This window comes from Nocardia sp. No.11, from assembly GCF_038752175.1.
Lineage (GTDB): Bacteria > Actinomycetota > Actinomycetes > Mycobacteriales > Mycobacteriaceae > Nocardia > Nocardia canadensis.
In genome coordinates this window covers 1-57671 of the sequence record NZ_JBCGFB010000019.1, presented here as the reverse complement: position 1 = coordinate 57671, position 57671 = coordinate 1, and the positions used below count along the sequence as shown (strand labels likewise).

The window sequence follows — 57671 nt, the reverse complement described above, 5'->3', positions numbered from 1 at the left end:
CCCCTTAATAACCGCACTGCTGCAAAAAAGCACGCACTAACTAGTCCAGGAGGACAACAGTGGCGAAGGCGAAGTTCGAGCGGACGAAGCCCCACGTCAACATCGGCACCATCGGTCACGTCGACCACGGCAAGACCACGCTGACTGCGGCGATCACCAAGGTGCTGGCTGACAAGTACCCGGATCTGAACGAGAGCTTCGCTTTCGATCAGATCGACAAGGCGCCGGAGGAGAAGGCTCGTGGTATCACGATCAACATCTCCCACGTCGAGTACCAGACCGAGAAGCGCCACTACGCGCACGTCGACGCCCCGGGCCACGCCGACTACATCAAGAACATGATCACCGGTGCCGCCCAGATGGACGGCGCGATCCTGGTCGTGGCCGCCACCGACGGCCCGATGCCGCAGACCCGTGAGCACGTGCTGCTCGCCCGTCAGGTCGGCGTGCCCTACATCCTGGTCGCGCTGAACAAGTCGGACATGGTCGACGACGAGGAAATCCTCGAGCTCGTCGAGATGGAGGTCCGCGAGCTGCTGGCGTCGCAGGAATTCGACGAGGATGCCCCCGTCGTGCGCGTCTCCGGCCTGAAGGCCCTCGAGGGCGACGAGAAGTGGGCCGAGTCCATCGTCGAGCTCATGGCTGCCGTCGACGAGTCGATCCCGGACCCGGTCCGTGAGACCGAGCTCCCCTTCCTGATGCCGGTCGAGGACGTCTTCACGATCACCGGTCGTGGCACCGTCGTCACCGGTCGCGTCGAGCGCGGCATCATCAACGTGAACGAGGAAGTCGAGATCGTCGGCATCCGTCCGGACAAGACCAAGACCACGGTCACCGGTATCGAGATGTTCCGCAAGCTGCTCGACCAGGGCCAGGCGGGCGACAACGTCGGTCTGCTGGTTCGTGGCATCAAGCGCGAGGACGTGGAGCGCGGCCAGGTCGTCGTGAAGCCGGGCACCACCACCCCGCACACCGAGTTCGAGGGCCAGGCGTACATCCTGTCGAAGGACGAGGGCGGCCGCCACACCCCGTTCTTCAACAACTACCGTCCGCAGTTCTACTTCCGTACGACTGACGTGACGGGCGTTGTGACCCTGCCCGAGGGCACCGAGATGGTCATGCCCGGTGACAACACCGAGATGTCCGTCAAGCTGATCCAGCCGGTCGCCATGGACGAGGGCCTGCGTTTCGCGATCCGTGAGGGTGGCCGCACCGTCGGCGCCGGTCGCGTCACGAAGATCATCAAGTGAGTCTGTAGACCCACTGACACCGCAACGGCGTCGCTCCCCCGGGAGCGGCGCCGTTCGGCGTTTCCCGGGGCTGTCGCGTGGCCACAGCACCAGTGATCCAGCGCGGCGGCCAGTGACGAGATCGCCATGACCTCCGGGGTCATCGCGGGGCGGCACCACGCTGGGTAGCGTTCGGGAGGGAGATATCCGGCGGATCGGAGGCAGGCGTGTCTGTGGTGCAGGGGTTCGAGGTCACCGCGGGTGTGCTCGAGCACGGGATGCCCTATCTGGCGTTCGGGGACGGGCCGCCGCTGGTGTTTCTCCGGTGGTTCACGCCCGATCACGCGAATCCGCGGGGGTGGATGCGGAGCTCGGAGATCAAGACGATGGCGCCGCTGGCCAGGAACTTCCGGGTGTACGCGGTGAATCGGGCGCCGGGGATGGCGGTGGGGACGACGATGGCCGATATCGCGCGCGAGCATGCGGAGGCGCTGTTGGGCGAGTTCGGTGCTCCGGTCGACGTGCTCGGGATTTCGTCGGGTGGGTCGCTGGCCTTGCAGCTCGCCGCGGATCATCCGTCGGCGGTGCGGCGGCTGGTGGTCGCGTCGTCGGGGTATCGGCTCGAGGACGCTGCCAGGAAATCGCAGATGAAGTACGCGACGGCGGCCGCCGCGGGCAAGCGGGCGCTGCATCATCTGGCGACCCAGGGGATCGAGTCGCGGGTCAAGGCACGGCTGGTCGGCGCGGTCGCCTGGCTCGCAGATCCCCTGGTGCGGCCGAAGAACCCGGCCGACACGCTCGCGTTCGTGCGCGCCGAGGACGCGTTCGACCTCGACGGCAGGCTCGCCGACATCACCGCCCCGACCCTGGTGGTCGGCGGTGAGCGGGACGAGTACTACTCCGTCGAGACCTTCCGGCGCACCGCCGACGGCATTCCCGACGCCCGCCTCGTGGTCTACCCGGACACCAGCCACCTCGGCGCGATCAAGCACGAGCGCTTCGCTGCCGACGTCACCGCGTTCCTGACGGCGCCGGGAATCTGAGCGGCGGGAATCAGGCCGGGGCGAGCAGGCGGACGCGGACGGTGACCCGGCCACGGTCGTCGCGGTGGGTCACCGCGTGACCGGCCTTGTCGACGCCGTCGATGCGCAAGGTGATCGGGCCGCCCTCGCCGAGGAAGTTGCGCCACCACTGCTTCTTGTCGGGCATGGCCACGCCGATGACGTACTCGTCCCCGGAGCGGCGGTAGCTGACCGGGGTGCTGAAGGTGCGTCCCGAGCGCCGGCCGACGTAGCTGACCTGCGCGAACGCCTTACCGAGGAACTTGCCGACGACGGGGGCTTCGGTCAGCGCGACCACGCCCGCGTTCATGCCGTGCACGACTCGGCGCAACACTGATTCCTGACTCAACGGCTTCTCCTGCCTGAGGATGAAGAACGGGCTCGTTGCGCCCACGGTACCGAGGTTCTTTGGCAGAGCCCTGAGAGTTCCTGGGGCCGAAACGGTTCCGGCGTTCAGCGGATCTTGGCGCCGTAGACGTGTTCGACGCTCAGCGCCATGAGGACGCGGCGGTCGGCGACCATGACCTCGCGGTACTCGTTCCAGTCCGGGTGCTCGCCGGCGGCGGCGCGGTAGTAGTCGACGAGGGCGGCGACCTCGGGGCCGTCGGGATCGGTGCCGGGACCGGTCAGGGTGACGCTGCCTTCGGCGGTGGCCCAGGACCAGCCGTCGGGCGCGGTCACCTCGACGGCGGCCCTGGGGTCGCGGCGCAGGTTGGTGGTCTTGGCGCGGCCTTCGGTCATCGAGACGTAGATGACGCCGGCTTCGCGGTCGTAGTACGGGGTGACGGGCGACAGCTGGGGCCGTCCGTCCGCCTTGATGGTGGCGAGCACGCCGAGCTTCGCTGTCGCGAGCAGATCGTGCGGGTCGAATGCCGCTGTCATCGGTGGGTCTCCTCTGGGTGGGCTGACTCGCTGGACGAGGCCACCGCGATCGACGGCGATGTCCCCTCGGTGAGACGAACTGCCGTGACCGCCGATTTATGCCCGCCGGGCCCCGAGGACATCGGCCGGGAAAACCCGTCGACAGCGCGGGGTCCGAGCGCGTAGAACTGGGGGCATGGTTACGGTACGTCCGCATTCGCGGCGCTAGTTCGCATCGGGTCCTCGGGCGCCGGTGTGGCGCCGCGTGATTCGATGCCCGTGCCGTCCGGTGGAACGCACAACTGGCGAGCGTCGACTTCTTCGACCGAACTAGTTGACGTACTGGGGGATTCCCATGACCACGAGCCGGCCCGACCTCGCCCGCATGCGCAATATCGGCATCGCGGCCCATATCGACGCGGGCAAGACGACGACCACCGAACGCATCCTGTTCTATACCGGCGTCACCCGCACCCTGGGTGAGGTCCACGACGGCACCGCCGCCATGGACCGGATGATCCAGGAGCGCGAGCACGGCATCACCATCGCCGCCGCGGCCACCACCTGCCGGTGGAACGAGCACGAGATCACCATCCTCGACACCCCCGGCCACGTCGACTTCACCGTCGAGGTGGAGCGATCGCTGCGGGTGCTCGACGGCGCGGTCGCCGTGTTCGATGCCAAGGAGGGCGTCGAGCCGCAGTCCGAGCAGGTGTGGCGGCAGGCCGACCGCTACGGCGTGCCCCGCCTCTGTTTCGTGAACAAGATGGACAAGCTCGGCGCGGACTTCGCGTTCACCGTGCGGACCATCGCGGAGCGACTCGGCGTGCGGCCGTTGGTGATCCAGCTGCCGATCGGCGCCGAGCGCGAGTTCGAGGGCATCGTCGACCTGGTCGAGATGACGGCGAAGGTGTGGCGCGGGGACACCGACCGTGGCGCGCGGTTCGAGATCGTCGAGATCCCGGACGACCTGCGCGTCACGGCCGAACAGCACCGCGAGGCGCTGGTGGCCGCGGTCGCCGAGGCCGACGAGGCGGTGCTGCGGCGCTACCTGTCCGGCGCGCCGATTCCGGTCGACGTGCTCAAGGCCGCCATCCGCACGATGACGATCGACGCGCGCGCCTACCCGGTTCTGTGCGGTTCGGCGCTGGCCAATATCGGCGTGCAGCCGCTGCTGGACGCGGTCGTCGACTACCTGCCCTCGCCGCTGGATGTCGTTGCCGTGCACGGGTTCTCGCCGGAGGGTGAGTACCTCGAGCGCGCACCCGATGTCGCCGAGCCGTTCGCGGCGCTGGCGTTCAAGGTGGCGCTGCATCCGTTCTTCGGCAAGCTCGTGTACCTGCGGGTCTACTCGGGACATGTCGAACCCGGTGCGGCCGTACTGAATTCGACCACGGGACGAAAGGAGCGCCTGGGCAAGCTGTTCCAGATGCAGTCGAGCACCGAGATCGCCGTCGATCGGGTGCGGGCCGGGCAGATCTGTGCCGTCATCGGCCTGAAGGAGACGCGCACCGGCGACACCCTGTGCGATCGGAACCATCCGGTCGTGCTGGAGTCGATGGCCTTCCCCGAACCCGTCTTGGCGGTCTCGATCGAACCGCGGACCCGCGCGGATCAGGACAAACTGGGCACCGCCCTGGCGCGCCTGGCCGAGGAGGATCCGACGTTCACCGTGCAGGTCGACGCCGAGACCGGTCAGACGGTCATCGGCGGCATGGGCGAGCTGCATCTGGAGATCCTGGTCGACCGGATGCGCCGGGAGTTCCGGGTCGAGGCCGAGATCGGCGCGCCCCGGGTGGCCTATCGCGAGACCATCACCGCCGCCGTCGAGCAGTTCGAGTACACCCATCGCAAGCAGGTGGGCGGGCGCGGGCAGTTCGCCAAGGTGGTGATCGCGGTGCGGCCGCACGTGGCCGAGGACGGCGCGGTCTACGAATTCGAGAGCCGGGTGGCCGGTGGGCGCGTGCCGCGGGAGTACCTGCCCGCGGTCGACGCGGGCGCGCAGGACGCGCTGCGGGTCGGCGCGCTCGCCGGGTTCCCCCTGGTGAACGTGCGGGTGACGCTGCTCGACGGCGCCGCCCACGTGCAGGATTCGTCGGATCTGGCGTTCCGGCTGGCGGGTGCGGCGGCGGTGCGCGCGGCGGTCGCGCGGGCGAAGCCGGTGCTGCTCGAACCGGTGATGGCCGTGGAGGTCGTCACCCCGGAGGAGTATCTCGGCGAGGTGATCGGTGATCTGAACGCCCGGCGCGGGCGGGTCACCGAGCTCACCGAGCGGGCGGGCGCGCGCGTCGTGCGGGCCCTGACTCCGCTGCAGGAGATGTTCGGCTACATCGGGGATCTTCGTTCGAAGACCCGCGGCCGAGCGACCTACTCCATGGTGTTCGACTCCTACGCGCCGGTTCCGGCCGGCGTCGCGGAGTCGATCATCGCCGGCTGACGAGGCGCAGGTGGCGTCGTATCCACGGATACGGCGCCACCTGCTCGGACTGCTTGCGGTCGAACGTGGCCGCGGGCGCCGCGATGGAAAGTCGGTGCTGTCCGCCCGTTGATGCCGAGCTAGCCGCTCATTCGGGGGTGACGACCCGATCCGGGCGGTTCGCACTCTCCGCTGCCGCCCGGGCGAGCAGCCGCAGCGCGTCGGCGGTGCTCGCGTCGCGCGGGGTGTAGACCTCGAGCCGATGATCGGGGCTGTCCGGCTGCAACCACACCTGGTAGTCGACATCGACGTCGCCGACGGTGGGATGGTGCAGGTGCATCGCGCCGACGGTGCAGTCGGCGACTTCCCCTTCGGCCCACCGGGTCGCGAACTCGGTGCTGCGCATGGCGAGTTCGCCGATCAGCTCGGCCAGGTGCGCGTCGGTGGGGTAGCGGCCCGCGGTGAGGCGCAGGTAGGCGACGTGGACGCGGGCCAGTTCGGACCAGTTGCGGTGCAGGTCCCGGCTGAGCGGATCGAGGAAGAACATGCGCGGGATCGACGGCCGCACCGCCGGATCGGCCGGCGCGGCGGCATCGAGGTGTGCGGCGAACAGGGCGTGCCCGGTGGGGTTCCAGGCCAGGACGTCACCACGGCGGCCGAGGACGAGCGCGGGCATGCTGTCGCCGAGCGCGTCGAGCAGGGCGAGGACTCGCGGGTGCGCGCGTTCGGGCCCGGACCGCGTCAGCCGGGGCGCGGCGGGCGATTCGGCCAGGTTGTGCAGGTGGGCGGTCTCGGCGACGTCCAGCCGCAGCACCCGCGCGATGGCATCGATGACCTGCGCCGACGCCGTTCCCGCCTGGTCCTGTTCGAGCCGCGTGTAGTACCCGGCGCTGACCCCGGCCAGCTGGGCCAGCTCCTCGCGGCGCAGACCGGGAACCCGGCGGGTCACGCCGTAGGTCCGTAACCCGATGGACTCGGGCGTGACCCGGCCGCGGCGGGACTTGAGGAAGGCGCCGAGGGTTTCCAGTTCCATGCCTTCCGATCGTAGGCACGGCGGCCGGGCGGCGGGTGTCTCTGCGAGGTGTACCCATCGCCGGGTCTGGCTGCCGGGCGCGGACCGCCGCAGATTCGGGACATGACTCGACACGACGCCCCACCCACGCCGGTGCGGGCCTGGCTCGGCCTGCTGGTGATCCTTGGCCCGGTGCTGCTGGTCGCCATGGACGGCTCGGTGCTGTTCCTGGCCATGCCCGCGCTCACCGAGGCCCTCACCCCGAGCGCCGACCAATCCCTGTGGATCCTGGACAGTTACGGCTTCGCGGTCGGCTCGCTGCTGATCGCGTTCGGCGCCATCGGTGACCGGTACGGGCGGTTGCGGCTGTTGCTGATCGGCGCCGCGGTCTTCGGTATCGCCTCGGCGGCAGCGGCTTTCGCGCCGAACGCGGCGATCCTGATCGGATTGCGGGTGCTGATGGGCGTCGCCGGGGCGACGTTGCTGCCGTCGGCGCTGGCGATCCTGAGCACCCTGTTCCCCGATCCGCGTACGCGGGCCCAGGCCATCGGCATCTTCGCCGCCACCTTCGCCGCGGGCTTCGCGATCGGGCCGATCGTGGCGGGACAGCTGCTCACCAGGTTCTGGTGGGGATCGGTGCTGTTGCTCAATCTGCCGGTGCTGCTGGTGTTCCTGCTGCTGGCGCCGGTGCTGCTGCGCGAGGTGCGCGCGCCGGGCACCGGCCGGGTCGACGTGGCGAGTGTGCTCGCCTCGGCCGCCGGATTGCTGCTCACCATGTACGCGCTGAAGCACGCGGCGGCCGACGGTCCGTCGGCGACCGGCTCGGTGGCCGGGCTGGTGGGCGTCGCCCTGCTGGCGTGGTTCGTGCGCAGGCAGTTCCGGATCGCGCACCCGCTGGTCGAATTCGGGCTGTTCGGCAATCCGGTGTTCGCGATCGCGATCGTCACCGGGTTCCTGCCGCTGGCGGCGTGGTCGGCGACGGCCTATCTCGCGAGTACCTATCTGCAATCCGTGCTGGGGCTCACGGTCGCCCGCGCCGCGTGGCTCGCGGTGCCCGGCGCCGTCGTCCTCCCCGTGGCGGCGGTGCTGACCCCGGCCGTGGTCGCCCGGATCGGCCGGTCGAACGCGCTGATCAGCGCGCACTTCGGCATCGCGGCGGGACTGCTGCTGTTGCTGCTCGCCGACGACGCGGCGGGCATCGGCTGGTACATCGCCTCGACCGCCGTCGCCGGAATCGGGTACGGGATTTCGTTCAGTGTGGTCGCCGATATCGCCGTCGCGGCGGTGCCGCCCGCGCGGGCGGGATCGGCCGCCGCGCTCGCCGAGACCGGCAACGAACTCGGCAACGCGATCGGGATCGCGGTCTTCGGTTCGCTGGCCGCGCTGGTCTTCCGGCTGGCCGGACCCGATCTCGCACCGACCCTCGGCGAGACGTTGCGGCTGCCCGGGGCGGCTCCCGCGACGCTCGACGCCGCGCGCGGCGCGTTCGTCACGGGACTGCACGCGGTCGCGTCGGTCGCCGCGGTCCTGCACCTCGTGCTGGGCGGGGTGGCGGTGCGGGTCCTCCGTCCCCGCGCGGCCGTGGTCGGTACGCCGGACGCCGTGACCGGCGACGAACGCGCCTCCGCGCCGGGGTGAGGGCGGGCGGTCCTCAGCCGAGCTGGGTCATCCCCGCCGCCACCACCTGGGCGACATCGAGCAGGTCGTCGGGGGTCGGCACCGGGACGCCGTCCAGGGCGTGCAGGCGGTCGGTGCTGGCGATGGCGAACATGGCCGAGACCCAGGCCGACGCGCACGCGTGCAGGGTGCTCGGACGGACGGGCGTGGGGACGCTGGCCTGCAGGACGCGGGCGGTGGCGTCGAGAAGCTGGTCGCGCAGGTTGCGCAGGGTACGCCGCACGTCGGGGTGGGTGTCGGCCTCGCGCCACATGATCACCCGCAGGACCGAGGAATGGTGGTCGCGCAGGTTGATGGCGGAGTCGAGGTTGATCAGGCTGGCGGCCGGATCACCGGGGGCGACCACGGCTCCGAGATCGTCGATCGGGTGTTCCGGGACGCGTTCGCGCATGAGCGCGGACAAGATCGCGTTCTTGGTGGGGAAGTAGTAGAAGACCAAGCCCTTGGGCACACCGGCGGCCGCGGCCAGGGCCGCGGTCGGGGTGGCGTCGAATCCCTGTGTGGCGAACAGGTTCTCGGCGGCATCCAGAATGAGTTGCCGGGCGTCGCCATCGCGTTTCGCGTTGCGGCGCCCGACGCGTCGGCCCGGCATCAGTGATGCGGAGCCATCTTGTGCAGGCGTTCGTTCATCGCGGGCAGCGCGGCGACCGCCACCACCGCCGTCACTACCCCGACCACCCATGCGGTCCAGGAGGCGCCGCGGAACGCGGTGAAGTCCATCGCCCACGGCGAGATGAACAGCAGGACGCCGAACAGGCCCATCGCGTAGTCGGCGCTGGACATGCTCGCCCGGGCCATCTGGATCAGCCCGGTCGCGGCGATGAGTACGCCGAGCACGATGAGCGTCCAGCGGGCGTTGTCGTTGGTGTCGACCCACAGGGGCGACAGCGCGGTGAATGCGCCGAGCACGACGGCGAGAAGATCCTGTGCGCGGCTGTCGGTGAACATGGGGAATGCCTCCTCGATGAGACGAAAAATACTTCTGACCTCGGTCTACCCCTGATTGACCGCCCGGTCGACATCGGAAGCGGCACGGTTGCGTTGCGACGTGGGTGTCACCTGTGGCGGGTCGCACTGGTACAAACATCTTCGGGGCCGTAGTGGCCCGCAACACAAGAACATGGCATGAGCGGTCAGCGCCCGAAGGCGGCAGTCTGCGTAACCACGTAGGGCGCCCGAGCATGCCGAATCGAGAGAGCATGAGCGGTCAGCTCCCGGCGGCGGTGGCTCGCGCGAGCAGGCAGGGCGCCGCACAGGCCGAGAGGACACAGGTATGAGCGCGCCCATCGTGATCGTCGGAGCGGGTCTGGCAGGCCTGCGCACGGCGGAGGAACTACGCCGGGCCGGGTACGAGGGCGGGGTGCTGCTGCTCGGCGACGAGTCGCGTCCGCCCTACGACCGCCCGCCGCTGTCGAAGCAGTTCGTCCGCGGCGAGACCGACGACACCACCCTGCGGCCGCCGGAGTTCTTCGCGGAGAAGGATATCGAGCTGCGCCTCGGCACCGCCGTCACCGGCGTCGACACCGCCGCGCGCACGATCACCCTCGCCGACGGCAGCGACCTCGGCTACGACCAGCTGATCATCGCGACCGGGCTGCGCCCGCGCAGGCTGCCCGGGCTGCCCGAGGTGGCGGGCGTGCACGTGCTGCGCGCCCACGAGGACGCCGAGACGCTGCGCGCCGAACTGGACGGCGCGAATCGGGCGCTGATCATCGGCGCCGGTTTCATCGGCTGCGAACTGGCCGCGAGCTTCCGGGCCGCGGATGTCGCGGTGACTCTGGTCGAGCCGCAGCCGACTCCGCTGGCCTCGGTGCTCGGCGAGCGGATCGGCGGGCTGGTGGCCCGCATGCACCGCGACGAGGGCGTCGACCTGCGCTGCGGCGTCGGCGTCGACACCCTGCGGTCCGACGAATCCGGCCGGGTGCGCGGCGCGCTGCTCACCGACGGCACCGAGGTCGATGCGGACCTGGTGGTGGTCGGTGTCGGATCGGTGCCGGTGACCGACTGGCTGGCCGGTTCCGGCATCGAACTGGCCGAGGCTTCCGCCGGGGGCGGCGTGCTCGCCGACGAGGTCGGCCGCACCTCCGCGGAGGCCGTCTGGGCGGTCGGCGACGTGGCCGCCTGGCAGCACGACACCGGTGTCCGCAAGCGGGTGGAGCACTGGACCAGCGCGGGCGAGCAGGCCAAGCTGCTGGTCACCGCGCTGCTCGGCGGTGCGGCCCCGACCGCGGCCCGGGTGCCGTACTTCTGGAGCGACCAGTACGACGTCAAGATCCAGGCGCTGGGCACCCCGTCGCCCGCCGACGACGTCACCGTGGTCAGTGACGACGGCCGCAAGTTCCTGGCCTACTACTCCCGCGACGGCATCCTCACCGCCGTTCTCGGCGCCGGTCTGACCGGTCAGGTGATGAAGCTGCGCGCCAAGCTGGCCACCGACACCCCGGTGGCCGACCTGCTCGCCGCCGCGGGCTGATCCGGAAAGGTTCACAGCCGCCGCGCCGATCGATCGGGACGGCGGCTGAGAACCGGCCGACGCCGGGACCTCGTCACCGGCCTGGATTACTGTGGCGCCGTGGGGTTTACCGAGTACTCGGCCGGTGATGTCGTCTATTTCCCGGAAGGCCCGTTCAGCGGTGTCTGCGGTGTGGTCAGGGAGGTCGACGTGCGCCGCGCCACGGTGCGGCTGGAATTCGCGGAGGGGAGCGTGCACCGCGAAGGCGGTGTGCTGCGGGAACGGCGGCACACGCTGACGGTGGGCTTCGACGAGATCGAACTGGTGTAGTGCGCGGGGATACGGTCGCGGCAGGTCGATTCGCGGGCCTGTAATACGGTGGACCCGTGATCGTCGCGCTTATCGATTCCGGCCTCGGCCTGCTGCCGACGGCGGCGTGGTTGCGCACAATGCGTCCCGATGCGGATCTGCTGCTGCTGCTCGACCCCGAGGGCGCGCCCTGGGGGCCCAAGCCGGAGGACTGGGTGGTCGAGCGGGTGCTCGGTGCGGCGCGGCAGGCGCTGGAACTCGGCGCCGAAGTGATCGTGCTGCCGTGCAATACGGCGAGCGTGACCGCGCTGGCGCACGTGCGGGCCGAGGTGGGGGAGTCGGTGCCGGTGATCGGGACCGTGCCCGCCATCAAGCCGGCGGCGGCGCAGTGCCGTTCGGTGGCCGTGTGGGCGACCGCGGCGACCACCGCCAGCCGCTACCAGGCCGACCTGATCGCCCAGTTCGCCGGAGACGCCAAAGTCGTCGGGGTGGCCTGCCACGGCCTGGCCGACGCGATCGACCGCGGCGACCTGTCCGCCATCGGCGAGTCCATCGCCGACGCGGCCGCTCGCACGCCCGCCGATGTGGAGGGCGTCGTCCTGGGCTGCACGCACTATCCGCTGGTCATCGATGCCATCATCGGGGCGCTGCCGGACGGCGTTCGCCTGTTCGACAGCGCTCAGGCCGTCGCCGCGCAGACGATCCGCAAGATGGACGAACTCGGCCGCCCGACCGCCGGCACCGGCACCGTCACCGTCCGCAACAGCGGCAGGCCGGGGGAATTGCCCAGCAGTGCCGCCACTTTCGAGTCCGGCCGGGTCGTCGGCGCGCTGCCCGGCTGAGGTCGCCGAGCCGATCGGTCGGCGGACACGCCCGTCGGCGGCCGACGCGAATCTGTCGGTCCGCCGGTGTTGAATGCGAGGGAATTCCCCCGACGCCGGAGGTGCCCTGTGTCCGAGCTCCCCACCGCCGCGCAGGTGCGGGCGGCGCTCGCCGAGCGAGCCGATCCCGCCGATGCCATCCACCTCCAGCGCTTCTTCAAGACGGGCGCCGGTGAATACGGTGAGGGCGATGTCTTCCTCGGCGTTCGCGTCCCCGCCACGCGCAAGGTCGCCAAACAGTTCGCCACGCTGCCGCTGAAGCAGATCGGCGACCTGCTCGACAGCCCGGTCCACGAGGAACGGCTGGCCGCGCTGCTCATCCTGAACGCCCGCTTCGCGGCGGCGTCGAAACCGCGCACCCGCGACGACGCGGCGCGCGCGGAGATGGTCGAGTTCTACCTGGACGCGGTGCGCCGGGGCCGGGTGAACAACTGGGATCTGGTCGACGCCTCCGCCGAGAACATCGTCGGCCCGTGGCTGCTCGACAAGGACCGCGGCCTGCTGTTCGACCTGGCGCGGCGGGATTCGCTGTGGGAGCGGCGGGTGGCGTTGCTGTCGACCTTCGCCTTCATCAAGGCGGGCGATCCGAGCACCACGCTGGAACTGGCGAGCGAGCTGCTCGACGACCGCCGCGATCTCATCCAGAAGGCGCTGGGCTGGATGCTGCGCGAGATCGGCAAACGCGTCGATCCGGCGGTGCTCACCGGCTTCCTCGACGCCAACGCGGCCGGGATGGGCCGGACCGCCCTGAGCTACGCCGTCGAGCACCTGACGCCCGAGGAACGCGCCGCCTACCGCGCGCTGCGCTGAGGCGGCGCGGCCCCGCTCAGAACTGGATCTTCAGGTGGTCGGTGACCGGCCGGGCCTGGCAGCCGAGGATGTAGCCGTTCTCGATGTCCTCGGGGTCGAGGATCTCGGCGTTGGCCATCTCGACCTTGCCCTCGAGCACGGTGCAAGCGCAGGAGCCGCACTCGCCCTCCTGGCAGGAGTACGGCACGTCCAGGCCCTTGTCGAGCATGATGTCGACGAGCGTCTGCTTGCGCGGCCAGGACAGCTCGTGCACCTGGCCGTCGAGCTCCACCTCGACGGTCGCGGCGTCGGCCGCCTCTTCCTCGCTGAGGTCGACGGGAGCGTGGTCGGCGAACGGATCGCCCGCCAGCGAGTTGAAGATCTCGGCGTGGGTGCGGTTGCGCGGCACCTCGAGGGTGGCCAGCGCGTCGTGGACCAGGTCCATGAACGGCTTGGGTCCGCACATGAACGCCTCGTAGGCGGTGTAGGGCGCGACCAGGGTGGCCAGCATGTCGGCGGTCGGCAGGCCGAGCAGCGGCTCGAGCCAGTGGATGACCGACAGGCGCTGGGGATGCTTGCCCACCAGGTCGCGCAGTTCGTCGGCGAAGATCACCGAGTCGGCGTCGCGGTTGGCGTAGACGAGCACGATCTTGCCGCTGCCCTGCGACAACGCCGACTTCAGGATCGACATCACCGGGGTGATGCCGCTGCCCGCGCCGAACAGCAGCAGGTCCTCGTCGAGGTTCTTGGGGGTGAACACGCCCGAGGGCGGCAGCACCTCGAGCTCGTCGCCCGCGGAGATGTTGTCGCACAGCCAGTTCGAGCCGTAGCCGCCCTCGGTGCGCTTGACCGTCACCTTGGGCAGATCGTCGGTGAACGGCGAGCTGGCCAGCGAGTAGCAGCGGGCGACCGAGCCGGTCTGGTCGCTGGGGATGCGCAGGGTCAGGAACTGGCCCGGGGTGTAGGCCATGCGTTCGCGGAGGTCGGCGGGCACCTCGAAGACCACGGAGTGGGTGTCGGCCGTTTCGGCGATCACCGCGGCCACCCGCAGCACCACCGACCGCGAACCGTGCGGAACCTCGACTGTGGTCATGTCGTCCTCTCGAACAAAACTAGAACGTGTTTCAGTTTCATGCTAGGTCGGGACGCGCCTGCAGGGCAAGCTGCGCCTCGAGACCGGCGACCAGCACCTCCATCCCGAAGTCGTAGGAGTACTTGCCGCGCAGGTCCGCCATGTACTTCGTGGCCCGTGCCACCGCCTCGGGCAACAGCACGTCCGCCGGGGCGGAGCGGTCCCGCGGATTCACCCGGCTGCGGCCGAACAGGTAGGTGTGGATGGTCGCATACGCGGCCAGCACGTTGCGGTCGCTGAAGCCCGCGTCGAACAGGATCTCCATCACGGCGTCGATCAGGTCGAGCTGCTTGCCGAGCATCTGCTCGAGCAGGATGTCGCCCAGGCCGGGATGCCTGCGCAGTTTATCGTCTATCTGATCGATGAGGTCGCGCAGGCGCTCCTGCCACGGCCCCGACTCCCGGGTGGGCTTGCGGACCCCGAGCAGGGCCGCGCTGGCCACCAGATCGAGCAGTTCCCGCTTGTCGGCGACGTAGTAGTACGGCGCCATCGGCGAGACGCCGAGCTCGCGGGAGAGCCTGCGCATCGACAGTTTCTCCACGCCGTCCTCGCGCACGACTCGCAGTGCCGCCTCGACGATCTCCGACTCCGAGAGTGTGGAATGCGCGCCGCTCCCTGCCCCTCCGTGGTTACGCAAGCTTCCGCCTCACCTCTACTGCCACCGGACCCACCGGCGGCGTTCCCGTCCTGCTCCCGGAAGTCTAGAGGGGTGCGCCGAGGTGCTCGCGGCCATCGAGATTTTCGAATTCCGCCCCTTTATGGCAGTGACTGACGTTAAAGTCGGCGGTGACCGGCAACACAATGGAGGTAGTCATGCCCGAGAACGCAACGCCTGCGACCGTCGAATCCGACGAAGACCTGGTCACCGAGACGCTGATCGAAGAGGTCAGCATCGACGGCATGTGCGGCGTGTACTGACCATGGAGGCAGGCGTGCTCGATCTCGACACCCGCTGGGCGCTGCATCCGCGCGTCTCGCTGCGCCCGGAGTCCTTCGGTGCGCTGCTGTACCACTTCGGCACTCGCAAGCTCTCGTTCCTCAAGAGCCGCGATCTGGTCGACGTGGTGCAGTCGCTGCCTGCTCACGCCTCGGTGCGGGACGCGCTGCGAGCCAAAGGCGTCGGCGCGTCCGACGCCCACATCAAGGCGCTGGCGCAGCTGGCCGACACCGACATGATCGTGCCCGCGCCGGGCCCGGTCACGCCGGTGACACCGGTGAGCCTGCCTGCCTCCACGGACACCACCCAGGGCGGCAAGCTGATCGACCGGTTCGAATCCGGTCTGGCGGCGCCGATCTGCCTGACCTGGGAACTCACCTACGCGTGCAACCTGTCCTGCGTGCACTGCCTGTCCTCGTCGGGTCGCCGCGACCCGAACGAGCTGACGACCGAGCAGTGCAAGGCGCTCATCGACGAGTTCGAGCGCATGCAGATCTTCTACGTCAACATCGGCGGCGGTGAGCCGACGGTGCGACCCGACTTCTGGGAGCTGGTCGACTACGCGACCGCCCATCATGTCGGGGTCAAGTTCTCCACCAACGGCGTTCGCATCAACGAGGAGGTCGCCGCGCGGCTGGCCGCCAGCGACTACGTCGACGTGCAGATCTCCCTCGACGGCGCCGACGCCGCGGTCAACGACGCCGTGCGCGGCCCCGGCTCCTACGACACCGCGATCCGCGCCCTGGAGAACCTGCACAACGCGGGGTTCAAGGACGCCAAGCTCTCGGTCGTCGCGACCCGGCACAACATCGCCCAGCTCGACGAATTCAAGGCCATCGCCGACCGTTACGGCGCGACCCTGCGGCTGACCCGCCTGCGTCCGTCCGGCCGCGGCGCCGACGTCTGGGACGAGCTGCACCCGCTGCCCGAACAGCAGCGCGAGCTCTACGACTGGCTCGTCGCCAACGGCGAGGGCGTGCTGACCGGCGACTCGTTCTTCCACCTGTCGGCGTTCGGTTCCGCGCTGCCGGGCCTGAACATGTGCGGCGCGGGCCGGGTGGTGTGCCTGGTCGATCCGGTCGGTGACGTCTACGCCTGCCCGTTCGCCATCCACGACCGGTTCAAGGCCGGAAACATCGTCGCCGACGGCGGTTTCGACGCGGTGTGGACCACCTCGGAGCTGTTCGCCCAACTGCGCGAGCCGGTCGACGGCGGCGCCTGCACCAAGTGCTCGCACTACGACGCGTGCCGCGGCGGCTGCATGGCGGCGAAGTTCTTCACCGGCCTGCCCGCCAACGGTCCCGACCCGGAATGCGTGCAGGGCTATGGCGAAGCGGCACTGTCGATGCCGGGCCGCACGATTCCGCGACCCGCGGTCGATCATTCGCGCCCGGTCCGTACCCGTGGTCGGGTCTCGCTGCCGTTGACGGTCAAGCGCGCTCCTGCCAAGGCGTGCAACGAGAGTCCACTCGGATAGACGGGTCGGTTGCCGAAAGTGCGCTGCCGATCTTGTTGACGCGCCCGGATATCGGTCACGGCGGCATTTCTGGCGGACTTTCCTCCTTTTTTGTGGGGTGATGATGTCTGCGAGCTCGAGTGCGCATAGCATGCGAGGAATGCGCCATGATCGTCTGCCCGACGGCTTCGGGGTACGGATCGATCCACGGGTACGCGCATTTTCCGGGGGTCGGATCCTGATCGGTGGATCGCCCGCGCGGATGCTGCGCCTGGCCCCGGAGGCCGCCGAGCTGATCGGCGACGGGTACCTGGAGGTGACCGATACCAAGTCCGCGATCGTCGCCCGCCGGCTGCTCGATTCCGGTGTGGCGAACCCGCGGCCGCGGCTGCTGCCCTCGCTCGACGACATCACCGTCGTCATCCCGCTGTACAACAACGCCGACGGGTTGATGCGGCTGCTGGCCACGCTGCGTGGGCACAACGTGATCGTCGTCGACGACGGTTCCGACGAGCCGGTGCGGATCCCGCCCCGGCAGGGCCGTGGGCAGGTGACGGTGCTGCGGCACGAGTCCCCGCTCGGCCCGGCCGCCGCGCGCAACGCCGGATTACGGGCGGCCACAACGGGCTTCGTCGCGTTCCTGGACTCCGACGTGGTGCCGCGCAGCGGCTGGCTCGAGGTGATGCTCGGGCACTTCAGCGATCCGCAGGTGGCGCTGGTCGCGCCGCGGATCGTCGCGCTGGACAAGGAGTCCAACGCGCTGGCCCGCTACGAGCACACCCGGTCCTCGCTGGATCTGGGCAGACGCGAGGCGGCGGTGCACGCGCGCGGAGTCGTGTCGTACGTGCCGAGCGCGGCCCTGCTGACCCGGCGCGCGGCGCTGCTCAACGAGGGCGGCTTCGACGAGTCGATGCAGGTGGCCGAGGACGTCGACCTGTGCTGGCGGCTGGAACGGGCGGGCTGGCGGCTGCGCTACGAGCCCGCCGCGCACGTCGCCCACGACCATCGGGTGGCATTCCGTGCGTGGTTCGGCCGAAGGTTGTTCTACGGCACCGGCGCCGCGCCGCTGGGCAAGCGGCACGCGGGCATGGTTTCGCCGCTGTCGGTGCCGACCTGGACCGTGCTGGCGAGCATCCTGTTCGCGACGCTGTCCAAATGGGGCCTGCTCGGTGGGCTGGTCACGTTGGCCACCGCGCTGGTGCGGATGCGGCGGGTGTTCACCGAACTGGACAACCCCACGCGCATCGCGGCGGTGTATCTGGCGCGCGGCTATTTCGCCGGAATGTGGCGGCTGGCTTCGGCGATGTGCCGGGACTATTGGCCGGTGACGCTGATCGCGGTGCTCGCTTCCCGGCGGATTCGCAAGATCGCGATCACCATGGCCCTGGCCGACGGGCTGGCCGACTGGTTCACCCATCGCGACGCCGGCGGGCTCGATCCGGTGCGCTATGTCGCCTACAAGCGTCTCGACGACGTGGCCTACGGCAGTGGCCTGTGGCTCGGCGTGATCAGGGCGCGCAGCTTCGAGGCGCTCAAGCCGAGCGTGCCGCCGCGCTGAGTTCGGCCGCGTGACGAACACACTCGTCGTCGGCGCCGGCTCGGCCGGCTGCGTGGTCGCGGCCGAGCTCAGCGCAGACCCGGCGCACACGGTCAACGTGTTCGAGGCGGGTCCGGTCTGGCCGTCGGCGGCCGCGATGCCCGCCGACCTGCTCGATCCGGGCCGGCTGCCGGTCGGCCCGGAATCCGCCGTGGTGTGGCGGTATCCGGGGAACATCGTGCGGGGCAAGCTGATCGGCGGCTCGGGTGCGATCAACGGCTGCTATTTCGTCCGCCCGCCCGCCGCCGACTTCGCGGCCTGGAGCGCGGCGGCGGACAGTGCGCTGTGGTCGTTCGACGCGGTGCTGCCGTTCCTGCGCGGGCTGGAGACCGACCACGATTTCGGCACCGCGCCCGGTCACGGCACCACCGGCCCGATCCCGATCCGCCGCACGACCGAGCCGACCCCGGTCAGCGTGGATTTCGCCACCCGATGCGCGGCGGCGGGCTTCGCCGAGATCGCCGATCTGAACGCGCCACACCCCGAAGCACTTCCGCCCGGCCGAGAACACGGCGCCGCCGCGGTCCACCCGGGGGAGGCGGTCGGCTTCGGACGCGTGCCGTTGGCGATCGCGCACGGTCGCCGAGCGGGCACCGCGATCACTCATCTCTATCCCGCGCTCGCCCGCCCGAACCTCACGATCGCCGCCGCGACGACGGTGACCCGCCTGGTGTCGCACGGCGCCAGAGTGCTCGGCGTCGAATGGGCGCGCGGTCGCGAACGCGGCACGGCCTACGCCGACCGGGTGATCCTGTGCGCGGGCGCGGTGGAATCGGCCGCGCTGCTGATCCGCTCGGGGATCGGCCCGGAACCGCTCCTGCGCTCGCTCGGCATCCCGGTGGTGCGGCCCGCGCCGGTGGGGCAGTGGTGCACCGACCATCCCGAGATCGGTGTCGAGTACCCGGGCCCGACGCCGACGGCGAGCACGGTCGCCCTCGAATACGTCCTGGAACTCGGCGACCTCGAACTGCGCCCGTATACCCCGATGTTCACGCCCGGCCTGCGCAGGCTCGGCGTCGCGCTGATGCTGCCGGAGGCATCCGGCACGCTCGGCCTCGTCTCCGCCGACCCGGCCGTTCCCGCCCGGATCGACCAGGGCTATCTGCGCGCCGCCGTCGATCGGGATCGCCTGCGCGCGGGGGTCGAACTCGCCGGGCGGATTCTCGGGCGGACGCCGGGCACCGTCGACGATGCCTGGCTACGCTCGCATCTGGGGACGTCCCAGCACCTTTCCGGCACCTGCCGGATGGGCCCCGCCGACGACCCGCGCGCCGTCGTCGACGATCGCGGCCGGGTGCACGGCATCGAGGGTCTGACGGTGGCCGATCTGTCGATCGTGCCGGTCCCCTTGCGCCGCGGTCCGCAGGCCGCGACGGTGCTGCTCGCCACAGTGATAGCGCGTCGACACCGGGTGTGACGAAGTGACATCTGCTACCACAATGTGACCTGCGGGACAAACCCACACTTCTGGCGAGGCTGCCGATAACTCACCGGTACAGTTTGTAGCGGGAAAGAAAGGCAAATGGTCAGCAATCTCGCAGGTGGGCGGCCCCCACGGCAGGCGGCGGAGTCGGGCGCACAGCTCGGAGCTCTGGAAGCCTATGCCGCACAGGCCCATGGTTTTCTCAGTGCCGGTGGTGACCAGCTGACCCAGCTGGCCGGCCTGTTGCGTCCGCTCGTTCTCGAGTCCTGGTTGCGCAGTACGCGTGGCGGAATCGATCCGACGGACATACTCGACGGTCGCGGTCTTCGTGGTGCCGATCTGGTGCGTTATCGGGATGCCCATCCCATCGCCGCACTGATGCCACTCATCGACAAACTGCTGGTCCAGGACGCGGCGCGGGCTGGACTGATCGTGACGGTCGCCGACCAGTTCGGTCGTGTGCTGTCGGTGCACGGCCATCCGGAGCAGGTCGCCGCCGCCGCCGAGATCGGCGTGCGCGAAGGCGACGATCTGAGCGAGCGCCGGATCGGCACGAACGCGGTCGGTCTCGTCGTGCGCACCGGTCGCGCGACATGGATCCACGGACCCGAGCATTTCCTCCATCGGATGCATCAGATCACCGGCGCGGCGGCCCCCGTGCACGAGCCGGACGGCCGATTGATCGGCGTGCTGATGATTGCCGGCGGGATGCGGGTGGCCAAGCCTGAAATCCTCGCTCTGGTCAAAGCCGCGGCGACGGCCGCCGAGATGGATCTGGTGCTGCGGGCGATGCGCGCCGGCCGCGGGGTCCCCGCGGCCGAGCCGAACCGCCCGGGCGAGCAAGCCGCCGACGCGGAACCGGCCCGGCTCGGGCTCGAGGTCCTCGGGCTCGGCCAGCCGCAACTGAGTGTGGCGGGGGAGCGGGTATCGCTGTCGCAACGCCATGCCGAGATCCTGCTGTTGCTCACCGAGCATCCCGAGGGGCTCGGCGCCGATCATCTGGCGCTGCTGCTCGACGACACCGATCTCGACAACGGCACCATCCGCGCGGCGATGTCGCGCCTGCGGTCGGTGATCGGCGCGACGGTCGTCGGATCGCGCCCATACCGTCTGCGCGTCCATGTCGCAACCGATGTGGAGGCCCTGCGGGCCGCGCTCGACTCCGGTGATATCGAATCCGCATTGCGCTTGTATGCCGGTCCGGTGCTCCCCAGATCGTCGGCTCCGGGCATCTGCGACATCCGAGACGAGCTTCGGGTGCGGTTGCGCACCGCCGTGCTCGCGTCCGCCGATCCCGGCGTGCTGCGCCGGTGGACCGCGGGCCCGGAAGGTCGCGACGACGCCGCCGCGTGGGCCGCGTACCGGTCCACCGTCGACCGCGATTCGCCACTGTATGCGCAGATCGAGGCCAAGATCCGGGTGCTCGATCGGCGCCTCGGTGCCGATGCAACGCAGATGCAACGTTTCGGCTCATAGTCTCCCGTTCTGAAAGTGTGGTAGCTCACACATCTGGCGTAGATGTGGTGTGGCACACACTGATGCCCAGGTCGCGGCAACCTCCCCGGAGAGACTGGACGTTCGTCCGATTTTTTTAGCGGAAAAAGTTTCTTTTTATTAACTGACCGCCTAGTGTCTGCAATGCATGGACAGGCAGCCATGTGATGTAAGTGACATAGCCGGGGCGCGAGGTTCGGGCCGCGGCCGCGATGTTGGAGGAACGATCAACAGCTAGGCACCCCGCGACGGACACAGTGGTTCGTCGCGCCGGCGGTCCACCGGGCCGTCGATCTCGTCCACATGATCTGTCGGGGATCCTGCGCGAGTGTGGCGGTTGCGCCCACTGCGCTCACAGGCGAATTTCTCGCTCCACGGAGTACCTCAGGTGTCTTCGTGCTGCCCGAAAACGGTTCGCCTCTGCTTTTTTTCGCGATTCGAGGAGGCTCTGGTGCACGGTACGGAGTTGGGTGGGTTCAGCGCGCGACCGCAGGAAGCGGAGGTCGCCGCCACGGCGTCGGCACCGTTCCCGCTGACACCGGCCCAGCTGGGAGTCTGGTACGCGCAGCTGCTCGACCCCGAGGTCCCGATCACCATCGCCCAGTACGTCGACATCACCGGTGAGCTGGATGCGGCTGTGCTGCAACAGGTCACGGCCGAGGCGGCGCACACCTACGGTTCCCCGCTGGTGCGCATCGGCGAATCCGACGGTGTCCCTTACCAGGTCGTCGACCACACCATCCCGGTCGAGAACGAGCTGCCGCTGATCGATCTGCGCCACCACGACGACCCCGTCGCCGCCGCCCACGAGTGGATGCGCGCGGAGTTCGGCGCGCCGCTGGACCTGCTCACCGACCGGCTGGTGGCGGGCGCGGTGCTGCGCGTCGGCGAGGACCGCTGGTTCTGGTACCTGCGCGGACACCACATCGTGCTCGACGGCTACGGCGCCTTCACCAATTCCCAGCGCATCGCCGAGCTCTACACCGCCCGCGTGCTCGGCACCGAGGTCAAGGCGGCAGCCCCGGGCGACCTGGCCGACCTCGTCGACGGCGAACAGCGCTACCGCGAGAGCACCCGCTTCGCCAACGACCGCGAGCACTGGGCCCAGCGCATCGCCGGCCTGGACAGCCCGACCAGCCTCGACAGCCGTACCGCGCCGCGCGCCGCGATCAACCTGGTGACCGGCGGCAGGCTCTCCGAGAAGCTGGTCGATCGGCTGGAAACCATTGCCGCCAGTGATGATTCGACCATCTCGGCGGTGCTGCTGGCCGCCTTCGCCGCCTACCTCGGCCGGCTCACCGACCGCCCGGACGCGGTGCTCAGCCTGCCCGTCACCGCGCGCACCACCGCGGTGATGCGCCGCTCGGCGGGCATGCTGTCCAATATCGTGCCGCTGCGCCTGCCCACCGGCGCCGCCGGGGCCCCCACCACCTGGGGCGAGCTGCTGCGCGCGGCCCGCGTCGAGGTGGCCGGCGCGCTGCGGCATCAGCGCTACCGCGCCGAGGACATCCGCCGCGACGCCGAGGACGACGGCCGCCCCGCCCGGCGCGCGCTGTTCGGCCCGCTCGCCAACTTCATGCTCTTCCGCAGCGACCTCACCCTCGGCACCACCACCGGCCGCTACCGGGTGCTGTCCACCGGCCCCATCGAGGACCTGAGCCTCAACGTCTACTACGGCGATCGCGATCGCGTACACGTCGACTTCGAGGCCAACCCGCACCTCTACGACGCCGACACCCTGGCCCGGCATCATTCCCGATTCCTCGGTTTCCTCGAGCGCCTCGCCGCCGCCGACCTGGACACCGCGATCGGCGCGATCGAAGTGGCGACCGAGCTGGAACTCCAGGTCAGCACCAAGATCTGGAACGCGACCGGTTTCGACGTCGCGGCCGCCCTGGCCGAGCGCGCGGTGGCGTCGGCGACGCTGCCCGCGCTGTTCGAGGCCCAGGTCGCCCGCACCCCCGACGACGTCGCCGTGCGGATGGCGGGCGAGGACGCCGCCACCCTGACCTACCGCGAGCTGGCCCAGCAGGTGAACCGGCTGGCCCGGCGTCTGCGCGCCGACGGCATCGGCCCCGAATCGCTGGTGGCGCTGAGCATTCGGCGCTCGCCGGAGCTGGTCGTCGCCATGTACGCGGTGCTCGCCGCCGGTGCGGCCTACGTGCCGATCGACCCCGATCACCCCGCTGAGCGGATCGCCCACATCCTGGCCACCGCCGCCCCGGCCGCCGTCCTGACCACCTCCCGCGACGGCGCGCCCGGCGCCGACGCGCTGCCGGTGCTGGCCGTGGACGCGCTCGAGCTGACCGACTACGCCGACACCCCGCTGACCGACGCCGACCGCACCGCGCCGCTGCGCCCCGGCCATCCCGCCTACGTCATCTTCACCTCCGGTTCGACCGGTCTGCCCAAGGGCGTCGCGGTCGAGCACGCCGCGATCGTCAACCGGCTGGTGTGGATGCAGCAGGCCTACCGGCTGCACGGCGTCGACGTGGTGCTGCAGAAGACCCCGATGACCTTCGACGTCTCGGTGTGGGAGTTCTTCTGGCCCTTGCAGATCGGCGCGACGTTGCTGCTCGCGGAGCCCGACGGGCACCGGGATCCCGGCTACTTGCGCGGCGTGATCGCCGAATACGGCGTCACGGTCGCGCATTTCGTGCCATCGATGCTGGAAGCCTTTCTCGCCCAGCAGGAGATCGCCGAGCACTCCTCGCTGCGACTGGTCTTCGCCTCGGGTGAGGCACTGCCCGCCGCCCTGGCGCAGCGGCTGCGGCTGCTCACCGGAGCGCGGCTGCACAACCTGTACGGTCCGACCGAGGCCGCCGTCGACGTCACCTTCCACGAGGTGAACGACGCGGACCGGACCACGGTGCCGATCGGCGCGCCGGTGTTCAACACCCGGCTCCATGTTCTCGACTCGCGGCTGCGGCCGGTACCGGTCGGGGCTCCGGGTGAGCTGTATCTGTCGGGGGTACAGCTCGCCCGGGGTTATGTCGGCAGGCCCGAGCTGACGTCCGGGCGGTTCGTCGCCGACCTGGACGCGCCGGGCGAGCGGATGTACCGCACCGGCGACCTGGTCCGCTGGACCACCAACGGTGAACTGGAATACCTGGGCCGCACCGACTTCCAGGTGAAGCTGCGCGGTCTGCGGATCGAGCTCGGCGAGATCGAGGCCGTGCTCGAAGGCGTCGAGGGCGCGGTGCGCGCCGTCGTCGTCGTGCGTGGCGACGCGGGCGTCGGCGAACAGCTGGTCGCCTATGTGGTGGAGGCCGAGCCGGGCGCGGTCGCGGTGGAACTGCTGCGCGAGGCCGCGCTGCGCGCGCTGCCCGCGTACATGGTGCCCGCCGCGTTCGTACTGCTCGACGCCCTGCCGGTGAACGCCTCCGGCAAACTCGACCGCAAGGCGCTGCCCGCGCCCGCCCGCACCGTCGTCGCCTACGCCGAGCCCGCCGGGCCGGTGGAACAGACGGTGGCCAGGGTGTTCGGCGAGGTGCTCGGGATCGAGCGGATCGGCCGGGACGACGACTTCTTCGCCCTGGGCGGCAACAGCCTGGTGGCTACCCAGGTGGCGGCCCGGCTCGGCGCCGATCTCGGGATCCGGCTGGGGGTGCGCGATCTGTTCGGCGCCACCACCCCGGCCCGGTTGGCCGCCGCGGTCGCCGAGCGCGCCGACGCCGGCGTCACGGCCCAGCTGCCGGTGCTCGCGGCCGGACCGCGCCCCGCGCTGATCCCGCTTTCGCCCGCGCAGCAGCGGATCTGGTTCCTCAACCGCTTCGATCCGTCCGCGCCCGGCTACAACATGCCGTTCGTGGTCCGGATGCGCGGCGCCGCGAATCTGTCCGCGCTGGTCACCGCGCTGACCGCCGTCGTCGAACGGCACGAGGCGCTGCGCACCGTGTTCCCCGCGGTCGATGTGCCCGGCGGGGAGGTGGCCGAGCAGGTCGTGCGCGACGCCGGGATCGTCCGCATCGACGAGCCGACCACGGTCGACGTGGCCGAGCTCGACGCCGAACTCGCCCGATTCGCCGCCGCCGGTTTCGATCTGGAACACGAGGCGCCGTTCCGGGCGCGGATCTTCGTCGTCGCGGGCGATGCGGCGGGTGAGTGCGCGCTGGCCGTCGTGCTGCATCACATCGCGGCGGACGGTGTGTCGCTGCAGGTCCTGGTGCGCGACGTGCTCACCGCCTACCAGGCCGCGACCGCGCGGCTCACGCCCGGCTGGGCGCCGCTGAGCGTGCAGTACGCCGACTACGCCCTGTGGCAGCGCGAACTGCTCGGCTCGGAGACCGATCCGCAGTCGCTGGCCTCGCGCGAGATCGCCTTCTGGGAGCGGACACTGGCGGGCCTGCCGGATCAGCTGGAGCTGCCCTCGGCCCGGCCGCGACCGGTGACGCCGAGCATGCGCGGCGCCCGGACCGGCTTCACCATCGGCGCCGGCCTGCACCGGCAGCTGACCGAGCTGGCCAACGAGGCGGGCGCGTCGCTGTTCATGGTGCTGCACACCGCGCTGGCCGTGCTGCTGGCCCGGCTCAGCGGCACCAGCGACATCGCCATCGGCACCGGCGTCGCCGGCCGTGGTGACCGGGCGATCGACGATCTGATCGGCATGTTCGTCAACACGCTCGTGCTGCGCACCGAGATCGACCCCGCCGCGAGCTTCACCGCCGCGCTCGAGCACACCCGCGAAACCGATCTGGCCGCGTTCGCGCACGCCACCGTCCCGTTCGACCGGCTCGTCGACGTGGTCAACCCGGCGCGCTCGCAGGCCCGCCATCCGCTGTTCCAGGTGGCGCTGAACTTCCAGGCCGGGCTGGACACCCGCTTCGAGCTGGGCGGCACGCCGGTATCGGTGCACGAGATCGAACTCGACATCACCAAGTTCGACTTGCAGCTCACCCTCGACGAACGTCGCGGCGCCGCGGGCGAACCCGCGGGCATCGACGCCGTCGCCCTCTACGCCACCGACCTGTTCGACGACGCCGAGATCGTCGCGCTGGGCGCGCGGTTCGTGCGACTACTCGCCGCGGCCGTCGCCGCCCCCGCCACCGCGGTCGGTGACCTGCCGCTGCTGTCGCCAGCCGAGCACGCCCGCTTCACCGGTATGCGTGGTGCGCCCGTCACCGCCACCGGTCTGCTCCCCGACCTGTTCGCCGCCGCCGTCGCGGCCGGTCAGGACCGGATCGCGGTCACCGACGGCGATCGTGCCCTCACCTACCGCGAGCTCGACCGCGCGTCCTCGCGCCTGGCCAGGGTGCTGGTGGACGGGGGGGTCGGCCCCGACGACATCGTCGCGGTCGGGATTCCGCGCTCCGTCGAATCGGTGCTCGCCGTGTGGGCGATCGCCAAGGCCGGCGCGGCCTGGCTGCCCGTCGATCCGAGCTACCCGCTCGATCGGATCACCCATATGGTGACCGATTCCGGCGCGCGAGTGGGTCTTACGGTGTCCGAGGCGCAGTCCGCGCTGCCCGGCCCGACCGACTGGCTGGTGCTCGACGAGCTGAAGCTGATGGCCGAGTGCGCGGCGCGTTCCAGCGATCCGATCACCGACGCCGACCGGGTGCGGCCGCTGCGCCCCGCGCACCTGGCCTACGTCATCTACACCTCCGGCTCCACCGGCCTGCCCAAGGGCGTGCTGGTGACTCAGGCGGGCATCGCCGGTTTCGCCGCCGAGGAATCCGAGCGGATGTTCGGTACCGCCGACGCACGGGTGCTGCAGGTCGGGTCGCCCTCGTTCGACATCTCGGTGATGGAGTTGCTGCTCGCGGTGAACTCGGCCGCCACCCTGGTGATCGCGCCGACGGGCCGTCACGTCGGCGCCGAACTGGCGCAGCTGCTGGCCGAGGAGAAGGTCACCCACGCGCTGATGACCCCCTCGGGTCTGGCCGTGCTCGATCCCGAACAGCTCGACGACCTGCGCATGGTGATGGTCGGCGGCGAGGCCTGCCCGCCGGACCTGGTCGCGCGCTGGACCGAAGGCTCGGTGTCCCGGGCGTTCGTGAACGCCTACGGCCCGTCCGAGACGACCGTCGCGACCAATATCAGCGCACCGCTCACGGCGGATTCGCCGCTGACGCTGGGTACGCCGCTGCGCGGCATCGCGCAGTGGGTGCTCGACGACCGGTTGCGGCCGGTGCCCGCCGGGGTCGCCGGTGAGCTGTACGTCGCCGGGGCCCAGGTGGCGCGCGGCTACCGTAGCCGGGCCGCGCTCACCGCGGGCCGCTTCGTCGCCTGCCCGTGGGAGCCGGGTGCGCGCATGTACCGCACCGGTGACCTGGTGCGCTGGACGGCCGACGGCACTCTGGAGTACCTGGGCCGCAACGACGATCAGGTGAAGCTGCGCGGCTTCCGGATCGAGCTCGGCGAGATCGAGGCGGCGCTGCTCGCCCAGCCGTCGGTGCGCCGGGCCGTGGTCCTGGTGCGAGCCGACGCGCATCGCGGTGATCAGCTGGTGGCCTACGTGGTGCCGAACCCCGAACCGGCCGTGCCGGATCTGGGCGCCGAACTCACCGCGACGCTGCGCGCCACCCTTGCCGCGCACATGGTCCCCTCGGCGTTCGTCGTGCTCGACGCGCTGCCGCTGACCCCGAACGGCAAGCTCGACCGCCGCGCGCTGCCCGCACCCGTCTTCGCCGCCCGCGCCTTCCGCGCGCCGGCCGAGGGCACCGAGACCGTGGTGGCCGAGGTGTTCGGCGAGGTGCTCGGTCTCGCGCGGGTCGGCGCCGACGACGACTTCTTCGCCCTCGGCGGCAATTCGCTGGTCGCCACCCAGGTGGCTTCTCGCCTGGGTGCCGCGCTCGGCGTCACGGTCTCGCTGAAGACGCTGTTCGAGGCGCCGACCGTTACCGCCCTCGCGGCCGCGCTCGGCACGGCCGAGACCACCGCGACCCGGCCGCCGCTGGTGGCGGGCGAACGGCCGCAGCGCATTCCGCTGTCCTACGCGCAGCAGCGCATGTGGTTCCTCAACCAGTTCGACGCCGACTCGGTCGCCGACAATATCGCCGCCGCGATCCGGCTGACCGGCACCATCGACCATGCCGCCATGACCGCCGCGGTCGCCGCGGTCTTCGCCCGGCACGAGGCGCTGCGCACCCGCTACCCGGCGGTCGACGGCATCCCCTTCCAGCAGATCCTCGGCGCCGACCAGCTGACCATCACGCTCGAGCCCGAGACCATCGACCCGGCCACGCTCGACGACCGCGTGCGCGCCCTGGCCGGGGTGCCGTTCGCGGTGGACCAGGAACCGCCGGTGCGTCTGCGCCTGCTGCGCATCGGCGCCGACCAGCACGTGCTCGTGCTGGTGCTGCACCACATCGCCGCCGACGGCTGGTCGGTCGCGCCGCTGACCCGCGACGTGATGGTGGCCTACGCCGCCCACCTGGCCGGTGCCGCGCCGCGATGGACGCCGCTGCCCGTGCAGTACGCCGACTTCGCGCTGTGGCAGCGCGAAGCCCTCGGCGCCGAGGACGACCCGGACTCGCCGATGGCGCGCCAGATCAATTTCTGGACAACCGAACTCGCCGGACTGCCCGATGTGCTCGCGCTGCCCGCCGACCGCCCCCGCCCTGCCGTCGCCTCGGGCCGCGGCGCCCGGCACACCTTCGCGGTGCCCGCCGCGCTCACCGAGCGGCTGCGCGCCCTCGCCACCGATGCCCAGGCCTCGCTGTTCATGGTGCTGCACGCCGCGTTCGCCACCACCTTGGCGAAACTGTCCGGGCAGCAAGACATCTCGATCGGCACCCCGGTGGCCGGTCGTGGCGACCGGGCGCTCGACGAGCTCGTCGGCATGTTCGTCAACACCCTGGTGCTGCGTACCCGGATCGACCTCGCCGCCACCTTCGCCGACCTGGTCGGCACGGTGCGCGAGGGCGATCTGCGCGCGCTGGCCAACACCGACGTCACCTTCGACCGGCTGGTCGAGACGCTCAACCCCGAGCGCTCCACCGCCCGGCACCCGTTGTTCCAGGTGATGCTCGACTTCCAGAACAACTCCAGGACCGAACTCGAACTGGCCGGGCTGACCGCCGCGGAGATCGAGATCGACACCCGCACCGCCAAATTCGACCTGCAGCTGACGCTGCGCGAGACCACCGACGGCCTGCTCGCCCGCTTCGAGTACGCCACCGACCTGTTCGACGCGCAGACCATCACAGATTTCGGTACCCGCCTGCTGCGGGTGCTGGAAACGGTGAGCGCCGATCCCAGCGTCGTGATCGGCGACATCGACCTGCTCGGCGCCGCGGAGCGCACCCGGATCCTCGAGACCTGGAACGCCACGGCGTACCCGGTCGACGAGACGATGACGCTGGTGTCGCTGTTCGCGGCGCAGGCGGCGCGTACCCCGGGTGCGACCGCGGTGACCTGCGCGGACGAATCGCTCACCTACGGCGAGTTCACCGAGCGGGTGAACCGCCTCGCCCGCCTGCTGATCTCGATCGGCGTGCGGCCCGACCGCACCGTGGCCCTCGGGATGCGCCGCTCGACCGACCTGATCGTGGCCATGTATGCCGTGCTCGCCGCCGGCGGCGCCTACGTGCCGCTGGACCCCGAGCACCCGGCCGAGCGCCTGGCGCACGTCATCGACGCCGCCGCGCCGGTGTGCGTGCTCACCCGCGCCGCCGACGAACTGGATCTCCCCGCGACGACGTCGGTCGCGGTGCTCGACCTCGAGCAGCTCGACACCACCGACTACCCGGCCGAACCGATCACCGACGCCGACCGGCTGGGCACCCTCACCCCGGCCCATGCCGCCTACTTGATCTTCACCTCCGGCTCGACCGGCAAGCCCAAGGGCGTCGTCGTCTCGCACGCCGCGATCGTCAACCGTCTGGTGTGGATGCAGGACGCCTACCGGCTCACCGCGGCCGACACGGTCCTGCAGAAGACCCCGGCGNGTCAACCGTCTGGTGTGGATGCAGGACGCCTACCGGCTCACCGCGGCCGACACGGTCCTGCAGAAGACCCCGGCGACGTTCGACGTGTCGGTGTGGGAGTTCTTCTGGCCCTTGCAGATCGGCGCCCGCCTGGTGCTCGCCCGGCCCGACGGGCATCGCGACCCGGCGTACCTGGCCGAGCTGATCGAGGCCGAGTCGGTCACCGTCGCCCACTTCGTGCCGTCGATGCTGTCGGTCTTCGTCGCGGCCCTCGACTCGGCACCGGCGGGTGCGCGGCGGTGCGCCTCGCTGCGCATGGTGTTCGCCTCCGGCGAGGCCCTGCCGCCCGCGCCCGCGCACCGGTTGCACGCCCTGACCGGCGCCACGGTGCACAACCTCTACGGTCCTACCGAAGCCGCCGTCGACGTCACCTTCCACGAGGTGACCGCCGCCGATGTCGTCTCGGTGCCGATCGGCGAGCCCGTCCACAACACGCGCGTCTACGTCCTCGACAGCAGGCTGCGACCGGTGCCGGTCGGCGTCCCCGGCGAGCTGTACCTGGCCGGCGCTCAACTGGCGCGGGGCTACGCGGGCCGGGTCGACCTGACCGCCGACCGTTTCGTCGCCGACCCGTTCGCCACGGGCGAGCGCATGTACCGCACCGGTGACCTGGTCGCCTGGACCGCGGTGTGCGAGAACGACGCGGCCGAGGGCCGTGCGTGGTCCCATTCCGCTACCGGTTCCGACCGCGTCGTGCGTGGCGAGCTGGAGTACCTGGGCCGCACCGACTTCCAGGTGAAGCTGCGTGGTCTGCGGATCGAGCTCGGCGAGATCGAGGCCGCGCTGCGCGCTCTGACCGAGGTCGGACAGGCGGCGGTCGTCGTCCGCGACGAGCTGCTGGTGGCCTATCTCGTGCCGGCCGCCGAGCTCGACGTCGACGGGGTGCGCGCGGCGCTGACCCGCACGCTCCCGGCCTACATGGTCCCGGCGGCCTTCGTCGAGCTGGCCGAGTTCCCGCTCAACGCCTCCGGCAAACTCGACCGCAAGGCGCTGCCCGCGCCGGTGTTCGAGGCCGCGGTCTTCCGCGCCCCGGTCACCGAGGTGGAGCAGATCGTGGCGGCCACCTTCGCCGCGGTACTCGGCTTCCCTGCCGACCGGGAAGTCGGCTTGGACGACGACTTCTTCGCCCTCGGCGGGAACTCGCTCAACGCCACTCAGGTGGCGGCCCGCCTCGGCGCCGCGCTCGACACCCAGGTCCCGGTGCGACTGCTCTTCGACGCGCCGACCGTGCTCGAGCTGGCCGCCCGCTGCGCCGCGCTGCGCGGCACCGGCAGGCGCGTCGAGCTCACCACTCGTGAACGGCCGCGGCGTATTCCGCTCTCCGCCGCGCAGCGCCGGATGTGGTTCCTCAACCGCTACCTGGCCGACGCCGACGGCTCCGGCGACGCCGTGAACAACATCCCGGTCGCTCTGCGGCTGACCGGCGAGCTCGATATCGTCGCGCTCGAAGCGGCCCTCGCCGATGTGATCGATCGGCACGAAACCCTGCGCACCAGCTACCCGGACGGCCCCGACGGCGCCGAACAACTGGTCGCCGACGCCGCGCATCTCACGCTGCGCGCCGAGCCGATCGGCGCGGGCGAGCTGCCCGCGCGCCTGCTGTCCTGCGCGGCGGTGCGATTCGACCTCACCACCGAGATCCCGCTGCGCGCCACGCTGTTCGCGGTCGCCGAGGAGCACGTGCTCGTGCTGGTGGTGCACCACATCGCCGCCGACGGCTTCTCCCTCGGGCCGCTGGCCGCCGACCTGATGACCGCCTACGCCGCCCGCCGCGACGGCACCGCCCCCGACTGGGCGCCGCTGCCGGTCCAGTACGCGGACTACGCGCTCTGGCAGGACGAGAACCTCGGCGACGCGAGCGATCCCGACTCGCTCGCGCACGCGCAACTGGCGTTCTGGCGGCGCGGCCTGGCCGGTCTGCCCGAGCAGCTCGAGCTGCCGACCGACCGGCAGCGTCCGGCCGAATCCAGCTTCCGTGGCGGGGTGCACCGCTTCCAGATCGACTCCGATCTGCACAGCGAACTGCGCGAGCTGGCCCGCAAGCACGAGGCCACCCTGTTCAGCACCGTGCACGCCGCGCTGGCCGTGCTGCTGGCCCGCCTCTCCGGCGGTAGCGACATCGCCATCGGCACCCCGGTCGCCGGGCGCGGTGAGGCCGCCCTGGACGGGCTGATCGGCATGTTCGTCAACACCCTGGTGCTGCGCAGCCAGATCGACCCGCGCGCGGAGTTCGAGTCCACCCTCGACGCCGTCCGCGCCGGTGACCTCGACGCCCTCTCCCACGCGGACATCCCGTTCGAGCAGGTCGTCGACGCCGTCGACCCGGCGCGGGCGCGCAACCGCCACCCGCTGTTCCAGGTGGCGCTGGTCCTGCAGAACTTCACCGTGCCCGCGCTGACCGCGGCCGGGCTGCGCGTCGCACCGATCGACTTCGACGCCGCCGTGGCGAAGTTCGACCTGCAGTTCACCGTCACCGAATCCGGTGATGTCGACGGCCGCGCCGACGGCATGGCCATCGAGATCGCCTACGCCACCGACCTGTTCGACGCGGGCAGCATCGCCGTGCTGGCGCGCCGGTTCACCCAGGTGCTGGCCGCGGTGGTCGCCGATCCGACCGTGGTCGTCGGGGACATCCAGCTGCTCAGCGCCGAGGAGCAGCAGCGCATGCTGCACGACTGGGCCACCACCGGCGACGCGGTCGCCACCGGCGCCGAGACCATGCTCGATCGGTTCGCCGCCGTCGCGGCGCGGCACCCGCACGCCGTCGCGGTGAAGGCCGAGGGCGCCACGCTCACCTACGGCGAGCTCGACGCCTGGTCCAACCGGCTGGCGCGGCGTCTCGTCGGCGCCGGCGTCGGCCCGGAAACCCTGGTGGCCGTGGCCCTTCCACGGTCGGTGGAACTGGCCGTCGCGCTGCTGGCGGTGCTCAAGGCGGGTGGCGGCTACCTGCCGATCGACCCCAACTACCCGGCCGACCGCATCGAGTACGTCCTCGACGACGCCCGCCCGCTGTGCGCGATCGCGAACGCGGACACCGGGCTGGCCCGCGACTGGTTCGGCGGACCGGTGATCGACCCCGCCGCCGAGAACCTCACCGGCTTCGCGGCCACGCCGCTGACGGCGGCGGACCGGCGCGCGCCACTGGTGCCCGCGAACACCGCGTACGTCATCTACACCTCCGGCTCCACCGGCCGCCCCAAGGGCGTGGTGATCCCGCACGCGAACGTGCTCGCGCTGCTGGACAACAGCGAGCGCCACTTCGGCTTCGGCCCGTCGGACGTGTGGACGATGTTCCACTCCTACGCCTTCGACTTCTCGGTGTGGGAGCTGTGGGGCGCGCTGCTGACCGGCGGCTCGATCGTGCTGGTCGACTACTTCACCTCGCGCTCGCCCGAGCAGTTCCGGGAGCTGCTGCTGGCCGAGCGGGTCACCGTGCTCAACCAGACGCCGTCGGCGTTCTACCAGCTCGTCGCCGCCGATCTGGCCGTCGCGCCCGGCGACTACGCCCTGCGCACGGTGATCTTCGGTGGTGAGGCGCTGGAACCGCAGCGGCTGGCCGGTTGGTTCGCTCGCTACCCGCGCTCGCCGCGGCTGGTGAACATGTACGGCATCACCGAGACCACGGTGCACGCCTCCTACCGGGAGATCACCCCGGAGACCGGTTCGGCCAGCGTCATCGGCGGTGCCCTCGCGGGACTGACCGTGCGCGTGCTGGATTCGCGCCTGCGGCCGGTGCCGGTCGGCGTGCCCGGCGAGATCTACGTCTCCGGAGCGCAATTGGCGCGCGGCTACCTGTCCAGGCCCGACCTGACCGCGAGCCGGTTCGTCGCCGACGCCTACGGCGCTCCCGGCAGCCTCGCCTACCGCTCGGGCGACCTGGCCCGCTGGACCGCCGACGGCGAGCTGGAGTACCTGGGCCGGGCCGATCAGCAGGTCAACCTGCGTGGGTTCCGGGTCGAGCTCGGTGAGATCGAGGCCGCGCTGCTCGCCAGCTCGGTCGCGCCGCGCGAGGTCGCGGTGCTGGTGCGCACCGACCTGGTCGACGAGCCGCGCATCGTGGCCTACCTGGTCGCCGGGCCGGAGACCGGCCGGGTGGACGCGGCCGCCATCCGCCAGGAACTGGCCCGCACGCTGCCCGAACACATGCTCCCGGCGGCGGTCGTCGCGGTCGAGCGGATTCCGCTGACCGTCAACGGCAAGCTGGACCGGGCCGCGTTGCCCGCGCCGGTCTTCGAGACCACCGTCTACCGCAAGCCGGCCACGGTCACCGAGGAGATCATCGCCGCGGTGTACGCCGAGGTGCTCGGCCGCACCCGCGCCGACGATCAGCCGGTCGGCGCCGACGACGACTTCTTCGCCCTCGGCGGCAGCTCGCTGCTCGCCGCCAAGGCGGTCGCCCGGATCGGCTCCGCGCTGGATCGCCGGGTCGGCGTGCGCGCGCTGTTCGAGACGCCGCGCGTCGGCGAACTGGCCGCGGCGGTGGATGCCCAGGCGAAGGTCGACCGGCCCGCCCTGGTCGGCCGGGCCCGCCCCGAGCAGCTGCCGCTCTCGCCTGCCCAGCAGCGGATGTGGTTCCTCAACCGCTTCGATCGCGCCTCGGTGGCGTACAACATCCCGTTCGCGCTGCGGCTGTCCGGTGACCTCGATGTCGCCGCGCTGCGCGCGGCGGTGGCCGACCTGGTCGCCCGCCACGAATCGCTGCGCACGGTGTACCCGGAGGTCGACGGCGCGCCGGTGCAGTCGATCACCCCCGCCGCGCGGGCGATTCCGGAACTCGACCCGATCGTGGTGACCGAGGCCGACCTGCCCGGCGCGATCGCCGACCTGGCCGCTACCACCTTCGACGTCACCGCCGAGATCCCGGTGCGGCTGCGGCTGTTCCAGGTGGGCGCCGCCGCGTCCGCCGCGTCCGCCGGACCGGCCTCGGGTGAATTCGTGCTCGCCGCCGTCCTGCACCACATCGCGGCCGACGGTTCCTCGATCGCGCCGTTCGTCGCCGACCTGATGCGCGCCTACACCGCGCGCCTGGCCGACACCGCGCCCTGCTGGGCGCCGCCTGCGGTGCAGTTCGCCGACTACGCGCTGTGGCAGCGGGAACTGCTCGGCGACGAGGCCGACCCGGAGTCGGTCGCGGCCCAGCAGGTCGGCTACTGGCGTACCCAGCTGGCCGGACTGCCCGACCAGCTGACCCTGCCGACCGACCGGCCCCGCCCGGCCCGGCAGAGCCTGCGCGGCGACAAGGTGAGCTTCACCGTCGACGCCGACCTGCACGCCGCCCTGGTCGCCCTCGGCCGGGGGAACGGCGCCACGCTGTTCATGGTGGTGCACGCGGCCTTCGCCGCCCTGCTGGCCCGGCTCTCCGGGACCGCCGACATCGCCGTCGGCACCCCGAACGCGGGCCGTGGCGAGGCCGAACTCGACGAGGTCATCGGCATGTTCGTCAACACGCTGGTGCTGCGCACCCCGGTCGCGGGCGACGCGCCGTTCACCGACCTGCTCGCCGCCGCCCGTGCCGCCGACATCGCCGCGTTCTCGCACGCCGACGTCCCGTTCGAGCGCCTGGTCGAGGTGCTCAACCCGGCCCGCTCCACCGCCCGGCACCCGCTGTTCCAGGTCGGCTACTCGTTCCAGAACCATGAGCGCGGACAGCTCGAGCTGCCCGGCCTGACCGTCTCGGACCTCGAATTCGATTCCGGCGTGGCCCAATTCGACCTGCACCTGTTCGCCCTCGACCACTACACGGCCGACGGCGCGCCCGCGGGCATCGAGATGGCGCTCGGCTACGCGAGCGACCTGTTCGACGCGGGCACGGCCGAGCGGTTCGCCACCCAGCTGCGCCGCATCCTCGAATCCGTCACCGTCGCACCGGACACCGTGGTCGGCGACCTCGACCTGCTCGGCGCCGACCGCGGCCTGCTGCTCGACACCTGGAATGCCACCGCGCATCCGGTGGCGGCGGTCACCTTGGCCGAGCTCGGCGCGCGCCAGGCGGCCGCCACCCCCGGCGCGCCTGCCCTGGTCGACGCCGAGACCGGCACCTCGCTGGACTACGCGGCCTTCGACGCCAGGGTCAACCGGATCGCCCGGCTGCTGATCGCCGAGGGCGTCGGCCCGGAGCGCACGGTGGTGCTGGCCATGCGGCGCGGGCTCGACCTCGTGATCGCCATGCACGCCGTGGTGCGGGCGGGTGGCGCGTACGTGCCGATCGACCCCGATCATCCGGTCGACCGGATCGCCTACATCGTGGCGACCGCCGCGCCGCTGTGCGTGCTCACCACGGCCGCCGACGGCCTGCCGGTCGCCGTGGACGTGCCCGTCTTCGAGCTGGATCACCAAGCGCTGGAAGAGCTTTCCGACGCACCGGTGGATGATGCCGAGCGCATCGCCCCCCTGCGTCCCGCCCATCCCGCCTACCTCATCTTCACCTCCGGCTCGACCGGTCAGCCCAAGGGCGTCGCCGTGCCGCACGCGGCGATCGTCAACCAGCTGGCCTGGCTGCACGACCGCTTCGCCATGACCGGCGCGGACCGGGTGCTGCTCAAGACGCCTGCCACCTTCGACCTGTCGGTCTGGGAGTTCTGGTCACCGCTGACCTGCGGCGGCGCGCTGATCGTCACCCGGCCCGGCGACGAACGCGATCCGGATCGCCTGCGCGACACCATGACCCGCTACGGCGTCACCGTGCTGCACGCGGTGCCGTCACTGGTCGGCATGCTGCTGGCCGCCGAGGCCACACCCGCGCTGCCGGAGTCGCTGCGCGCGGTCCTGGCCATCGGCGAGGCGCTGCCCGCCGCCACGGCCGCCCAGTTCCTGGCCTGCGGCACCGGCGCACGTCTGCACAACCTGTACGGGCCGACCGAGGCGGCGGTGTCCATCACCGAATACGCGGTGGCCCGGGACCTCTCGCATGTCGTGCCGATCGGGACGCCCGCCTGGAACAGCGCGCTCTACGTGCTCGACGCCCGGCTGCGCCCCGTTCCCGTCGGGGTCGCGGGCGAGCTGTACCTGGCCGGTGACCAACTCGCCCGCGGCTACCACGGCCGCCGGGCGCTGACCGCCGACCGTTTCGTCGCCAACCCCTTCGCTCCGCCGGCCGCCGAAACAGCTGCCCGTGGCGTGCCGACCCAGGCCGGAGCCGCCGGGGGTGCCCGGATGTACCGCACCGGTGACATCGTCCGGTGGCGCGCGGACGGCACCCTCGAGTACCTCGAGCGCGCCGACTTCCAGGTGAAGATCGGTGGCTTCCGGATCGAGCTCGGCGAGGTCGAGACCGCGCTGCTGCGGTGCGCCGGCGTGCGCGCGGCGGTGGCCGTCGCCAGGACCGACGAACGGGCCGGGGCGCGGTTGATCGCCTACGCCGCGGTCGCCGACCTCACCCCCGGCGACGAGCAGGCCGTGGCGGCCGAACTGCGCGGCGAGCTCGCCGCCGAACTGCCCGCCTACATGGTGCCCGCGGCCCTGGTCGTGCTGGAGTCTTTGCCGCTCAACGCCAATGGCAAGGTCGACCGGTCCCGACTGCCGGAGCCGGAGTTCGGTGAGGCGGTCTTCCGCGCGCCGGTCACCGCGACCGAGCAACTGGTCGCGCGGACCTTCGCCGAGGTGATCGGCTGCGCGAGCGCCGGCCTGGACGACGACTTCTTCGCCCTCGGCGGCAACTCGCTGATGGCGACCAGGCTGGCCGCCCGGCTCGGCGCCGCGCTCGGCGCCCAGGTGCCGGTGGCCGAGGTGTTCGACGCCCCGACCGTGGCCGCGCTGGCCGAGCGGCTCGGCGGCCTGGATCGCTCGGCCGCCCGTCCGCCGCTGACCCGGCGCGCCGGCGACGGACCCGCCGTGCTCTCGCCCGCGCAGCAACGCATGTGGGTCCTGCACCAGCTGGCGCCGCAGTCGGCGGCCTATCACATCCCGGCCGCCATCCGGCTCACCGGCCGGCTCGACCTGCCCGCCCTGCAATCGGCGGTCGGCGACCTGCTGTCGCGGCACGACACCCTGCGCACCCGCTACCCCGACACGGCGGCGGGTCCGGTCCAGCAGGTGATGCCCGCCTGGTCGGCCGCGGTCGAACTGACCCCGATCCCGGTCGCCGCCGAGGACGTCGAGGCCCGGATCACCGCCCTGGTGGCCCAGCCGTTCGACATCACCGCCGCGCCGCCGGTGCGGGTGGCGCTCTACGGTCTCGGCCCGGACGATCACGTGCTCGTCGTCGTGGTGCATCACATCAGCGCCGACGGCTACTCGATAGCTCCGCTCACCCGGGATCTGGTGCGCGCCTATGTCGATCGCAGCGAAGGCCGCGCGCCCGGCTGGGCACCACTGGAGATCCAGTACGGCGATTTCAGCGCCTGGCAGCACGAGCTGCTCGGCACCGAAGCCGACCCGGACAGCGTGCTCACCCAGCAGCTGACCTACTGGACCAGGGAACTGTCCGGCGCGCCCGAACTGCTCGCCCTGCCCACCGACCGCCCCCGCGCCACCCGGCGCGAGATGCGCGGCGCGGCAGAGCGGTTCGAGATCGACGCGGCACTGACCCGGCGCCTCGACGAGATCGCCCGCGAGCACGGCACGACGCTGTTCACGCTGGTGCACAGCGCGCTGGCGGTGCTGCTGGCCAAGCAGTCCGGCAGCGCCGACATCACCATCGGCGCCCCGGTGGCCGGTCGCGGTGCCCGCGAACTCGACGATCTGGTCGGCATGTTCGTCAACACCGTCGTGCTGCGCACCGAGGTCGACTCGCGGGCGCCGTTCACCGAGCTGCTGGCCCAGGCCAGGCGGCGCGACCTCGCCGCCCTCGCCCACGCCGACGTGCCGTTCGAGCAGGTCGTCGATACCCTGGGCCGGACCCGTTCGGGCGCCTACACCCCGCTGTTCCAGGTGATGCTCACCTTCCAGAACATGCCGCCCGGTGGCATCGAACTGCCCGGCCTGCACGTGCGGATCCTGGACCCCGGGCTCGGCGAGGCCAAGTTCGACCTGCACCTGACCGCCCTGCAGCGCTACGACGCGGCCGGTGCGCTCGACGGGCTCGACGTGCACTTCGGCTACGCCACCGACCTTTTCGACGCTTCGACCGTCCGGATACTGGCCGAGCGGTTCCGCAAGGTCCTCGCGGCCGTCGCGGCCGACCCGGCCGTACCCGTGCGGGCGATCGACGTGCGCACCGACGCGGAGAAGACCCCGCGTCCGCGTACCTACACCATTGCCGATCTGCCGGGCCTCGTCGGCTCGGCGGCCCGGCTCGCGCCGGCGACCGTGGCATTCGCCCACGGCGAGCACGCCATCTCGTTCGAAGCGCTCGACGCCAAGCTCACCGCGGTGCGCAAGGCGATGGGCGCCGCGATGAAACCCGAAGCGCTGGTGAACGTCGCGCTGGCCGGGCTGGTGCCCGGCGTGCTCGCCGCACTCGGCGCGTCCGGACTCACCACCACTTTGCAAACACTGGTGACCGATGCCGCCGCGGTGATCGCCGGGTCGGGGTCGGCTGACGACTCGGAAGGACAACTCTGATGTCGCACACGGATTCGGTCACGGCGGCTGTCTCGCTCGACGCGCTGCTGCGTGACCAGGCGGACGAGCGCAGGCGTGATCCCGCCACGTTGCTCGCCGCCTTCACCACCCAGATCCGCCAGGATCCCGACGCCGTCGCGGTGCGTGACGGCGTGACCGAGCTCAGCTACGGCGAGCTCGGCGCACGGGTGGACGCGCTGGCGGTCTGCCTGGCCGCCCGCGGTGTCGGGCCGGAGACCACGGTCGCGGTGTCGTTGCCGCGATCGGTCGACCTGGTCGTCGCGGTGCACGCGGTGATCGCCGCGGGCGGCGCGTTCGTCCTGCTCGACCCCGACGCCCCCGCCGACGTGCGGCAGCGCACGGTCGCCCTCGCCGCGCCCGTGCTGGTGATCACCGCGCCGCAGGTGCCCCACCCGACCGGTGTCCCGGTCCTGGGCATCGACGCCGAACCCACCGTCGATCTCGTCGCCGACGACCTACCCGGTCCGGGTGCGGACAACCCGGCCTACCTGGTCGTCGACGTAGCGGGCGCGAGCGCGGTCGTCGTCGGACACCGGGCCGCACAAGCGAATTCGGTCTGGCGGCAGCGGCTGTGCGGTCTCGGCGCCGGCGACGCGGTGCTCTGGCACGCGCCGCTGGGCACGCAGGCCACGGTGGGGGAGCTGCTGCTGGCCCTGCAGACCGGCGCCACCCTGGTGCTCCCGACCAGCGACTCCCTGGCGCGTTCGATCGCCGACACCGGCGCCACCGCGGCGTGCTTCGACCCCGACCAGCTCGCCGCGCTGGCCGCGCTGCCCGACGCCGAGGCACGCCTCGACTCGCTGCGGATCGTCCTGAGCTGCGGCGCGCCACTGCCCGCCAAGACCGCGGCCGCCCTGCGCGCGGTGAGCGGCGCGACGCTGTGGCACGTCTACGGCAGGCCGGAGACCGCGGGCGAGGTCGTCGCGCACGAGGTGACCGGCGCCGACCTCGAATCGGTCCCGCTCGGCTCGGCCGCCGACGACGTCGAGCTGCTGATCCTCGACGAGCACCTGTGCCCGGTGCCCGACGGTGAAGTCGGCGAACTCTATGTCTCCGGTGTGCAATTGGCGCGCGGCTACCTCGGCAGGCAGGCCACCGCCGCCACCTTCCTGGCCAACCCGATCGGCCCGGTCGACGACCGCATGTTCGCCACCGGCGACCTCGTGCGGCGCAGGCCGCCCGGCGACGGCTGGACGGCCGAACTCGAATTCGTCGGCCGCGTCGACGCCGAGGAGGTGAGCACGGCGCCGCAGGGCGGACTGCCCGGGGAACTGCTGCTCGACGAGTTCGAAGCGCAGGCCGCCGCCACCCCTTTCGACCCCGCGGTCGTGCACGCCCCGAGCACGGGCGGCGCGGCCTCGATCATCACCTACGGTGACCTGGACCGGCGCACCAACCAGCTGGCCCGGCACTTGACCGCGCTCGGCATCGGCCCGGAATCGGCGGTGCTGGTGGATGTCCCGCGCTCGGTCGAGCTGGTGGTGGCGATGTACGCCGTGCTCAAGGCGGGCGGTGCCGTGGTGCCCGTCGACACCGCGACCAGTCCCGCCGTGCTGCCGCCGGTCGCGAGTCCCGCGCTGGTGCTGACCGTGCGCTCGCGCGATCACGGTGCGGTGTACGACATTCCGGCCGTCGTCATCGACGACGTGCCGCTCGCCGACTACTCCGACGAGCCGATCGCCCGCGCCGAGCGCCGGACCCCCGTACTGCCGGAGCACCCGGCGTTCGTGCTGTACCCGCCGGGGGCTACGCAGGGCATCACCATCAGCCACATCGCGGCCGTGCACCGGTTGACCGGCATGCAGGGCAGGCACGGCTTCACCGGTCGTGACGTCTACCTGCATCAGGCCGCCATCGGCGAGGTGACCGAGTGGCACGGCTACGTGCTGCCGTTGCGGGTCGGCGCCACCGTCGTCCTCACCGAACCGCCCGATCCGGTGCGGTTAGCGCGTCTGGTCGCCGACTACGGCGTCACCGCCGCCGATTTCACCCCGCCGCGGCTGGCCGCGTTCACCGACCACGTCCACCGCGCCGGCCTGCGCGCGCAGATCGGCTCGCTGCGCAGCGTCGTCGTCCTCGGCGCGCCGCTCAGCGCGGCGCAGGTGCGGGCTTTCGGCGCGGTGACCAGCGCCCGGCTGCACCACGATTACGGCAGGGCCGAGGCCACCGTCACCCTCACCTATCCCGCCGCGCCCGGCGCGGACACCCCCGAACCGCAGGCCGTGCGGGTGCGGGAATGGAACCGCCGGGTCTACGTGCTCGACGCGCGGCTGCGCCCGGCCAGCCCCGGTGTGGCCGGCGAGCTGTACCTGTCCGGCGCGCAACTGGCCCGCGGCTATCGCGACGATCCGCGCGGCACCTCGGACCGGTTCGTCGCCAACCCGTTCGGCATCCCTGGGGAGCGGATGTTCCGCACCGGGGAGCTGGCGCGCTGGGAGATCGACGGCACCAGCGCCGCGCTCGTTCGTCTCGGCACCGCGGGCGCGGCGACCGTGGGCGCGCTGGAATCGCTGCTCGGGCGCGGGGCGAGCATGCGGGCCAGGATCGGCGCCGGGATCGGCGCGCGGATCACCGAACTCTCGCGCAGACACGCGGTTCCGCCGTTCGCGGTGGTCCGGGCCGCGATGACGGTGCTGCTGGCCTGGCAGGCGGGCACGGCCGTCGCGGGCGCGACCACCCTGTCCGAGATCCTGTGCGCCGAACCCGATCCCGTGGTGTCCTCGGCCACCGCGGCGACCAGTGAGTCGTGCGCGCTGTCCGGGCCGCTCGGCGCGGTGACGCTGAGCTATCTCGACACCGGCGCCGAGGCGTTCGGCGTTCCCGGCCTCGAACTCACCGCCCTGCGTTTCGACGGATCGACGGTGGCCGACGGCGTGCACTTCATCGTCTCCACGCACGCCGACCCCGACGGCAATCTCGGCCTCGAACTGGAATACAGCACAGACCGTTTCGACGATCACGCCGCGGCTGCCCTGCTGCGCCGCTTCTCCCGCGCCCTGGGGCTGCTCACCGGCGACCCCGATGCCCCGAGCGACTCGTTCGACCTGCGCACCCCCGCCGAGCGCGCCGCGAGCTGACCCCCACCCCCTCAGGAAGGCAATCCGATGAGCAATCCGTTCGACGACGAGAACGCCCAGTTCTACGTTTTGGTCAACGCCGAGGGGGAACACTCCCTCTGGCCCACCTTCGCCGCCGTCCCCGGTGGCTGGACCGTCGCCTTCGGCGCCGCCACCCGCACCTCCTGTCTCCAGTACGTCGAATCCCATTGGCTCGACATGCGTCCCAACTCCCTGATCGCCGCGATGGCCAACGAGGGCTGACCTCGCCCTACGTACAGTGGGGTATGCGGAGCGCTCGGTTCGGGATCGTGGTGGCGCTGCTGGCGGGACTGCTGGCGGGCGCGTACCTGGGGGCGCTGTTCGCGTCGTCGACCGACTCCGATCCGCCGCGGCGGCAGGCCACGGGACGCGATGTCGAGCACGCCGAGTTGGTGCTGTTCGAGTCCACCCGGGGGCTGCCCGACGTCCGGACCGTGCTGCGATCGACCGCCGACCTCGCCCAGTTCGCCGGGCGATTCCCCGGCGACGAACGCGCGGCCGGTCGGCTCACGGACACGCTCTCGCGCCGCGACTTCGACACCGAGGCGCTGATCGCCTTCTCCTGGGGCGCGGGCTGTTCGCCCGGTGACGGCGCGAAGCTGACCAGCGAGGGCGACGCCGACTACTCCGTCCGGCTGACCGGCGCGGACGATCCGCCGTCGGAATGCGTCGCGCCGTGGGAGATCCTGGCGGTGTTCGCGCTGCCCGCGGCGGAAGTGCCGACGACCACCCGGCTCGGCGGGTACCGCCCCGACCCGCCGGGTCCGGCGATCCTCACCCATTTCGAGCGCATCGCAGTCGGCACCGCCCCGCGCGGCGCCGAGGTCTCCCAGCCGGATCAGCTCGCCGCCTTCGCCGCCGGGCTCGACACCGTGACGGCCGCTCGGGTGCGTTCGGCGGTGTCGGGGCGCGCCGCCGGTGATCGGGCGTTCGCCTTCGTCGCCACCGGCTGTCACGACGACGGCGCCTATCTCGCGATCTCGCGGGAACGGCTGCGTCCGGTGCTGACCGCGACCGAGCCGGTCGCCTGCGTCGTCCCGGACTACTACGTCGCGGTGTTCACCACCCCGGCCGTCTCCGTCCCGATCGAGGCCGCCATCGGCTGAGACCGGGGGTCATGGCACCGGGGTCATCGGCGGCGGCTCCCAGTCGCCCTCGATCGCCGCCTCGCGAGGTGCGTACAGACGCAGCGTCAGGGAGAACTCGCCGGAGTCCGGGATCGGGAGCCAGTTGCCGGTGGGGACGCCCGGGCGCGGGTCGTCGTGCTGGACGGCGATCTCCACCGCGCCGTCGGGGCCCGCCACCACCGGTGGGGCGTGGCCGACCGCGTAGATCTCGGCGGGGTTGGGGACGAGGAAGCCCTGGGGGTCGTAGGCGGTGATCGAGGCGAAGGCGTCCACCGGCGGCCAGCGGCCGGGCTCGAAGCGGATGCGGTAGCGGCGCGGCTGTCCCGCGTCGTCGGTCGTGGGGGCCCAGAGTTCGGCGTAGAGCACGTCGCGGATCGGGGCCTTGCCCGGTGAGCGCATGGTCGTCGCCGCGCGTCGCAGGTAATCGGTGCCGAACCTGCCGAGGTCGACCGGGATCTCCCACCCGTTGACGCGGCGCGCGTTCGGGTCGGTCCATCCGGCGATCCGGCGCTGGGCCTGGCGGACCGCCTCGTCGAGCAGTTCGACGGGCTCGTTGTCGACGGTGCCGCCGGGGACGACGCCGATGGTGGCCAGCTGTTCCATCAGCGGTGCGTCGGCGGCCGCGGGCGGATCGGCCACCATCAACCTGCACAGCCGGTTGAGGTAGGTGCGGCCGTCCAGCGCGGCGATCCGCTTGACCGGCGGCTCCGGTCCGCGGTCGATCGGGTGCACCCTGCTGACCGTGACGTCGTATTCGCGGCGCTGCCAGGCGCCGGCCGGGACCAGCCGGATCTTCTCCTGCCACCGGTTGACCTGCGCCGCGTCCGCGACACCGTTGATCTGGATCCGGCCGACGATCGTCGCCATCGCCGACGGCATGTGCAGCAGGGTGGTGTGCGGCGGCAGCGACCCGGTCCACTTCGGGCCCGCGATGACGTAGGTGAACGGCGGCCCGTCGGCGTCGACCGTCGTCCGCGGCTGCTTGCTGCTCAGGTCGTGCACGGTGTTGCCCCACCCGTCGAGCAGCTGGAACAGCCAGTACCGATCCGGTTCCATCCCGGGGATCTGCAACACCAGCGGCTCGTCGGCCAGGTTCAGCCACGCCTGGGAATAGACCATGTCGTGGCTGAGCCGGGCCACCCCGCGATCCAGCGGATCGGGCAGCACGCTGTGATCGAACGTGTTCGTCGGCCCACTCGCCGCCCGCATCATGTCCAGCAAGATCATCGGATAGCCGAACACATACGCCTCGGTCGCCAGCCCCAGCACATCCGGCGCCCCCGTTGAGGACACCACCGACGGCACCGGCTCCCCACCCCCGCACCCGGACAGCACCACCCCCACCCCCGCAGCCGCCCCCAACTCGAGCAGGCGCCGCCGACTCAGCCCACCCTCGCCACCTGCCCGACCGCCCATGCGCTCTCCGTCCGACACCGCGAACGCCCACCGTAAACGCCCCACCGTCCCCCCGCCCTCACACACAACGGGTGAAATCCGCAGGTCAGCCGAGGAGGGTTCGGTGCATGAGGTGGGCGACGCGGGCTCGGCAGGCGATGGGGTCGGGGCCGTAGATCTGGCTGAGGTCGATGACCAGGGCGAAGGCCGCGTGGACCAGGAAGCGGGCTTCGGCGGCGGAGAGTTCGGGGCGGACCTCGCGGACCAGGCGGGCCCATTCCTGGACGCTGAGGCGCTGGATGTTGCGCAGGACCGCGCGTTCCTCGGCGGGGACGTGGCCGAACTCGGCGTAGTAGACGACGGCCAGCGCGCGTTCGTCGAAGGTGTCGGCGACGAACTGGGCGATCAGCACGTCCAGGGCCGCGCCGCTGTCGGGGGTGCCCGCGACGGCGGGGCCGATCGCACCCGAGACCCGGTCGGCCGCGCGGCGGAACGCGGCGGCGAGGATGTCGCTCTTGCCGCGGTAGAACCGGTACACCGCCGAGGCCGCGGACAGCCCGGCCGCCGAGGCGATGTCCTCGACGCTGACGTTCGGATACCCGCGCTCGTGGAACAGCTCGACCGCTTTGCGCAGCAGCAGTTCGTGTTTGAACGACTCCGGGATCTCGACCTGGGTGGCCTTCTCCGAAATCGTTGCCGCGGGCGGCAATTCGCTCTCGACCAGCGCGAGACAGGCCGTGGTCAGCAGCCGGTTCAGGGTGCGGGCAGGCAGGGCGGCGTGATGGTCGGCGATGCTGGTGATCACCCCGAACATCGCGGTGGACAGCATTCGCAGGTCCGGCGCGGTCAGCTCCGGCCGCAGGACGGCCAGCTGCTCGTCGAGGGCGACCAGCACCGAGGCCCGCTGCTCGTCGAGCACCAGCCGGTCGGCGGGCTCGAGGTAGCGGCCCTCCCAGCGCACCAGCGTGACCGTTCCCCGGTTCTCCACCGTCGCGCCGAGGAGCCCGGTCAGCATGTGCCGCAACCGTTCCGCCGCGGTCGATGACCCGTCACCGGACGCCGCGATCGAGGCGGTGAAGGCCTGCCCGACCCGCAGCAGTTCCTCCCGGAACAGCGCGTACTTGCTCGGGTAGTGCCGGTACAGCGCCGCCGAACTGATGCCCAATCCGGCGGCGATGTCCTCCATGCTCACCCCGTGATACCCGGCCGCGCCGAATGCCACCGCCGAGGTCGCCGCGATCTGCGCGCGCCGATTCTTCGGACGCCGCCGCACACCGTCCTTCGCTCCGCCGACTACCGATCCACGCGCACCACGAGACTCGCCGACATTCATGCCAGAAGTGTATTAGGCCTTGTGGGGCGGGGTGATCCGGGCATACCAGTCGAGCAGGGCCGGGTCGTCCACGGCGCTGCGTTCGACCACACGGGTCGCGTCCGCGCCCTGGAAGAGCTTCTTGATCGGCACTTCCAGCTTCTTGCCGGTCCGGGTGTGCGGGATCCCGGGGGCCTCGCGGATCTCGTCGGGGACGTGCCGGGGCGAGACCTCGGAGCGAATCGCGCTGCCGATCCTGGCTTTCAGATCGTCGGTGAGGGTGGCGCCGGGCGCGAGGACGACGAACAGCGGCATCCAGTAGCCGCCGTCGGGCTGCTCGGCGCCGATCACCAGCGCCTCGGCGATCTCCGGGAACTGTTCGACGACCTGGTAGATGTCGGCGCTGCCCATCCGGATGCCGTGCCGGTTGAGAGTGGAGTCGGAGCGGCCGTGCACGACGACGCTGCCGTGCTCGGTCAGCGTGATCCAGTCACCGTGCCGCCACACACCGGGGTAGGTGTCGAAATAGGCGTCGTGGTAGCGCTTTCCGTCCTCGTCGCGCCAGAAGCGCACCGGCATCGACGGCATCGGCTGGGTCACCACCAGCTCGCCGACCTCACCGCGCACCGGCGCGCCCTGCTCGTCGAAGGAGTCCAGCGCCACGCCGAGATACGGTGCCGACAGCTCGCCCGGCCACACCGGCACCGTGGGCACTCCGCCGATGAACGCCGACACCACGTCGGTGCCGCCGCTGATCGAGTTCACCTGCACGTGCTCGCCCGCGTTCGCGTCGAGCCACAGCGCGCTCGACACCGGCAGCGCCGACCCGGTGATCCCGACGCTGCGCAGCGCCGACAGATCGTGCTCGGCCCGCGGCACCGCGCCCGCCTTGATGCACCCGAGCACGTAGCCGGGACTGGTGCCGAGCACGGTGGCGCGGACCTGGGCGGCGAGGCGCCACAGCGCGTCCGGGCCGCCGGCCGTCGGGCTGCCGTCGTAGGTCACCACGGTGGCGCCGGTCAGCAGGCCGGCGATCTGGAAGTTCCACATCATCCAGCTGGGGCTGGTGTACCAGAAGAAGGTGTCCTCGGGACCGATGTCGGATTGCAGGGCAACGGCTTTCAGATGCTCGAGCAGCACGCCGCCGTGGCCGTGCACGATGCCCTTCGGCAGACCGGTGGTGCCGGAGGAGAACACGATCCACAGCGGATGATCGAAGGCGACGGCGGCGGTCTCGATCACCCCGAGCCCCGGATCGGCGATCACGTCCGACCACGCCACCGCGTCGGGCACTTCGAGGCCCAGCTGCGAGACCACGACGGTCGCGCGCAGGTCGGGCAGGCCCTCCTGCAGGGCGGCGATGTCGCCGCGCTTGTCGTGCTGCTTGCCGCCGAACCGGTAGCCGTCGGCCGTGACGAGCACGGTCGGCTCCAGCTGGCCGAGCCGGTCCAGCGCCGCCTTGGCCGAGTAGTCCTGCCCGCACGCGCTCCACACCGCGCCGATGCTCGCGGTGGCGAGGAAGGCGACGATGGCCTCCGGGATATTCGGCAGGTAGCCGATCACCCGGTCGCCCGGTCCGACGTCGCGCGCCCGCAGGGCGCCCGCGAACGCGGTGACCTGCTCGATCAGCTCCGCCCACGAGATCTCGCGCTGCTCGGCGTCCTCGTGCAGGGCGAGCACGGCGGGCCGGTCGGGCCGCGCCTGCCGGATGATCTGGTCGACGTAGTTCAGCCGCGTCCCAGGGAACCACTGCGCGCCGGGCATCTCCCGCGTGCCGAGCACGCCGTCGGCGATCGGACCGAGCTCGAAGTAGTCCCACAGCGCCTGCCAGAAGCCGGCGATGTCGTCGACCGACCATTGCCACAGGGCCTGGTAGTCGGGGTACTGCTCGCCGGTCCGGCCGCTGACGAAGGCGGCGAAGTCGGTGATCCGTGCCGACGCGATGTCCTCGGCGGTCGGTTCCCATTGCGGTTGCACCGGATGTCCTCCTCGTACTGGGTTGCGCGGGCCGGAACTGCCCGGCCGATGATTACCCCGGCGCGCGGCCGGTAGTCGCCCCCGCGCGCCGGGTAGTGCTCAGCTGGGCAGTTCGGCCCGGCGGACGATCCGCTCCGCGTGTCGGAGCACCGGTGCGTCGACCATGCGTCCCTCGAACGCGAAGACGCCCCGATGGTTCGGCACCTCGGCGAGCACTCGGCGCGCCCAGTCGATCTCGTCGGGGTCGGGCGCGTAGCCCTCCCGGATCACCGCCACCTGGCGGGGATGGATAGCGACCTTGGCGTCGAAGCCGACGGCCACCGCGTCCAGCGTCTCCACCGCCAGCCCTTCCAGGTTCTCGATGTCGAGGAACACCGAATCCAGGGCGAACCGGCCGAAGGCCTTGGCCGCCAGCAGGCTCGTCGAGCGCACGTGCCGGGCGACATCGCGGTAGCTGCCGTCGGCGTGCCTGCTGGCATTGCCGCCCAGCCCGGCGACCAGGTCCTCGGCGCCCCACATCACGCCGACGGCGTTCTCGGCGGCGACCGACTCGGCCACCCGCACCGCGCCCAGCGGAGACTCGATCAGCACGATCACCTCGTAGCCCGCCAGGCTCCTGACCTGTTCGGCCGATTCACATTTGGGCAGCATGACGCGCCGGTAGGCGGTCTGCGCGAGGGCGGCCAGGTCGGCCGCGTACTCGTCGGTCTCGACCGCGTTGACGCGGACCACGGTGTGCCGCGGGTCGAGCGGGGTCTCGATCAGCGCCTTCCTGGCCGCGACCTTGTCACCCGCGGCGACGCCGTCCTCGAGGTCGAGGATCACCACATCGGCCACCGCCGCGGCCTTGGCGAAACGTTCGGGACGGTCGGCCGGGCAGAACAGCCAGGCCGGTCCGCTGGGCTCCCAGGCGCTCACGCTGTCTCCCGTCATCGTCATGCGGGGGCCTTCCGGACCAGCGTCTGCCGCACGGCTTTCGCCACGATCACACCGTCCTGGTTGCGCGCGGTGTGGGTGAGGCCGACGATGCCCTCACCCGGACGGCTCTTGGATTCCCGCTTGTCGGTCACCAGTGTCTCGGCGTACATCGTGTCGCCGTGGAACAGCGGCGCGGGCAGCGACATCTCGGAGAAGCCGAGGTTGGCCACCAGGGTGCCCTGGGTGAGCTGGGCGACCGAGAGGCCGACCAGCGTCGACAGGGTGAACATCGAGTTCACCAGCCGCTGGTTGAACGGCGGCTGCGCGTCGGCGAAGTTCGCGTCCAGGTGCAGCGCCTGGGTGTTCATGGTCAGCGTGGTGAACAAGACGTTGTCGGCCTCGGTGATGGTGCGGCCGGGCCGGTGCTCGTAGATCGTCCCGATCTCGAACTCCTCGAACCACAGGCCGCGCTGGACGACGCGTCGTGTCTCGGTGCTCGACGGCGCCTGCGCTGCCGCCTCCGGGCCGCCGTGATCAGGCGCGCTCACAGACCCAGCTCCCGTGCGATCAGCATCAGCTGCACCTCCGTCGTGCCCTCACCGATTTCCAGGATCTTGCTGTCACGGTAGTGCCTGGACACGGGGTATTCGTTCATGAAGCCGTTGCCGCCGAAGATCTGGGTGGCGTCGCGCGCGTTGTCCATCGCGGCCTCGCTGGCGACCATCTTGGCGATCGAGGCGGCCTTCTTGAACGGCTTGCCCGCCAGCATCAGCGCGGCCGCGTCGTAGTAGGCGGTGCGCGCGACGTGGGCGCGCGCCTCCATCCGGGCGATCTTGAACGCGATGGCCTGATTGCGGCCGATGGCCTGCCCGAACGCCTGCCGCTCACCGGCGTAGCGCACGCTCTCGTCCACACAGCCCTGCGCGGCGCCCACCGCGAGCGCGGCGATGGCGATGCGGCCCTCGTCGAGGATGCGCAGGAAGTTGGCGTAGCCGCGGCCGCGCTCGCCGAGCAGGTTCTCCTGCGGCACCCGCACGTCGGTGAAGCTGAGCGGGTGGGTGTCGGAGGCGTTCCAGCCGACCTTGTTGTAGGCCGGTTCGGCGACGAAACCGGGGGTGGAGGTCGGCACCAGGATGGTGGAGATCTCCTTCTTGCCGCCGGTCTGCCCGGTCACCGCGGTGACGGTGACCAGCCGGGTGATGTCGGTACCGGAGTTGGTGATGAACTGCTTGGCGCCGTTGATCACCCAGCTCTCGCCGTCGGCGACCGCGGTGGTGCGGGTGCCGCCGGCGTCGCTGCCCGCGTCGGGCTCGGTGAGGCCGAAACCGGCCAGGGCGCGCCCGCTGGTGAGCTGGGGCAGCCACTCGTTCTTCTGCTTGTCGTCGCCGAAGCGGTAGATCGGCATCGCGCCCAGCGAGACACCGGCCTCGAGGGTGATGGCCACGCTCTGGTCGACCTTGCCGAGCTCCTCGAGCGCCAGGCACAGGGCGAAGTAGTCGCCGCCCATGCCGCCGAACTCCTCGGGGAACGGCAGGCCGAACAGGCCCATGTCGGCCATCCCGGCGACGACCTCGTACGGGAAGCTGTGCTCGGCATCGTGTTTCGCCGAGACGGGCGCCACGACCTGCTGGGCGAAGTCGCGCACGGTCAGGGCGAGCTGGCGGTATTCGTCCGGCAGCGAGCCGGTGGACAGGTAGTCGGTCATGCGTTGGTTCCTTCGCGCTCGGTCTCTACGACTGCGGTTTCGACGGGATGGGCGACGACGCGGACCAGCACCTGGTCCAGCTTCACCTGGGCGCCCGGCCGCACCAGCACCTCGACGGTGCCCGCGACGGGGGCGGTGAGGGTGTGCTCCATCTTCATGGCCTCGATGACGATCACCGGATCGCCGACCTCGACGGTCGCGCCGTCGGCGACCGGGGCGGCGATCACCGAACCCGGCATGGGACTGCGGATCTCGGCGTCGCCGACGTGGGCGGCGTCGCCGCGCACGCTCGCCTCGGCGACTTCGCGCAGCACGGCGACGCTCCCGGCGTGGCCGACCCACAGCTGGTCGGCGTCCTCGGCCACGCGGAACTCGCGGCGCAGCCCGTCCAACGTGAGGACGAGGCCGTCGCGGCTGGTGGCGGCCGAGAGCGATTGCGGCGCACCGTCGTCGATCCGGACGGTCGCCGATTCCGGTGTGCCGGTGAGGAAGACATGGCGCACCTGGTCACCGGCGGCGAGCCGGATCGCGGTCGGAGCCTGCGCGCCGAGCCGCCAGCCCGACGGGGTCGACCACGGGTCGCCGCCGGGGGCGGGCCAGCGGCGCAGCCAGTGATGGGTGGCGGCGGCGAGGAATTCGTCGTCGGTCACCTCGGCGGGCCGGAAGTCGCCGACCCGGCGGTCCAGCAACGCGGTGTCGAGGCGGCCCGCCTGGACATCCGCGTCGGCGAGCAGGAAGCGCAGGAACTCGATATTGCTCGTCACGCCGAGCAGCACGGTCTGTTCCAGCGCGCGGTCCAGCGCCGCGAGGGCGTCGGCGCGGGTGTCGCCGCGCGCGATCACCTTCGACAACATCGGGTCGTAGTCGCTGCCGACCACGGTGCCCTCGGACAGGCCCGAATCCACGCGCACGCCGGGGCCGCTCGGTTCGCTGAGCGCGAGCACGGTGCCACCGGTGGGCAGGAAGCCGCGACCCGGATCCTCGGCGTAGACCCGCGCCTCGATCGCGTGCCCGACCAGGCGGATCTCGTCCTGGCTTTTGCTCAGCTGCTGCCCCGCGGCCACGCGGACCTGGCATTCCACCAGGTCGACGCCGGTGACCAGCTCGGTCACCGGGTGCTCGACCTGCAGGCGCGTGTTCATCTCCATGAAGAAGAACTCGTCGGGCCGGTCGGCGGAGACAATGAACTCCACGGTGCCCGCGCCGACGTAGTCGACACTGCGCGCGGTATTGCAGGCCGCGGCCCCGATCCGGGCCCTGGTCGTGGCGTCCAGCAGCGGCGAGGGCGCTTCCTCGATCACCTTCTGATGCCTGCGCTGCAAGCTGCACTCGCGTTCGCCCAGGTGCACCACATTGCCGAACTTGTCGGCCAGGACCTGCACCTCGATGTGGCGGGGCCGGGTGACGAACCGCTCCAGGAACAGGGTGTCGTCACCGAAGGCCGCGCCCGCCTCGCGTCGCGCGCTGACCAGCGCCGCGGGCAGATCCTCGGGCCGCTCGACCCTCCGCATGCCCTTGCCGCCGCCACCGGCGGACGGCTTCACCAGCACCGGGTAGCCGACCTCGGCGGCGGCGGTGATCAACTGCTCGTCGGTGAGGCCGGGCTCGGCGATGCCGGGTACCACCGGGACGCCGAACGCGGTGACGGTGTTCTTGGCGGTGATCTTGTCGCCCATCACCTCGATCGCCTTGGCGGGCGGACCGAGGAAGACGATGTCCGCGTCGGCCAGCGCCGCGGCGAACGCCGAATTCTCCGACAGGAAGCCGTATCCGGGGTGCACGGCCTGGGCGCCGGAGCGGATCGCGGCGTCGACGACCTTCTCGATCGACAGGTAGCTCTCGCGAGCCGGGGCGGGCCCGAGGCGCACCGCGACATCGGCCTCGCGCACGTGGCGGGCGCCCGCGTCGGCGTCGCTGTACACCGCGACCGAGCGAATGCCCATGGCGCGCAAGGTCTTGATGACGCGCACCGCGATCTCGCCGCGATTGGCGACCAGGACGGTATCGAACTCGACGGGGTGGGCTTTGTTCAGCATGTCACTCACATCCGGAAGACGCCGTAGGAGACGGGCTCGAGCGGCGCTTGCGCGCAGACCGAGAGGGCAAGTCCGAGCACGGTTCTGGTGTCGGTGGGCGCGATGACGCCGTCGTCCCAGATCCGCGCGGTCGCGTAGTAGGGGTTGCCCTGGGTCTCGTACTGCTCCCGGATCGGCGCCTTGAACGCCTCCTGATCCTCCGCCGACCACGGCTTGCCCGCGCTGTCGAGCTGGTCGCCGCGCACGGTCGCCAGCACCGAGGCGGCCTGCTCGCCGCCCATCACCGAGATCCGCGAGTTCGGCCACATCCACAGGAAGCGCGGCGAATACGCGCGTCCGCACATGGAGTAGTTGCCCGCGCCGTAGGAGCCGCCGATCACCACGGTCAGCTTCGGCACCCGCGCGCAGGCCACGGCGGTGACCATCTTCGCGCCGTGCTTGGCGATGCCGCCCGCCTCGTAGTCGCGTCCGACCATGAAGCCGGTGATGTTCTGCAGGAACACCAGCGGGATCTTGCGCTTGTCGCACAGTTCGATGAAATGCGCGCCCTTCATGGCGGATTCGGCGAACAGCACGCCGTTGTTGGCGACGATGCCGACCGGGTGACCGTGGATGCGGGCGAAGCCGGTGACCAGGGTCTTGCCGTATTCGGCCTTGAACTCGTGGAAGCCGGCCTCGCCGTCGACGATCCGGTCGATCACCTCGCGCACGTCGTAGGGGGTGCGCGGGTCGACCGGGACCACGTCGTAAAGCTCGTCCTCGTCCTTGGCGGGCGCAGTGGTCGCCAGCACCTCCCAGGGCGCCTCGGGCTTCGGGCCCAGGGTGCCGACGATCTTGCGGACGATGCGCAACGCGTCGCGGTCGTCCTCGGCGAGATGGTCGGTGACGCCGGAGGTGCGCGAGTGCAGCAGGCCGCCGCCGAGTTCTTCGGCCGTGACGACCTCACCGGTCGCCGCCTTCACCAGCGGCGGGCCGCCGAGGAAGATGGTGCCCTGGTCGCGCACGATGACGGCCTCGTCGGCCATCGCGGGCACGTAGGCGCCACCGGCGGTGCACGATCCCATCACTGCCGCGATCTGGGCGATGCCCTTGGCGCTCATGTTGGCCTGGTTGTAGAAGATGCGGCCGAAGTGCTCGCGGTCGGGGAACACCTCGTCCTGGTGCGGCAGGAAGGCGCCGCCGGAGTCCACCAGGTACACGCACGGGAGGTTGTTCTGCGCGGCGACCTCCTGCGCGCGCAGGTGCTTCTTCACCGAGATCGGGTAGTAGGTGCCGCCCTTGACCGTCGCGTCGTTGGCCAGGACCAGGCACTCGCGGCCCGCGATGCGGCCGATGCCGGCGATCACGCCCGCGCCGGGGCACTCGTCGCCGTACATGCCGTTGCCCGCCAGCGGGGACAGTTCCAGGAACGGGCTGCCGGGGTCGAGCAGCTGGTCGACCCGCTCGCGGGGCAGCAGCTTGCCTCGGGCCGCGTGCCGCTCGCGCGACTTCTGCGGGCCGCCCAGCGCCGTCGTCGCCAGCCGCTGGCGCAGCTCGTCGACCAGGGCGCGGTGCGCGTCCCGGTTGCTCGTCGCGGCTGTGGTGCCGTTGTCGAGGTCGTGCGTAACCGTCATCACGCCATCCTGCCATCCGGTTAATCGCCAATAACTGAAATTCAGGTTAATCTTGACTAACCAAGTTGTCCAGACCCGGCGGAAGGCAGTCGAGATTGGCCACGGTCGAACCCGCTCCGGCGACCCGGCGCGAGCTGATGAAAGCCCAGCGTCGCGAGCAGTTGCTCGACGCGGGCGCCCGGTTGATCGCCGATCGCGGGTTCTTCGGCGTGCGCCTCGACGACCTCGGCGCGGCCGTCGGGATCAGCGGACCCGCCGTCTACCGGCACTTCGCGAACAAGGAGGCGCTGCTGGTCGAGCTGCTGGTCGGGGTCAGTGAGCGATTGCTCGCCGGTGGGCGCGCGGTCGTCGCGGCGGCGCAATCGCCCGCCGAAGCCCTGGTCGGCCTGGTGGACTTCCACCTCGACTTCGCCTTCGACGACCCCGAGCTCATCCGCATCCAGGACCGCGATCTGGACAACGTGCCCGCCGCCGACCGTCGCACCCTGCGCCGCACGCAGCGGCAGTACGTCGAGGTCTGGGTGCAGGTGCTGCGCGAGGTGCATCCCGGTCTGGCCGAGGACACCGCCCGCGTCCAGGCCCACGCGGCCTTCGGGCTGATCAACTCCACTCCGCACAGCGCCGCCCCGGCGCGGGCGAGCAAGGCGCGGCCGGTGTTGCGGCAGATGGCGCTGGCGGCGTTGTCGGCCGAGCAGGCCTGATCGGCTGCGTGGGAACGCTGCCGCGGCCCGGCTCCGGGAAGATCAATCCAGTTGGCGCAGGAGCCAACTGGGGCCGACCGCGTCGGCACCGAGAGCGTCGACCCGGCGGCGGAGCTCCCGGTCGGCGGTGACGACGGTGAGCTGGTCGTAGCCGGTGGCCTCGGCGACCACGTCGACGATCTTGTCGTCGCCGGAGCGGTCGGCCAGCACGACGGTCAGGCGCGGGGCGGTCGGTGCGGCGTCGTCGGCCGCGGCCTTGGCGGCGCCCTCGAGGACGACGGTCACCACCGTCGACGCAGGCAGGCGGGTCGTCAGGTCCGCGATGTTCGCCAGCAGCCGCCGGGCGGCGCCCGCGCGGTCGCGCCACCAGCCGTCGGCCTTGGCGCCGATGACATTGGCCGCGTCGACCACGATCAGCTGGGTCGGATCGCTCATCGGTCCAGTCTCCCCCCGGCGCGCGCCCGGCGCTCGGCGGGCGCGCCGGATCAGGCGACGGCGGGCACCTCGACCGGGCTGAGGCGGCCGTCGGTCATCCGGTAGACCGCGTCCATCCGGTGCAGGTGGGTCGGGTCGTGGGTGACCAGGATCGTCGCCGCGCGGTGCTCGCGGGCGATGGTGGTGATCAGGTCGAGCACGGCGGCGCCGCGTTCGGTGTCCAGGGCGCTGGTCGGCTCGTCGACGACGAGCAGGGCCGGGTCGTTCATCAGGGCGCGGGCGATATTGACGCGCTGGCGCTGGCCGCCGGAGAGCTGCGCGGGCCGCTTGTCCGCGTGCTCGGCCAGGCCGACCGCGGCGAGCAGGTCCCGTGCGCGGGACCTGGTTTCACCCCGGCCGCTGCGCCGCTTGCCGCCGAGATGCGCGGTGACCTCCAGCTGTTCCAGGGCGGTCAGCGCGGGGATGAGATTGGGCTGCTGGAAGACGATGCCCATCTGGGTGCGGCGGACGGTGGACGCGGCCCGCCTGCTCAGCGTCGCGAGATCGGTACTGCCGGTGTCGGTCGCGAGGACGACGGTGCCCGTGTCGGGCCGGATCAGCGTCGCCGCCACCGCGAGCAGGCTGGACTTGCCCGAGCCGGACGGGCCGGTGACGGCGGCGATGGTGCCGCCGGGGACGTGCAGGTTCACCCGGTCGAGCGCGGTGAGCCTGCCCGTGCCGTCGGGGTAGGTGAGAGTGACGTCGGTGAGGGTCAGTGCCATGGTGGGGTCCTTCAGCGGGTCGCGCCGAGCGCGGTCAGGGGATCGGTGGTGAACAGGAAGCGCAGCGCGACCGCGGCGCCGACGAGGCCGAGCGCGATCAGGGCCAGCGCGGGCACCAGGGTCGTCGACAGCGACAGCACGAACGGCATGGCGTCACCGAGGAACAGGGAGGCCACCGCGGTGCTGCCGAGCCCGATCGCGACACCGGTGACCAGCACGATCGCCGCCTGCGCCAGCGCGTCGAGCGCCAGCGAACCGGTGGTCGCGCCGAGCGCCTTCAAGGTGGCGATGTCGGGTTGGCGCTGCACCGTCCACACGGTGAAGAAGGCCCCGATCACCAGCGCGGAGATGGCGAACAGCAGCACCGTCATCAGCGTCAGCGAGCTGTTCTCGGCCTGGTAGGAGCCGATCGCCTCGACGGCGTTCGCGGCGGGCAGCGTGCGCGTTCCGGCTTCGGCGTCGAGATCGTCGCGCGGGGCGTCGCCGAGCACGGCGAGCACGGTGGCCGCGCCCGCGCGAGGGCTGGCCGCCTGCCAGTCCGCCAGGCTCGTCCAGATCACCGGGGTGTGGCTGTACCACTCGTCGCCGGCGACGTCGGCGACGGTGAACTCGTGGCCTGCCAGCACCACGGTGTCGCCGGTGCCCGCGGCCAGTGCGCGGGCCGCGCCCGAGCTCAGCACCACCGCTCCCGGTGCGGTAGCAGGGTGATTGCTGAACGCCGCGGGGTCGCCGCCGAACAGCGCGACCTGCTCGGGGCTCGCGCCCACGTGTTCGGCGCGGGTCCGGGAGATGCCGACCGGGGTGACCTCGATCCCGCCCGTCGACCGCCACCGCGCGATCTGCTCCTCGGTGAGCACCGACGAGTCGAAGGACGGATCGGCGCCGGTCTCGGCGAACACCACCTGGTCGGCGCGCAGGCCCTGGACCGCGGAGATGTTCTGGTGCGCCAGCCCGGCGGTGAGCCCACTCAGAAAACTGACCAGCACCGCCACCAGCAGGACGACGGTGGTGATCAGCAGGAAGCGGCCGCGGGCGGCCCGGAGATCTCGGAGTGCGACGAACATGCCTCCACTCTCGTCGCGCACGACCGCCACGCCATCGCACCGGCGCACGAAACGCGCTCCATCCAAGGACTGCCCGTGTTTACACCTTTCGATGGATGCCGGGCCGGTTGCCGCACATAAGCTGGTCGGGTGCACTCGTCCCCCCTGACCCCGGTGGTCACCACGCTGCGGCTCGGTCTGCACGTGCTGGTGACGGTGCTGGGCGCGGTGGTCGCGGTGCGAGCGCTGTTGCCCGGCGGCGGTGGGCACGGTGTCGGGGTGGTCGTCCTGACGGGAATCTGGCTGGCCGTCTACTTCGCGGGCACCGAACTGCCGCGCCGGGTCGCCTCGGGCGCCCCGGCCGGGGCGGCG

The 57671-nt window shown here is 71.4% G+C and carries 36 protein-coding genes and 2 pseudogenes; 20 read left to right on the top strand and 18 right to left on the bottom strand.

The annotated features are described in order from the left end of the window. The first annotated feature begins 59 nt into the window (after positions 1–59). Positions 60–1250 (top strand): elongation factor Tu, encoded by a 1191-nt coding sequence (gene tuf / locus V8688_RS08960; protein ID WP_218719650.1) that lies wholly within the window; start codon positions 60–62, stop codon positions 1248–1250. A gap of 206 nt (positions 1251–1456) precedes the next feature. After that, positions 1457–2272, top strand: a complete 816-nt coding sequence (locus V8688_RS08955; RefSeq protein WP_342800592.1) for an alpha/beta hydrolase — start codon at positions 1457–1459, stop codon at positions 2270–2272. A gap of 10 nt (positions 2273–2282) precedes the next feature. Here V8688_RS08955 and V8688_RS08950 read toward each other — a convergent pair whose 3' ends face one another. Next, complete coding sequence (locus V8688_RS08950) at positions 2283–2600, bottom strand: nitroreductase/quinone reductase family protein (RefSeq protein WP_316576371.1); 318 nt, start codon at positions 2598–2600, stop codon at positions 2283–2285. Positions 2601–2743: 143 nt separating this feature from the next. Further along, entirely contained in the window at positions 2744–3172 is a 429-nt protein-coding gene (locus V8688_RS08945) for a PPOX class F420-dependent oxidoreductase (protein ID WP_218719651.1), read from the bottom strand. A gap of 334 nt (positions 3173–3506) precedes the next feature. Between V8688_RS08945 and fusA the strand changes: the two genes are divergently transcribed. Continuing rightward, positions 3507–5588, top strand: coding sequence for an elongation factor G (gene fusA, locus V8688_RS08940; protein WP_342800591.1), 2082 nt, complete (start codon positions 3507–3509; stop codon positions 5586–5588). A 127-nt stretch (positions 5589–5715) separates the two neighbouring features. Here the strand turns inward: fusA and V8688_RS08935 are convergent, their stop codons facing one another. After that, the gene (locus tag V8688_RS08935; protein WP_342800590.1) at positions 5716–6600 is read right to left on the bottom strand and encodes a helix-turn-helix transcriptional regulator; all 885 of its coding nucleotides are present in this window, start codon (positions 6598–6600) and stop codon (positions 5716–5718) included. A 102-nt stretch (positions 6601–6702) separates the two neighbouring features. Between V8688_RS08935 and V8688_RS08930 the strand changes: the two genes are divergently transcribed. After that, a complete protein-coding gene (locus tag V8688_RS08930) occupies positions 6703–8217 on the top strand; it encodes an MFS transporter (protein ID WP_342800589.1) in 1515 nt (504 codons plus the stop codon). A 13-nt stretch (positions 8218–8230) separates the two neighbouring features. On the opposite strand, the gene V8688_RS08925 is transcribed toward V8688_RS08930, so the two are convergent. Together V8688_RS08925 and V8688_RS08920 are read right to left on the bottom strand one after the other, a co-directional pair. Beyond that, positions 8231–8848: a TetR/AcrR family transcriptional regulator gene (locus V8688_RS08925; RefSeq protein ID WP_342800588.1), complete on the bottom strand. Its 618-nt coding sequence runs from the start codon at positions 8846–8848 to the stop codon at positions 8231–8233. Beyond that, positions 8848–9204, bottom strand: a complete 357-nt coding sequence (locus V8688_RS08920; RefSeq protein WP_316576152.1) for an SPW repeat protein — start codon at positions 9202–9204, stop codon at positions 8848–8850. Before V8688_RS08920 ends, V8688_RS08925 begins: the two co-directional genes overlap by 1 nt. Before the next feature lie 325 nt (positions 9205–9529). On the opposite strand from V8688_RS08920, the gene V8688_RS08915 reads away from it, so the two are divergent. The 4 genes from V8688_RS08915 to V8688_RS08900 all read left to right on the top strand — a co-directional run bounded on the left by V8688_RS08915 (position 9530) and on the right by V8688_RS08900 (position 12708). Next, positions 9530–10729 carry an FAD/NAD(P)-binding oxidoreductase gene (locus V8688_RS08915; RefSeq protein WP_218719657.1) on the top strand — a complete coding sequence of 400 codons (1200 nt, stop codon included), beginning with the start codon at positions 9530–9532 and terminating at the stop codon, positions 10727–10729. Positions 10730–10828: 99 nt separating this feature from the next. After that, positions 10829–11038 carry a hypothetical protein gene (locus V8688_RS08910; RefSeq protein ID WP_218719658.1) on the top strand — a complete coding sequence of 70 codons (210 nt, stop codon included), beginning with the start codon at positions 10829–10831 and terminating at the stop codon, positions 11036–11038. Between the two features lie 56 nt (positions 11039–11094). Continuing rightward, positions 11095–11859: an aspartate/glutamate racemase family protein gene (locus V8688_RS08905; RefSeq protein ID WP_316576149.1), complete on the top strand. Its 765-nt coding sequence runs from the start codon at positions 11095–11097 to the stop codon at positions 11857–11859. A 108-nt stretch (positions 11860–11967) separates the two neighbouring features. Further along, positions 11968–12708: a DNA alkylation repair protein gene (locus tag V8688_RS08900; RefSeq protein ID WP_218719660.1), complete on the top strand. Its 741-nt coding sequence runs from the start codon at positions 11968–11970 to the stop codon at positions 12706–12708. Between the two features lie 16 nt (positions 12709–12724). On the opposite strand, the gene V8688_RS08895 is transcribed toward V8688_RS08900, so the two are convergent. Beyond that, positions 12725–13780, bottom strand: coding sequence for a ferredoxin--NADP reductase (locus V8688_RS08895; RefSeq protein ID WP_342800587.1), 1056 nt, complete (start codon positions 13778–13780; stop codon positions 12725–12727). 37 nt (positions 13781–13817) lie between these two features. Then, complete coding sequence (mftR2, locus tag V8688_RS08890; RefSeq protein ID WP_218719662.1) at positions 13818–14456, bottom strand: mycofactocin system transcriptional regulator MftR2; 639 nt, start codon at positions 14454–14456, stop codon at positions 13818–13820. A gap of 176 nt (positions 14457–14632) precedes the next feature. Here mftR2 and mftA point away from each other — a divergent pair, with 176 nt between their 5' ends. The 10 genes and pseudogenes from mftA to V8688_RS08840 all read left to right on the top strand — a co-directional run bounded on the left by mftA (position 14633) and on the right by V8688_RS08840 (position 43382). After that, positions 14633–14737, top strand: a complete 105-nt coding sequence (gene mftA / locus V8688_RS08885) for a mycofactocin precursor MftA (RefSeq protein ID WP_218719663.1) — start codon at positions 14633–14635, stop codon at positions 14735–14737. Positions 14738–14739: 2 nt separating this feature from the next. Next, entirely contained in the window at positions 14740–16233 is a 1494-nt protein-coding gene (gene mftC, locus V8688_RS08880) for a mycofactocin radical SAM maturase (RefSeq protein WP_342800599.1), read from the top strand. Positions 16234–16372: 139 nt separating this feature from the next. After that, complete coding sequence (gene mftF / locus V8688_RS08875; protein ID WP_218719664.1) at positions 16373–17770, top strand: mycofactocin biosynthesis glycosyltransferase MftF; 1398 nt, start codon at positions 16373–16375, stop codon at positions 17768–17770. A 10-nt stretch (positions 17771–17780) separates the two neighbouring features. Then, positions 17781–19226 (top strand): mycofactocin system GMC family oxidoreductase MftG, encoded by a 1446-nt coding sequence (gene mftG / locus V8688_RS08870; RefSeq protein WP_342800586.1) that lies wholly within the window; start codon positions 17781–17783, stop codon positions 19224–19226. Positions 19227–19331: 105 nt separating this feature from the next. Next, the gene (locus tag V8688_RS08865; protein ID WP_218719666.1) at positions 19332–20708 is read left to right on the top strand and encodes a GAF domain-containing protein; all 1377 of its coding nucleotides are present in this window, start codon (positions 19332–19334) and stop codon (positions 20706–20708) included. A 346-nt stretch (positions 20709–21054) separates the two neighbouring features. Beyond that, positions 21055–29556, top strand: a pseudogene (locus V8688_RS08860) (amino acid adenylation domain-containing protein); the annotation flags it as partial. A gap of 79 nt (positions 29557–29635) precedes the next feature. After that, entirely contained in the window at positions 29636–39157 is a 9522-nt protein-coding gene (locus tag V8688_RS08855; RefSeq protein ID WP_342800585.1) for an amino acid adenylation domain-containing protein, read from the top strand. Beyond that, positions 39157–42255 carry an AMP-binding protein gene (locus tag V8688_RS08850; RefSeq protein ID WP_342800584.1) on the top strand — a complete coding sequence of 1033 codons (3099 nt, stop codon included), beginning with the start codon at positions 39157–39159 and terminating at the stop codon, positions 42253–42255. The genes V8688_RS08855 and V8688_RS08850 overlap by 1 nt, the downstream gene beginning before the upstream one ends. Before the next feature lie 27 nt (positions 42256–42282). Beyond that, positions 42283–42498 (top strand): MbtH family protein, encoded by a 216-nt coding sequence (locus tag V8688_RS08845; RefSeq protein ID WP_218719668.1) that lies wholly within the window; start codon positions 42283–42285, stop codon positions 42496–42498. 23 nt (positions 42499–42521) lie between these two features. After that, a complete protein-coding gene (locus tag V8688_RS08840) occupies positions 42522–43382 on the top strand; it encodes a hypothetical protein (protein ID WP_342800583.1) in 861 nt (286 codons plus the stop codon). Between the two features lie 9 nt (positions 43383–43391). On the opposite strand, the gene V8688_RS08835 is transcribed toward V8688_RS08840, so the two are convergent. From V8688_RS08835 to V8688_RS08800, 8 genes are all read right to left on the bottom strand, one after another. Continuing rightward, entirely contained in the window at positions 43392–44819 is a 1428-nt protein-coding gene (locus V8688_RS08835) for a DUF1254 domain-containing protein (protein ID WP_342800582.1), read from the bottom strand. An 85-nt stretch (positions 44820–44904) separates the two neighbouring features. Next, a complete protein-coding gene (locus tag V8688_RS08830; RefSeq protein ID WP_342800581.1) occupies positions 44905–46131 on the bottom strand; it encodes a TetR/AcrR family transcriptional regulator in 1227 nt (408 codons plus the stop codon). 12 nt (positions 46132–46143) lie between these two features. Then, complete coding sequence (locus V8688_RS08825) at positions 46144–48087, bottom strand: acetoacetate--CoA ligase (RefSeq protein WP_342800580.1); 1944 nt, start codon at positions 48085–48087, stop codon at positions 46144–46146. A 99-nt stretch (positions 48088–48186) separates the two neighbouring features. Further along, positions 48187–49020 carry a CoA ester lyase gene (locus V8688_RS08820; RefSeq protein WP_342800598.1) on the bottom strand — a complete coding sequence of 278 codons (834 nt, stop codon included), beginning with the start codon at positions 49018–49020 and terminating at the stop codon, positions 48187–48189. A gap of 2 nt (positions 49021–49022) precedes the next feature. Continuing rightward, positions 49023–49553 (bottom strand): MaoC family dehydratase, encoded by a 531-nt coding sequence (locus tag V8688_RS08815; protein WP_342800579.1) that lies wholly within the window; start codon positions 49551–49553, stop codon positions 49023–49025. Next, positions 49550–50710, bottom strand: a complete 1161-nt coding sequence (locus V8688_RS08810; RefSeq protein ID WP_218719673.1) for an acyl-CoA dehydrogenase family protein — start codon at positions 50708–50710, stop codon at positions 49550–49552. The genes V8688_RS08815 and V8688_RS08810 overlap by 4 nt, the downstream gene beginning before the upstream one ends. Next, positions 50707–52746: a biotin carboxylase N-terminal domain-containing protein gene (locus V8688_RS08805; RefSeq protein ID WP_342800578.1), complete on the bottom strand. Its 2040-nt coding sequence runs from the start codon at positions 52744–52746 to the stop codon at positions 50707–50709. Before V8688_RS08805 ends, V8688_RS08810 begins: the two co-directional genes overlap by 4 nt. Before the next feature lie 5 nt (positions 52747–52751). Next, a complete protein-coding gene (locus tag V8688_RS08800) occupies positions 52752–54359 on the bottom strand; it encodes a carboxyl transferase domain-containing protein (RefSeq protein ID WP_342800577.1) in 1608 nt (535 codons plus the stop codon). A 137-nt stretch (positions 54360–54496) separates the two neighbouring features. Between V8688_RS08800 and V8688_RS08795 the strand changes: the two genes are divergently transcribed. Next, positions 54497–55060, top strand: a complete 564-nt coding sequence (locus V8688_RS08795) for a TetR/AcrR family transcriptional regulator (protein ID WP_218719695.1) — start codon at positions 54497–54499, stop codon at positions 55058–55060. A gap of 42 nt (positions 55061–55102) precedes the next feature. On the opposite strand, the gene V8688_RS08790 is transcribed toward V8688_RS08795, so the two are convergent. Genes V8688_RS08790 through V8688_RS08780 form a run of 3 tightly spaced genes read right to left on the bottom strand, consistent with a single transcriptional unit; the run spans position 55103 to position 57320 of the window. Further along, positions 55103–55495: an NYN domain-containing protein gene (locus V8688_RS08790; protein WP_342800576.1), complete on the bottom strand. Its 393-nt coding sequence runs from the start codon at positions 55493–55495 to the stop codon at positions 55103–55105. Positions 55496–55545: 50 nt separating this feature from the next. Further along, positions 55546–56256 carry an ABC transporter ATP-binding protein gene (locus tag V8688_RS08785; RefSeq protein WP_218719676.1) on the bottom strand — a complete coding sequence of 237 codons (711 nt, stop codon included), beginning with the start codon at positions 56254–56256 and terminating at the stop codon, positions 55546–55548. An 11-nt stretch (positions 56257–56267) separates the two neighbouring features. Further along, on the bottom strand, positions 56268–57320 hold the full coding sequence (locus V8688_RS08780) for an ABC transporter permease (protein ID WP_218719677.1): 1053 nt from the start codon (positions 57318–57320) through the stop codon (positions 56268–56270). A gap of 129 nt (positions 57321–57449) precedes the next feature. On the opposite strand from V8688_RS08780, the pseudogene V8688_RS08775 reads away from it, so the two are divergent. Beyond that, positions 57450–57671, top strand: a pseudogene (locus V8688_RS08775) (sensor histidine kinase); the annotation flags it as partial.

Bases quoted from the DNA above. Each gene is read 5' to 3' on its own strand.
- V8688_RS08835 (WP_342800582.1), bottom strand. From the start codon at position 44,819: ATGGGCGGTCGGGCAGGTGGCGAGGGTGGGCTGAGTCGGCGGCGCCTG.
- V8688_RS08850 (WP_342800584.1), top strand. From the start codon at position 39,157: ATGTCGCACACGGATTCGGTCACGGCGGCTGTCTCGCTCGACGCGCTG.
- V8688_RS08800 (WP_342800577.1), bottom strand. From the start codon at position 54,359: ATGACGGTTACGCACGACCTCGACAACGGCACCACAGCCGCGACGAGC.
- V8688_RS08895 (WP_342800587.1), bottom strand. From the start codon at position 13,780: ATGACCACAGTCGAGGTTCCGCACGGTTCGCGGTCGGTGGTGCTGCGG.
- V8688_RS08915 (WP_218719657.1), top strand. From the start codon at position 9,530: ATGAGCGCGCCCATCGTGATCGTCGGAGCGGGTCTGGCAGGCCTGCGC.
- V8688_RS08855 (WP_342800585.1), top strand. From the start codon at position 29,636: ATGCAGGACGCCTACCGGCTCACCGCGGCCGACACGGTCCTGCAGAAG.
- V8688_RS08820 (WP_342800598.1), bottom strand. From the start codon at position 49,020: ATGACGGGAGACAGCGTGAGCGCCTGGGAGCCCAGCGGACCGGCCTGG.
- V8688_RS08865 (WP_218719666.1), top strand. From the start codon at position 19,332: ATGGTCAGCAATCTCGCAGGTGGGCGGCCCCCACGGCAGGCGGCGGAG.
- V8688_RS08810 (WP_218719673.1), bottom strand. From the start codon at position 50,710: ATGACCGACTACCTGTCCACCGGCTCGCTGCCGGACGAATACCGCCAG.
- V8688_RS08930 (WP_342800589.1), top strand. From the start codon at position 6,703: ATGACTCGACACGACGCCCCACCCACGCCGGTGCGGGCCTGGCTCGGC.
- V8688_RS08950 (WP_316576371.1), bottom strand. From the start codon at position 2,600: ATGAACGCGGGCGTGGTCGCGCTGACCGAAGCCCCCGTCGTCGGCAAG.
- V8688_RS08805 (WP_342800578.1), bottom strand. From the start codon at position 52,746: ATGCTGAACAAAGCCCACCCCGTCGAGTTCGATACCGTCCTGGTCGCC.
- mftA (WP_218719663.1), top strand. From the start codon at position 14,633: ATGCCCGAGAACGCAACGCCTGCGACCGTCGAATCCGACGAAGACCTG.
- mftC (WP_342800599.1), top strand. From the start codon at position 14,740: ATGGAGGCAGGCGTGCTCGATCTCGACACCCGCTGGGCGCTGCATCCG.
- V8688_RS08935 (WP_342800590.1), bottom strand. From the start codon at position 6,600: ATGGAACTGGAAACCCTCGGCGCCTTCCTCAAGTCCCGCCGCGGCCGG.
- V8688_RS08830 (WP_342800581.1), bottom strand. From the start codon at position 46,131: ATGAATGTCGGCGAGTCTCGTGGTGCGCGTGGATCGGTAGTCGGCGGA.
- V8688_RS08925 (WP_342800588.1), bottom strand. From the start codon at position 8,848: ATGCCGGGCCGACGCGTCGGGCGCCGCAACGCGAAACGCGATGGCGAC.
- V8688_RS08780 (WP_218719677.1), bottom strand. From the start codon at position 57,320: ATGTTCGTCGCACTCCGAGATCTCCGGGCCGCCCGCGGCCGCTTCCTG.
- fusA (WP_342800591.1), top strand. From the start codon at position 3,507: ATGACCACGAGCCGGCCCGACCTCGCCCGCATGCGCAATATCGGCATC.
- V8688_RS08785 (WP_218719676.1), bottom strand. From the start codon at position 56,256: ATGGCACTGACCCTCACCGACGTCACTCTCACCTACCCCGACGGCACG.
- V8688_RS08920 (WP_316576152.1), bottom strand. From the start codon at position 9,204: ATGTTCACCGACAGCCGCGCACAGGATCTTCTCGCCGTCGTGCTCGGC.
- mftF (WP_218719664.1), top strand. From the start codon at position 16,373: ATGCGCCATGATCGTCTGCCCGACGGCTTCGGGGTACGGATCGATCCA.
- V8688_RS08840 (WP_342800583.1), top strand. From the start codon at position 42,522: ATGCGGAGCGCTCGGTTCGGGATCGTGGTGGCGCTGCTGGCGGGACTG.
- V8688_RS08795 (WP_218719695.1), top strand. From the start codon at position 54,497: ATGAAAGCCCAGCGTCGCGAGCAGTTGCTCGACGCGGGCGCCCGGTTG.
- V8688_RS08945 (WP_218719651.1), bottom strand. From the start codon at position 3,172: ATGACAGCGGCATTCGACCCGCACGATCTGCTCGCGACAGCGAAGCTC.
- V8688_RS08790 (WP_342800576.1), bottom strand. From the start codon at position 55,495: ATGAGCGATCCGACCCAGCTGATCGTGGTCGACGCGGCCAATGTCATC.
- V8688_RS08845 (WP_218719668.1), top strand. From the start codon at position 42,283: ATGAGCAATCCGTTCGACGACGAGAACGCCCAGTTCTACGTTTTGGTC.